Consider the following 57,671-nt stretch of genomic DNA (forward strand, 5'->3'; position numbering starts at 1 on the left):
GCATATTGTCCTTAGGAATAACCAAGTTGTAGAGTTCAAGATATGGACTTACGACCATTGTTTGCTGCATTTGAATCATTAGCTCACCTGCTCCCTTGTAATGCTTTAATTATACAAAAAAAAAGGTACATCCTCCTCATTTTATGAGTGAATGTACCTTTCTTGCCTCAAGGGGACTTTTTCAGTGGCCTCGTAATGGGTGGGGTTTGTGTTGCTGGGGACTATGGGGATTCCATTGTGAGGTGAGGTTAAGGAGATAGGGCTTGACCTCATATCTTTAATGGATGATGTTGTAATTGGTAGATAATTGAATTAAAGAAAGGGATGTATTAAACGGTCATACCTGACCTTTTAATACATCCCCTTTCTCATCCCTATGAAGTTGTTAGTGCTGACAATCCTCGCAGATGCCGTACACCTCGAATCGATGTCCGCCAATCTTGAAGTTGTCTGGCAAATTAATGGACTCCATCGGACAAAAATCAAATGTAGTCGTCTTCTCACAATTCGTGCAAATCATATGGTGATGATGGTGGGTCATACAGCTCGCCTTGAACTTCAACCCGCCGTCCATTAAGTAGAACTGCTCCAAGACACCCATCTCGCTCAACATGCGTAGATTGCGATAGACTGTATCTAGACTAACTCCTGAATACTTGACCTTCATTAGGTCATAGACATCCTTAGGAGAGAGATGCTGATCATTCGTAACGAATATTTCAGCCAGCGTACGTCGCTGATCTGTAATTCTCCAGCCGTTCCTAGCCATTGTATCAACCATTTGTTGAATCGTGCTGCGCTCCGACATGACAATCCCCTTCCATGCGGTTTGCTTATATTGTGAACCAAATGAGCATAGGAAGTCAAGACAATAGGGCAAAGCTGCAGACCTGTAGAGCAGATCAACAGCTTGGTATGGCCTATTCGTTCAACGCTTTAATTAGAGCTTCCAAATTATTGTTCATTACCCCAATGTAGTCGAGGTTGTTAGCTGTCTCTTCTTGCGTAAGCCCCTCTAATGGATTAAGGACAGCTGTCTGCGCACCAATCTCATCAGCGATCGTCTGAGCAATCTTCGGCTCGACAAGCGTCTCGAAGAAAATAGTGCGGATATTATGCTCCTTGGCCAGCTCGACAACGGCTGCCATCTGCTCTGGGGAAGGCTCTTGATCAGGGGATAGCCCCGAGATCGGTACTTGAGTCAGTCCGTATTGCTGTGCCAAATAACCGAACGCAGCATGCTGCGTTACAAATTCTGTTCTTGCCGCACCCTCAAGTCCAGCTTGGAATGCCGTATCCAGCTCTTGAAGCTTCGCTATATAGGCATCTGCATTAGCCTTATATTCCGCTTCATGGGCAGGATCAGCCTTAATCAGCGCTTCCTGAATCGCTGCGACTTCTTGCTGAGCCAAGACAGGACTCAACCAGACATGCGGATCAAGCGTATGCTCATGCTCCTCTTCTGCCTCATGGGAGTGCCCCTCCTCTTCCTCCTCAGCCGCATGCTCAGCTTCAGCATCAGCATCATGGTCATGCTCAGCCTCAGTGGTACCATGGCTATGCTCTTCACCTTCCATAAGCTCGATGCCGTGGCTTGCTTCTACATCGATCCGCTGATCACTCGGAGCACTCGACAGAGCTGAGTCCACCCACTCCTCGACAATACCGTTGTAGACGAACACATCGGCTTCTTGAATTGCAGCCATATCTTTGGCAGATGGCTCCCAATCATGAGGCTCTACGCCTCCTGGCACCAGCATAACGACATCAGCGTGCTCTCCAGCAACCTGCTTAGTGAATTCATACATGGGATAAAATGTCGTCACTACCTGCAGCTTAGCCTCAGCCGTATTCGCTGACTCAGGTGCATTGCTGCTATTCGCAGCCTGATCAACCGCTGCCCCGTTATTATTGCTTCCACAGCCAGCCAATATCAGTGCTGCTGCTGCGAAGACCGCTATCATTTTACTAGACCATACTTTCATTCTCTGTACCTCCTGAATGATGAATAGATGATTGCTCAGACATACGGGGAAATCGTGTATTCCCTTCTCTGCCTGCTGTGCGTGTCTTTCTTCCTGCGAGCTGATTCGCTTTGATCCATAGTTTCTTCACCAGTATTCCCGTCACAAGCATAAGCAGCAGCGTTAACGCTATCGAGCCTCCTGGCGGTGTACTTAGCTCATACGAAGCCGTTAAGCCAGTAAATACGCCCACTAATCCAATTCCCATCGCGATGACCAGAGCTGCCGTGAAGCTTGGCGCTATTCGGATGGCAAGTGCGGCAGGCAGCACAATAAGAGCAGATACAAGCAGTACACCGACAATGGGCATAGCTGCGGCTACGATCATTCCCGTAATTACACTAAAGGCTAGTGATAGCCAGTCTACTGGAATGCCGTTTGTTGCAGCTGTCTCCTCATCGAAGGTCATTTGGTATAGCGGCCTGCGGAACACAATGAAGAATAGAGCGCCCACAATGGCTGTGCCTATCATAAGCAGCAATTCCTCTTGATTAACAGCAACAACAGAGCCGAATAAGTAGGAGGAGAAGCTTTTGCTAATCCCTTGATTCAAGTTCATTAGGACCACTGCACTCGACAAGCCGCCAATCATAATAATGGCAATCGATATCTCACTATAGGTTTTGTATGCTCGTCTAACGTACTCCACAATGACAGCGCCGATAATAGCGACAACAAATCCGGTCATCGTCGGATTCATATGAAGATAAGCTCCAGCAGCTACTCCAGCGAGTGATACATGCGAGAGCATATCGGCCATCAGCGCCTGACGCCGGAGCATCAGATAGACACCGAGGACAGACGCAACCAGAGCGATTATCCCACCGGCGTAAAATGCCCGCTGCATGAAATCGTAGTGCAGCATTTCCATCCTCCTTCCTCCTTCCGCTCCAGCTCAATTATGCGATCTGTATAGGGGCTGACCTCAGGCAGATTATGAGTAACCATAACGATCGTCCGTCCATGCGCCTTCACATGATGATCCATCAGCTCGTGGAATCCGAGTCGGCTTGCTTGATCCATCCCGGTAGTAGGCTCATCCATGATGAGCATATCCGGCCGCTGAGCCAATGCCCGGGCCATACAAATCCGCTGCTTCTGCCCACCAGACAGCTCTCCGATCCGCCTGCCCCGCAGCTCCCACATGCCTACCTGCCTAATCGCTTCTTCTGTGACAGCATGATCCTCAGCCTGAAGACGGCGCAGCCAGGAGCCGCTCGCATATGTACCAGATCGGACGAATTCCATTACCGTGCTGGGGAAGCCACTATTGAACGAAGCAATCTGCTGCGGAACATATCCTATGGCCAGCTTCTTGCCTGCAGCATTGCGCTTAGCCAGCTGTATATCTCCACTCCATGGCTTCAGCAGACCAAGCCCGAGCTTCAACAGTGTTGTTTTGGAAGCACCATTAGGCCCTGTTACCGCTACGAACTCGCCAGATTGAATATCTATACTTGCCCCTTCAAGGCAAGGCACATCGCTATAGCCGAAGGTAACATCCTTCATTGCAAGTAAACGCATAGCTCCTCCCCCTCTCGCTGTATGTATAATCTATATGATTGACTTGCAGATATATTGTAATTATTACGATTAGTAGTTAGAGAAAAAAGGATAATATAGCCATGGCAGCACATTCACATCTGCCAGATCAAGCTTCTCTTTGTATTCCGCAGCACTTTAATAGTAATCATTACGCTTTAGTGAGTATATCAAGATCATTTCCCCACGTCAACCTTACCTAATCAAAAAAGCAGAGGGCATATGCGCCATCTGCTCTCTCTGCTCATTGTCTCTTCAATAAATCCTCACGCACAGGCGAGAACGTATCCAGCAGCGCAGACGGTTCAAGTGCGGTCACTCCATGCTTCGCGTGAGAAGGAATATAAATAGTCTGTCCCGCTCCAATAATAGACTCGGTTCCATTGATCCGGAAGGCAATGCGGCCTGACAAGCAATAGCTCATTTGCTCATGTGGATGACTATGCTCGTACCCCTCGGCACCAGCCTCGAAATGCACCTCCATCATCATAAGTCCCTTACCCGCATTCAGAATACAACGTTTCACACCGGGCTCTGCATTCTCCCAAATTCCCAGATTGCTCATTGTTCGTTCTGCCTCTCATGTATGGAATTGTCTAGGATCGTACAAGCGTGTTTAAGGTAGGCGGTGAAATCTACTATGAACCATAGTTCTATGCCAGGAGAGTGGGAATAGACAGGAGCAACCATCCCGTATTCCCTGGGATGGTTGCTCTGTGTGTCTAATCTACTTGCTGCTCTTCCAAGCTTCAAGTCCAAGCGCAAGTGAACCCGAGAGACCTGCATTATCACCAAGACCTGGCGGTACAATAAATTCATCCAAGTTCTGAAGAAGCATCTCGTGTTGGATATACCCATTCAAGTTCTTGCGCACTTCAGCGCGGATGAGAGGAAATAGTTGCTTTTGGTGCATTACACCGCCACCCAGAATAATCTTCTTAGGGGAAAGCAGCAAAATAGTTCCAGCAAGAGCCTGTCCGATATAGAAGGCTTCCATTTGCCAAGCCGGATGCTCTGGCGAGAGCTCGCTCCCTTTTACACCCCAACGCTTCTCAAGTGCTGGACCCGCAGCCATTCCCTCCAAGCAATCACCATGATAGGGGCAGAACCCCTCATAGGTATCCTCTGGATGACGACGTGTCAATATATGACCACCCTCAGGATGAACAAGTCCATGAATCAGCTTCCCTTCGGAATAGACGCCAACGCCTACCCCTGTACCTATCGTATAATAGACACAGCTATCTAATCCTTGAGCTGCTCCCCAGACCGCTTCGCCAAGAGCTGCTGCATTCACATCGGTATCCCAGCCGTAAGGAACATTGAATTCCTTCCTCAGCGTACCGAGAAAATCATAGCCGCTCCAACCCGGCTTCGGCGTTGTCGTTACATGACCATATTGAGGACTGGAAGGATCGATATTAATCGGGCCGAAGGTACCAACGCCGATTGCATCTACCTCTTTGTCACGAAAATACTCCATTACATTCGCTAGAGTCACTTCAGGCTTTTCTGTAGGAAAGCTCACCCGATCCTCGATGATCCCCTGCTCATTACCGTACCCGCACACGAATTTCGTTCCGCCTGCTTCAATAGCTCCAATGCGCATTTCTTATTTCCTCCGTCCGATTAGGATATGACGCCACTCTCTCTATAGAAGCACCATATCTGCATTCGTATCTCGTTGATAGCTAATTAACCACTTTCCTCATCCAATTCCTATCCTATCCTATCATTTTCTGCTGCTCCATACATAGAACTAATCTTTTTAATTCTGTTAGCTTTCTTGCTCAGAAACAGAAAAGGAACACCAAGATCTATGGCCGGCCTGTGCTTGAGCCTTCTTTTCTGTAACGATCCAGTTGCTCGCGCAGTTCCCGCTTCCCGTCCTCCTCACAGAAAGCAGCATCAATGGCATGTCCTGCAACAGAGATGGCATCCTCTTCTGACCAGCCGCAATGAGCCGTAACCTTAGCCCACTCCTCATTCGGATTAATATTTAGCAGCTCTGGATCATCCGTATTAACCGTAACTCGGACCCCTGCTTCCACAAGCTTCTTTAGAGCATGAGATGCTCGTTATAGAGATCATCACGCTTATCATGACTCCAGTAATACTGTTTTTCAGATGAGTTGACTTGTCCGGTGTTTATTACAATATAAGATAAATCCCCTTTTCCCCATATCGATATCCGTTCATAGCTAACTAGCAGGGGATCATTCGGAATGTCTATCCACTCATCAAGATTCGAGTCATACAGCCTCCATAATGGTTTGTAACTCTCCCCCCTCATAATGGAGAACTATCGCATAACGATGACCTATTCCATAGATCCTCATGAGCTGGGCTGCATGAACAGGAGATGGATAAGGGAATTTCTCTTCGAATTCGTCGAGCGCCATTCTAGCTGCTCAGGTGCTTTCTAATGTTTCACAATTAAGCTTATGGAACCAAACGAAGCTGCAGTCCTCTTCCATATGTTATAAAATAACGTGGCCTTCCCGCCAACACTGCTCAAATTCACCACATTGGATTCTTCAAACATGAATGAGTCTGTACGGTTATCACTTAGGTAATGGCGCATAATGCCTCGAATGGGCATCGGTTCGCCTGAGCCATCCTGGATAACTTCGAGCTTGAATAATTGAGAGTCCTGAAGAATAAGATCAGTCCCACAAATACTGAAATTAGAATAGCTCTGTACGTTATAAATGTTCATACCTAACCTCCCTCGAAGTTAAACTCCATTATAAACGACTAGCTGAGCATATGAAAAACCGTCAGGGATGCATAGTGCGTCCCTGACGGTTTTCTGCTATTCCAGCGTTCTCATCGTACGCAGCACACCATAGATCCCATTCACTACACCCTCCGGCACGAACTTGAATTCGATCTGCTTCTTTCCGCTGACGAACTCACCTGGAATCGGATAGTGCTTCGTAATGAAGCTGCGTTGCCGCTCAAATAGATCCCGTATCTCTCATGATGCTGTTGATAATGTCGGGTAAAAACAAGCCGTTCATCTTCATCCGTATTCCTCAGCTTGAACGCCAGCTCGCCGCCTTCCCTAACCACATGCTGCTCAATACCTGCGAGCCATTCATCCACGCTCATGCCTGACGTGATAATGAAATCCTTAACAAGCATTCGACGTGTCGGCACTTGTACGAGTACCCCCGTCTGAGCCTTAGTCAGATCCTCGGTACCAAGTGCTGCGCTCAGCACAACCGGTCCGTATTGGAATCCAACCGCATGTTGATTGTACGGCAGATGAGTAGAACACCTGCATCGGGAGCGTTACCGCAAGCGTATCACCATGCTGCCATTCCCGATCGATCACGACATAGTGTCCATTAACCTCGTGAGTAAGACGTTCCCCATTCAATCTTACAACGATACAGTCAGTCCTCAAACACAATTAGTCTTGGAGCTTGAGAATTATTCACTTTACAATGAGGGAGAGAACGGCAAAAAAAACGTAAGCAGCAGCCCCCGAGCTTCTCAAGGTATGCGCAGCAAACGGCTCTAAACGCCGGCTGCTGCAATGCTTAACGACACACCATTTTCCCGATAGATTTCAGCTTCGCACTCATCCAGCCGGTAATCGGTAATAATTTCATCGAAATCATCAATGCTCGCAAACACGGCGAGCGACGTATAGCTGAATTTGGTGGAGTCGGCCAGCAAGATGCTTTTTCCAGCCGCATTCATCGCCATCTGCCTCGCGCCGACAAGATTCGGCGACCACGCCATCGCGCCTTTGGCATGCGAGACCGCTTCACAGGTCATAAATGCGGCATCTACCGTAATCGAACTGAGCATTTTCTCCGCGTAAATGCCATCCAGACTGTAAGCCCACTTGCTCAGCCTTCCCCCCGTGCAATACACATCAAAGCTTCCGAAACGCTCCTCATTCGATAGCAGCAGCGCCGTATGCAAATCCCGTGTAATAATCTTCAAGTTTTTGAACTGCTCCAGCTCGTCCACCATCGTCGCAACCGTCGTTCCCGCATCCAGAATAATGCTCATGCCGTCCTGAATATGCTTTGCAGCTTCCTTCGCGATATACAGCTTCTCGGTCTGATTCTCGCTTGCGCGCTGATCGTACTTGGAGCCCATGAACCGTTTAATTTTCACTGCCCCGCCGTGCGACCGCTGTATCTTGCCCTCGGAGTGCAGCAAATCCAAATCACGGCGTATCGTCATTTGCGATACGTTGAATTTATCCGCCAGTTCAATAATAGTAACCTGCCGCTGTGATTCCAGCATCTTCATAATTTCATGCTGCCGTGTGCCTATTAGCATCGGATTCATCCTTCCACCGCGATACGAGCAATCATAACGGTCGTTTTTTCATTAATTATAGCAAAATTAAATAAACAATTGTCATTTTTTATGCGTACCGAACGCAACATACCGCACCGATTCCCATTGTTCGCGCAGCAGCGGAAGCTCCCATTCCGTACGCGGCGCCGCTGCTCTCAGCCAGCCTCCGGCGCGGTATATCCATCGCCTCTCCGGCAGCATGGTGAACAGCTCCTCCGGTGATCTTGCATCGATTACGACGAAGTCGGCCTTATTGCCGGATGTTATTCCGTAACCCTGCAAGCCCATAACGGCCGCTGGCATTTCCGTCACCATACGCAGCAGCTGGCGCAAATCGGCTGGCGCTCCCATATGGGCGGCGTAGCCGGTAATAAGCGCGATTTGCAGCAGATCTCCACGGCCGAACGGATGGAACGGATCATGAATGTTGTCCGAAGCCGCTGCCACCGTAATGCCCGCAGCCGTAAGCTCCTTGACGCGCGTAACGCCCCGGCGGACCGCAACCTCGTCGCCCCGGCCCTGCAAATACAAATTGACGGCGGGCAGCGTAACCGCATGCAGCTTCGCTTCCGCCATGCGGCTGATAACAGCCGCAGCAGCTTCATTCTCCATAGAGGCGAGCGAGCAAATATGATCGACTGTCACCCGGCCCTGAAAGCCGTATTCAATCGTCTTCTCCGCAATATAAGCCGCTGTCTGTTTATCGGGATTGTCCGTCTCATCGGCATGCAGATCGATCGGGCAGCCGAATTGCTCGGCCAGCGCGAAGATTGTGTCGATGCCTGCTTCAGGATGATCGGCTAAATGCGGCGCACCGCCGATGCCGTCCACGCCCATAGCAAGCGCTTCCTTCATCAGCACAAGGTCCGCTGCCGATTCATTCCGGTAGCTGAGCATCGGGAACAGTTGAAGCTGCACGTAAGGAGCTAGCTTCTGCTTCACTTCCAGCGCGGCCTCCACCGTTTGCAGCGCGACGGACGCGCCTGCCTGCGTATTGAAATCCAGATGCGTTCGAATGGCCGATGTACCGAAGGCCGCCGCCTGCAGCCCGGTGCGAAGCATTCGATCCATCAGCTCCTGTTTCGTAAAAGAAGGGGCGAGCTGCGAATAGTTGATAATCGCCTCCATAAGCGTACCTGATTCATTGCCAACCTGAGGCAGCGAAAAAGCTTTGTCCATATGCATATGCACATCGACAAAGCCAGGCAGAACGAGCTTCCCTTCCGCGTCGAGGCAGCGTAGCCCACCGATTGCTCCAGGCTCGTCGAAGGAATGATAGCCTTCCTTGTCGAGCCAGCCTTCCTGCGGCTGCACGTCCTCCCATTTTCCACCTTGAACCGTCAGCGTATACAGCGCATCGCCGTCCGTGAGCGGCAGCCTTGCATTCACAATCGTCAAGCTGTTATCCATTGACCTCACCTGCTTCTGTTCTATCTTGAGTTGCGAACTCTATTCCACCTTGTTGACGAGGGGCGTAAACCCTTCGATTCGGCATTCTACAGTGTCGCCTCCGCGAATGACGACAGCGCCCGGCGTACCAGTCAAGATCACATCGCCCGGAAGCAGTGTCATCACCTGCGAATGGAACGCAACCACGTACCACGGCTGGAACCGCATGTTGCTAATGAGATTGCGATGCTCAAGCTTGCCATTATGATGCGTTTCGACCTGTAGAGCCCGCACATCGTCAACGACATCTGGTGTAATCAGCTCAGAGCCGAAGCCAAAGAACGTATCGAAGCTTTTCGCACGCGTCAGGAAACGCTGATTCTTCCCATGAATGTCGGCCGCCGTCACGTCGAGTGATAACGCAAAACCTGCGACGACGCCCGGCGCTTCCGCTTCGGTAATATTTTTGCATGTTTTGCCGATAACGATCACAAGCTCGGCCTCGGCCGTCACCTGCTCCGATTGCGGCGGAAGCACGATGGCGTCATCTGGCCCGATCAGCGTCGTGTCCGGCTTCATAAAGCTGACTGGCTCGGCATCCGCCGGAATGTCCTTCAGCTCGGCCGGGTCTTTTACATAGTTCATGCCGATGCCCCAAATTTTACGGGGATGACGGTAAAGCGGCGCCGCTTCCGCTTCGCCCGCCGGGATCACTTCGAGCGAAGCCAGCTTAGCTTGCCCACCATCGTTATACCATGCCGTCAGGCTGTCAAGCCCGCCCGACTGAAGCAGCCCAAACACATCCGTGCTCCAGCCTGCCTGCTCCGCTTCGTTGATCGCCGCAATAGAGACCAGTCCCGCTTCCATCGAAATGCAGGCTTGCTCGATCCCTTTATAAGTAACGGTTGCAAGCTTCATCGTTCAGCCACTCCCTATCGTTGAATAAATTGCTCAATTTCGAAACGGCTGATCTCCAGAAATGCCTTCGCCAATATTTCCGCGTTGCGCTCCTGAATAAGGCGGCCTTTCTCGGCTGTCGCAACCGTGGCATCGCCCATAATGCCGCTCGTAGAAATATCGTCCATTTTCCAAGCGAATCGGATTTTGCTTTCCAAGGTCAGAAACTCGAAGCGGCTCATATCCGGCATTTCACGCACTGCATATTGCATCTCCACCCAATCCGGCTTCACCGCCAGCAGAATCGACGTTTCATAGTCGCCTCCATGGATGCCGTATTCGAGCTCATCCGCCGGGATAATATCCGATGCGGTGTCCAGACTGCTCGGTGCTAGCTGGAATACCATCAGTCCGGTAGAAATCCGAATTTCCCGTGCCGCCACATTCAGCAAATCCTTGTTCCCACCATGCGTGTTGAACAGAAGCAATCGGCGGAAGCCGCTCACATGAAGACTGCTTGCAATGTCCTTCACAATGCCCATCAGCGTCTCCGCCGACAGCGAGATCGTTCCCGGAATACCGATATGCTCATTGCTCTTGCCGTACGAAATCGGAGGCAGCATCCAAATATTCGCATTCGGATCGACATGCTCCATGGCCTGCGTCAGTGTCGCTTCACCTATGAGCGCATCCGTCATAATCGGCATATGATCACCATGCTGCTCAATGGCGCCGATGCTCAATATAACAAGCGCATCCTCCTTCCGAAGCTCCTTCACTTGCTTACGGGTCAGACGCGGCAAGAAGCGCTGCTCCCAAGCCTTGCCTTCATATCTAGTAAACATATCACGTATCCCCCTATTATCATGAGCATTGCGCCGCAGACGCTATATCGCGTCTGCCGCCTCTGCTTGCAGCTTCGTAATTTGACCGTCTATCCATTTAAGCAGCTTTAAATCCTGCTTCGCTCCGGCAATGATCGACAAGCCGATCGGTGCGCCGTCTACCGTGCCTGCCGGAATCGTTACCTGCGGCAAGCCGGAGAGGCTCGCGATGCAGCTCAGCTGCATCGTACGAACGCGCCGCAGCTCATTCGCCTCGCCGCTGATGCCGCGCTCCGGCGCCGTGCCCGGAATTGTCGGGATCACGAGCAGGCCGTCTTCGCCAAGCAGCCCGCGCAGCCTTGCGCGCGCCTCTTTCCACAGCTTCAGCAACGGCTCGCTCTCCGCTTCGTTCAGTGTGCTTGCCCATGCAAACCGTTCGCCGATGCTTTCTTCGAACACAGGCTTCTCGCGTTCAATCCATTCCCCGTGCGTCCGCCAAATATCAAGCCCTTGCGCCGTCCGGAACGCTTGAAGCCATTCCTTCAGCCCCTCCGGTGAAACCGTTATTTTGTCCACATGGCCTGCCGCCTGCTCAAGCGGCTTTGCAAACCGCTCCAGCGCTTCCCGGCATGCCGGTTCTGCCATTGCCCAAGCATCCTCCGCGAATAAAATGCGGCTGAATGCCGGGGACTCCTCGTCAAGCTCGTCAAGCTCGCCAAGCAGCGCCTTGCCTACTTCCAATAATGTTGTTGTATTTCTTGCCATCCAGCCGACCGTGTCAAAGCTTGGCGCCAGCGGGATGACGCCGTCTATCGCTACATATTCATGCGTCGGGCGGATGCCGAATAGGCCGCAGTAAGCGGAAGGAACGCGAACCGAGCCTCCTGTATCGGTACCGAGCGCGAAGTCCGATAAGCCAGCTGCTACGGCAACCGCAGAGCCGCTCGACGAACCGCCCGGTATCCGATCCGGCGCGGCCGGGTTAACCGGCGTGCCGAAATGCATATTTTCGCCGTTCAAGCTGTACATCAGCTCGTCCGTATGGGTCGTGCCTGCCATACGTGCGCCGCTGGCAAGCAGCTTGCCGATGGAAGAGGCCGTAACCTCCGAGAGGCCGTGCGTACGACGCCAGTCTGGATTGCCTGCCGTATTGGCGTACCCTTTAATGGCGAATACGTCCTTGACCGAGAACGTCAAACCGCTCAAGTGGCCTTCTCCCATCGGGTTTAATACGATACCTTCCTCAACGAATGCATTCCAAGCGTCTTTCATTGATTACCTCCATCCCGCTCCATAAGGCTTTCCTTGCGATGCCTGCAGCATTTGTATTTACTTGGAAATCCCTCTCAGAATAGCCAAATCCTCTTCATCAAGGCTTGCCGACGGACCGTTTTTGATCAAATCAGAAAATTTCTCGTCTGGAATCATCGTTGTCAGCACATACAGGCGGGCTGTGCCAGTATTTTTAACCTGATGATTGTTGCCAGGAGGTACGACGAAGAAAGAGCCTGTACGAATATCGACCTCCGTTTCGCCTACGAGCGCTTTGCCCTCGCCAGCAAGCACATAAAAATATTCAAACGCTTCGGCATGCTCGTTCGGCGGCGTTTGGCCATCCACATCAAAAATCTCGACAACCGAGACAAACGGAACCTGTTCACGATCACACAGCAGCACGAATTTATTCGAATCTTGCGGGGAAATTTTGTACACCGGGCAATCCTCGAAATGTCCGACAACCGTTTTGTTATATTCTAAGCTCATATTCATCTTCCTCTCAGTGGTTGGTTTTCATGGCTTCTATTAATAAAGAAGATTCGGTTATAAACCCATAGCATTGTTTAATATTGTAGAGAGTCGCTTCCGTGCAAAAAGCGGGAGAGTTCGTCGCGCTGCAATCCTCGAGCAGAATCGCGTCATAGCCCGAATTAACCGCATCCTGCAGCGTCGCCATCACGCATTGATCGAGATTGACGCCCGAGAAAAGCACCGTATGCACGTTCATGTTGCGCAAAATGCTGTCGAGATGCGTATCCCAGAAGCCGCTCATCCGGTATTTGTCAACATGAATGTCCTCCGGCTCAGGCTGCAAAGCATCGATGATCGCAGCACCCCAGCTGCCCTTCTCCAGCACACGGGACTCATTTGCAGGAAGCGGATCGCCGATTCCGCGGCCCGCGCCGTCGCCGTTGTAAACGTGAATAACAGAGGGGCTGATGTTCAGCCGATCCGGCCGGTTGCCCCAACCCAGCCAGATAACCGGAACCTCCGCTTTGCGCAGCTCCGGCAGCAGCCGGTTCAGCGGCTCGGCGGGCTTTTGCAGCACCGCGTAATTGCCCCCGATGTAATCGACCCAGCCGCCTTTGGAGCAAAAATCGTTCTGCATATCGACGACAACAATGGCGGTATGGTTCAGATCGAAGGTCAACCGCTGCGGCTGTGCCGCAACCGTGACCGCGTTCGGCTCCGCCGCCTTTCGCCGCATGTCGACATCGGTACCTGAGACATTCCAATAGCTCCTCGCATTGCCCAGCTGACGCATCTTATTCCCCTCCCTCTATAATCGGAAGCTCCATATAGGATACGGCGCCTTCCGCGCTCTTCACCGCAACGCTTGCAATGAGCAGGCTGTCTTCACCGGCTTTATGCTTATCCACGGCGTTTATGCCGTTTGGATGGCGGGCAATCAGCGGGAACGCGCTGCCCGTCAGCTCCAGCCTAATGGCCGAACCGGCAGGTATTTCGGCGGCAATCGGGCGCAGCACGATGGATACTTCCGTCCAATCATCGTCTCCCTCTCCAGCCTCAGAGCAAATCTCCGTCCGTCCAATGCCTAGAAACCGCGCCTTCCCGTCCGGCGTTACCGCCGACAGCGTGGCGACCAGATCCGTCGGTCCGGCGAGCGTCTGCGTCTGTACGGTTACTTGCGGCGAACCGAAAACGAAGAGGCTGGCGGCAAGATCCCCGCTTGTGTACACCAATATTTCGTAGCGATCCTGAAGCGAGCTCCGCTCGGCTGGCAAGTATCCTTCGCTCTTCATCGGAAGACGCGCGTCGTACACGAATACGTCCGGCCCCGCCGCTGCCATTATTTCCGCCTCTGAGGAGGTCAGCTTGCCGCCGCCAAGCATGCCGTTCGAAGGAATATCCGAACCGGACAGGTAGAATCGCTGAACCTCGGTTGTGCCCGCAGCCGGCAGACGTTCCGCGGTCCGCCACTGCTTGCTTCCCTGCTCGAAGTAGCGCACCGGCGCCTCTTCGAGCAGCGCGTCGTCCTTCGTTCCCTTCAGCCAATAATCGAACCATCTCAGCTGCTCCTTATGGATGCCGCCATCCGCATCAGCGCCGTGATCTACCCCACCCGCCATACGTCCCCAAGGAATATGCGCCCAAGGCCCGATAACGAGCCGCTGGAACGACTCCTTCGTCCGGGGCATGTCCTGAAATGCTTCAAACGACTGCAGCGTTCCCATCAGGTACGTATCGTACCAGCCTCCAATATGCAAAGCAGGAATCGGCTTGTGTGCCGTAAGGCTTGGAAGCCAGTTTCTTTCCTGCCAATATTCGTCGTATTCGGTGTGTCCAACCCAGTCATAATAGGTCGGAAAATATTGATCCAGTATCGGATGCGAATCCGCTACCGGCATATGGTAGAGCAAATCCTCCGGATGTCGCATCACCTGTGAGCAGTATTCCATCGCTTTATTGTCTCCAGCCCGTTTGGCCGTATCCCGCGCCAGTTGGAACGCCCACGGCAGTTTGTCCCCGAGCGCGAAGCTGCCGTGCGGATAAAAGGTGCCGTGATATAAATCGGATGGGCACATGCTTGGCGCAATGGCCTTCAAGGCAGGCGGCTCTTCAGCGGCCGCAGCCCATTGCGCAATACCTTGGTAAGAGAAGCCGTACATACCGACATTGCCGCTGGAGCCCGGCAGCGCAGCCGCCCATTCCACGGTATCATAACCGTCAGTCGTCTCTTGCACAAACGGGGTAAATTCCCCTTCTGAATCTCCTCTGCCCCTTACGTCTTGAATGACGACGATGTAGCCATTCTGCGCATACCAGACAGGATGCGCGTGGCTGACCGTCGAGGCTATCGCCCGTCCGTAAGGCTGCCGCATCAGAAGCACGGGATACGTACCGGTGTTATCCGGCATATAGATATCGGCATACAGCGTAATGCCGTCGCGCATGACGCACGGCACTCCGCGTTTAATCATCACATCTCCAAAACGCATATGGTTTGCCCCTCTAAGTAGGTTGTAGTTGCTGCATCTAAGCTCCGTTCGCTGTTGGAAGCTTGCCCAGCTTTAATTGATTCAAAATATTGACCGGATCATTGCTGCGCTTCATTTCCCACAGCCTCTCGATCGGATAAGATTGGCCGCCGTCCTCCAAATCCCAAGTATGCGGATTGCTGACCGATACGCCGATTTCCTCGTAGCGGGCGATCAGGCTGTTAAGCCGTTCATCCGATTGAAATTCGAGTATCGGGAGTCCTTTAATACAGAGCTTGCCGCCTTGTTTAATAAATTCCAGATGGTTAAATAGTTCAGGGAATTCCTCGCGGATCGTATCCATTTGCTCGAACAGCCGATCCCAATCAAAGGCCGCTTGCAAATAAGTAAGCTCAGTACTGTGCTTCCGCGCCCACAGCGTTGTGTGGTTCCACGTAAAGTCGGATACGCCAAGCCCTTTGCGATATTTCTCGGCCGGCACCAACAGATCGGCTCTTCCGTCATGACGGGCAAGCAGCTCTTTAATGACGCCTTCCGCCTGCTCGTCGATTTCGAGCAGTACCGCCGCGCGGTCCGCAGGCAGCTTCAAAGCGGAGAAGTAGGAAGGAATCGGCCATTCATGAACGGATACAAAACGTTTCGCAATGGATTCGTCAGCCGCAAGCTCCAAGCCGAATTTCACCGCCGATTCCCATTTCTCGAACGTTACCGCCCACTGCATCCACTCTACCCGCGGCGCAAGCTTCACCTGCACCTCGGACAAAATGCCGATTGTCCCGTACGTATGGAGATAAGGCAGCATATCTTCGCCCGTTACTTCAATCGTTGTCGGCGGCGATGCAATCGTCTTAATCTTCATGGACTGAACGAAGCCATCCCAGATTGTGCCCCATGTAATCGAACCGATACCGCCGAAGCCGCCGTTCAAAAATCCGCCGATCGTCGCTTGCTGGAACGTGGACGGCATCATCAGAATTTCCTGGCCATTGCGTCGGGCCGCTTCGTCCATTTTCCCGAGGCGTGCACCGGGCTCGCAAACCATGTAGCCGTCGCCGATCTCCAGCACCTTATTCATATTGGCCAGATTAAGCACAGCCCCCCTAGTAAGTGGAACCGCTTGACCGTAGTTGCCTGTGCCGTTGCCTCTGACCGTAATCGGCACCTGCTCTTCTGCCAGAATTGAGATGGCAAGATCAAGCTCCGCTTCATTGCGCGGGCTGATGATGCACTCCGCGACTTTATCTTTAAGCTCTCTGGACAGCACCGGAGAGAAATGATGATAATCCATTGAAAATTTAACAAGCGATGGATCATCCCACCGTAAGCAATCGGGGTCTACTTCCGCTTTTAATCGAGCCTGCCATTCTATTCCCATCTTCAATCCCTCCACACTTTTACTTCGTTAACTAACCTTCCTGAGAAAAAATCAGTCGAGAAACTGGGTCGTGAACGCCTTACTGACATCCTGCTGCTTGGTCAAAACATGAATGTCCATCATTTGCTCTTGAATCGTTGCCCATCTTTCCTCGGTCATGTAGCCGATGCCGTGCTCTCTCGTTTGATCTGTTAATATAAATTCCTTCTGATGCTCCGCTTCATAATCCATCGCGTCAATCGGCATATCTTTGTTGTAGGTTTGTATGAAAGGATTTACGGTTTTGTAGTTATCCAAATAGTAATTCCAGCCTTGTTGGCTTGCCTTCACCATAGCCTCGACAATATCCGGATGCTTCGCAATGTAATCTTCCGTTGTGAATAAAATATCCGCATAATTGGCATACCCTGAATCTTTCACTTTAAGGTAGGATATGTCCACATTTTGCTGCTGGAGCACATACGGTTCGTTAGTGATGTAGCCTTGATTCAGCGATGTTGCGTCATTGAAAAAATTGTCTTATCCCCGATTCTCAATGCTGCAAAAAGTTCCGTCAGTTTATTTGTAAAAAAGCTGTTGTGAACATTTTACTAACATCCTGTTTTTCCTTTAGCATGCCGAGTTGCATGAGCTGATCCTGCAGAGTGTTCCATCTCTCCGTTGTCATATAGCCCATCCCATGAGTTATTGCGTCCCCAGTAAGAATAAGATCCTTTTGAACGAGGGCTTCATTATCCAGGTTTTCAACGGGTAAATCCGGATTGAACTCGTGAATGAAAGGATTTACCGTCTTATAATTATCATTGTAATAATACCAGCCTTGTTGGGTCGCCTTTACGACCGCATCAACCACATCAGGGTGCTCTTCCAAAAACTTCTCCGTCGTAAACAAAATATTAGCATAATTCGCATAGCCCGAATCAGCGATCTTAAGGAATGAAACGTCTATCCCTTGCTTTTGCAAAACGAACGGCTCATTTGAGATGTAGCCTTGATTAAGAGAATCCTTCTCTGCTATAAAGCTACTAAGCTGTCCTTGATAATTGATTTCCTTCACTTTATCTAACTTATATTTCATTTTCACGTATTCCCAGTACATAACTCCTGAAGTCACAAATAGTTTTTTACCGTTTATATCTTCAAAAGAATCGATGTTGTTGCCCTTGTGGAAAATCAGAACGCGAGGGTCAACTTGGAATGTCGTGTGCAGCGCGACTACTGGGATCCCTTGCTCCCTCGCTTTAAGAATGTCATCTGCATATGATATTCCAAAATCCGCTTTGCCCGACGCAACGATCTGTAATGCCGAAATACCAGGTCCTCCGGGTTCAATGGTCATATCAACCCCGTTATCCTTATAATAGCCCTGCTGAAGCGCCGCAAATAATCCACCGTCATTCCCTTTAGCAAACCAGGCCGTAATGATCTTTGAAGGAACAAGCTCTGTCGCCTTATCGGGTACTGAGTCTTTCTGATTGCTGCCGGAGACTGTATTCTTTGTCTGTTCTGCATCTGAAGAACATCCCGAAACGATAGTCAAGAATACTAATAAACAGCTTAGAACGATATTGCACTTTATCATTTGTCTCCCACCTATAACTCTGTTATTTTGATTAGGACTTAGGCAAAAATTCCGTCGTGAACGCTTTGCTTACATCCGGTTTGGAGGTCAGCATGCCGATCTCTGTCATTTGTTCAGCCAGCTTCTTCCAACGCTCTTGCGTCATGTAGCCGACGCCGTTATCCGCTGCGTCACCACCAAATACGAGAGGAATCATTGCTTCGGAAGCGTATTTCATGCTGCCGAGATTAATATCCGGGTTCTCATTTTGAATGACAACATTGATTTCTTCGTAGTTTTCCTTGTAGTAGTTAAAGCCTTTAGCGGTAGCCTCTACATAAGCTTTGACGATGTCCGGGTGATCCTTCGCGTAGCTCTCCGTTGTGAACAAAACGTTTGCATAAGGGTTATAGCCGGAATCGGCGTTCAACATGAAATCGACATCGACATTTTGCTGCTTCATTTCATACGGCTCGCTCGTTACATAGCCTTGGATAGCGGCTGTGTCGTTGGCCAGGAATGGAGCCAGCGATCCGGTGTAGGCCATCACCTTCGTTCCGTCGAGCTTATAGGTCTTCTTCAAATATTCCCAATAGACGGCACCGCTTTGGACGTAAACCTCACGGTTGTTCAGCCCTTCCGCCGATGTAATATTTTGATTGTGGTGAACCATGATGCCTTGCGGGCTCGTTTGGAACGAAGTGAATACCGTTACGAGCGGAATGCCATTTTGGCGGGCCAGCAAAATCTCATCCGCTTGCGCCATGCCGAATTGCGCCTTGCCCGAAGCGACGATTTGCGTAGCCGACACCTGCGGGCCGCCCGGCTCTATCGTCAAATCCAAGCCTGCTTCTGCGTAGTAGCCCTTCTCCTTGGCAGCATAGAGACCACCGTGCTCCGCTTGCGCAAACCAGTTGCTTACCGACGTTACCTTCGTTAATTCCTTGGAGGACGAGCTGCCGGAAGATGCCGCATTCGCGGCAGCATTGCCGCTGTTTGCGTTGTTTCCGCAAGCGCTGATCAATGTAATAGAAAGCACCAAAGCGACCGAGAACCATTTCGTAAAACGCGTGTTTTGATATTTCATAAGTAATTCCTCCTAAGAATTATGGTTATGGCAAGCAATAAGCGTTAGCTTCAATAATCATTGCGGCTGGCTGGTTAATGCTTCATCTCTGACTCATGCCAAGAACTGAGCAGCCACTTGGACAAGCGGTTCACAAGCAGGAAGAACACGATGCCGAGTACGGATGCGGACAGTCCGCAAGCGAACAGGTACGCGGTTTGGAGTCTCGTCGATGCAACCGTAATCGCGTAGCCGAGTCCGCCGTCGCCGCCGCCGATGCCGGCTATGTATTCGCCGACGATCGCGCCGATAACGGCCATCGAACAGGAAATCTTCAAGCCCGCAACGATGTAAGGCAGCGCTGCCGGGATGCGAAGGCGCAATATCGTTTGCAGCTTCGTTGCATTGTAGAGGTAAAACAGATTTTTCATGTTCTGGTCGGTCGAATTAAGGCCGATCAAGGTATTGGACAAAATCGGGAAGAAGCTGATTAGAAACGCGATAATAATGATGGCGTTCATTCCGGCACCGAACCAGATGACAATGATCGGCGCAATGGCGACAATCGGTATCGTCTGTAGAATAATAGCGTAAGGATAGACACTTTTCTCAACCAGCTTGGACAATGCCAGCAGAATCGCGAAGGCAATGCCGAGAATGGTGCTCACTACAAAGCCGATGAAGGCCTCAACAATCGTCGTCCAGACGGAATGCGTCAGGTTGGTCCAATTCTGCTGAGCCGCTTGAACGATGTCGCTTGGCTTCGGCAGCAGATAAGGTGCGATACCGAGTAGCCTTACAATAATTTCCCAGCCGCCGACGAAAATAATGAATACGGCAAGCGGAGGAAGTGCTTTTTTCAGCACCGCTGTCAAACCGTTTTCTTTGTTCATATTAACCGCCCTCACTGATGTTTTCTGAATATTCAAACAATTACTCGCAGAGGTAGATCCGCTGTTCGCATTGGCTGAGGTAGCTTCCATCCTCAACACCTCTCTTCCTATATTAATGCTTGAGTGCAGCTGAAACGATGCCGATATATTCGCTGAATTCCGGTTTCGTCCGGAAGGCCTCATCTCTTGGGAACGGGAACGGAATATCGATAATTTCAGCTATTTTGCCGGGGCGCGGCGTCATGACGACGACTCTTGTGGAGAGGAACACCGCTTCGAATACATTATGAGTAATGAATAGAACCGTCATTTGCTTTTCCTTGCTCCAAATGTTAAGCAGCTCATCTTGGAGTGTTTGCCGCGTAATTTCATCCAGCGCGCCGAACGGCTCGTCCATCAGCAGCAGCTTCGGTCGTGAGATCAGCGCTCTTGCGATCGAGACCCTCATCTTCATGCCGCCCGACAGCTGACGGGGCAGCCCCTTCATATGCTCCTTCAACCCAACCAGCTCAAGCACCCGCTCGCCTTCTGCATGACGCTCTTTCTTCGGCACGCCGCGCAGCTTGAGCGGCAGCGTCACATTCTCAAGCAGGTTGGACCAAGGCAGCAGCGTATGCTCCTGGAAGACGAAGGCGATCTCGTTATGCTTGCGCGCCTCGCGCGGGTTCGTCTGCAGTACGGACAGCTCACCCTCCGTATGCCCCGTCAAGCCCGTGATCATGTTGAAAATCGTTGATTTGCCGCAGCCCGACGGGCCTACGAATGAGAGAAATTCACCCGGCGAAACATCAAGATTCGCATTCTGAACGGCGATTGTGCCATTCGGATATATTTTGCCGATATTATTGAGCTGTACGAGCAGCTGCTCTGAAGCGGAGCCGCCCAGGGCGTTGAACCCTATCTTGCTGGTTGATGTTGCTGTTTGCATGCTCATTGGGCCACCTCCGATATTTTGTATGTAACTTTATGTTACATTTATAACTATTAGCTGTGATTCTATTACTTTGCGAAAGTATATCGCTGCATTTCGTTCGTTTTGCATTAAATATAGTATTCTCGCTGTCATTACGTTGTTTTCATGTTTTTATTATAGTCCTGAGGGCAAAATTCGTCAACAAGATTTTGTTAGGTTTTGTGACATATATAGTTTTTTTTTGTGAAAATGCTGCTGAATTTCGGTTTTATTGAGTTTAAAGCCTACATCAATGTTAGATTATGTTACTCAACCCCCGAACTAGGGCATGCGCGCACCTGTCGGTTGCAGCCTCATTATAAAGATCAGGCAAATCAAAATTATATGTACAATTGTAAGCTCGCTATGCTGGTGAAAATACGAAAAGACCGGATGCGATTGGTACACTCAATCGCATCCGGTCTTCATGTCGCTAGTCCCCTTCACCAGGGACTCGAAGCTTTATTGGTAGTACCTCAAAAATAAGGGAGGCAAGTATCCGGCATGATCAGCAATCCGATATTAACCGGTGTTAATCCCGATGCTTCATTTCTCCGCATTGGTGACGGTTATTATATTGCGATTTCGACCTTCGAATGGTTCCCGGGCGTACAGTTTTATCATTCCAAGGATTTGCAAAAGCCTCGAAATAATAATAGTCGCCGTACACGAATCGGTGGAGTGGAATCTGTATGGCTAGTTTCCTTAAAGCTCTCTTACGGAGACTACGCTCCAAGGCTCAAGCGTCAGGCTCAGCTTAAGGCTGCCGTTCGCATCTGCGGCAATGACATCGATTTTCGTCGATAATGCCGCTTCCTTCAACGTTTTTGTCTGCTCTCTCGTCGGCGGCTCTGCCTTATCTCTATTCAACAGTCTCCATAGGTTGTCCGTATCCAATCGCAAATCGATCTTCAGCGCTTCTGCATCTCTAATGGAGTCTTCTATTATACTTGCAAACACCTCAAACCATATCGTACCCTGTTTGTCTGGTTGACCATAATAACCGAATCGATCGCCGATTAACGCATTAATCTGAGCGTTGTACTGACCCACTTGATGATCAATACTTGCCTTCGTCTCATCGCTCAGCTCGTTCATTAACGAGTGATAGCTTGCTCCGTTTAATCGCTCCATGAAGAAGTAGTCCACATCGCATAGGTCATGACTGTTATCGTAGAATAGAATGGCTGCTACAGGCACTTGTGTATTCTCTGCAACCATTCGCATGGACTGCACTTCACTATACATCATATTTTTTTCATGATTCATGATAGTAGCATCGCCTGGCGGAGCAATCTTCAGCACGACCTCTTGGCCATTAGATAATTCAATCAGGTATGCGACATTAAAGAAACCTTCTGTCAGCTCCTTCACGCTTGCTGCTGTCCATTCGCCAAAAGCTCTTGCAACCATGCCATGAATCATCTCTTGCGACTGCTTATTCTTGGTTGCTATCCCCATTAATCGCATCATCTCCATTCCTAGCTACTATCAACTATTGGCATGAAGATTTATAGTGTCTCTATTCTACTCAAGTGGCCTCATCGTCCGCAGCACACCATAAATCCCATTCCATACATCTTCCGGTACGAACTTGAATTCAAGCTGCTTATGTCCATTAATTAACGAGGCTGGGATCGGATAGTGCTTCGTAATAAAGCACCGCTGGCGCTCGAAGGTCGACTTCTCGCTTACTAGCAATTGATCATTCGCATAGATGTTCATCACCCGATCCTGATGAATGCCGAAGTAAGTCACTTGAAGCAAGTTCTCGCCCTCTGGAATAACATCAAGCTTATAGCTGAACCAGCCCCCGGCATGAGCTACCCTGCCATTCTGACCATCCCATGCCCCCGCGAACGTCTCCTCGCCCTTAATCTCATGATGCAGCTCATACTGATCATTACCAATCTGGACACTATCAATGGTAGCTTCATTAACGAGAGCTTCCAGACGCACCTTCTCCATATGCTGCTGCAGTTCATCCGAATCTGCTTCTACGATCGTCCAATAGATGCCGTATCGCTCATGATGCTGTTGATAGTGTGGTGTAAAAACAAGCCGTTCGTCTTCATCCGTATTCCGAAGTCTGAACACCAGATCGCCGCCATCCCTCAACAGGTGCTGCTCAATGCCCGCGAGCCATTCCTCAGCGCTCATAGCCGCCGGAATAATAAAATCCTTAACGAGCATTTTACGCGTCGGCACTTGAACCAATATCCCTGTCTGAGCTTGTGTAAGATCTTCTGTACCGAGCGCAGCGCTTAACACAACAGGTCCGTATTGGAACCCTACGGCATGGTTATTGTCTGGCAGACTCGAGTAGAATAACGCCATCGGGAGCGTTACCGTAAGTGTATCACCATGCTGCCATTCCCGATTAATTACAATATATTCGCCTTTCAGCTCATAAGCAAGCTGCTTCTCATTCACATTCACAAGGACTTCGCCTCTTACCCAATGGGGAACTCGCAGATGAAGCTGCAAGGCTCTTCCCTTCTGGTCTTCTGTCTCTATTCGGAACGTGGCCTGATCCTGCTCAGGAATGCTGGAGAGTTGGTGGAGCGTAACTTGCTGCTCTATCCAATTCAGCTTGGAGCTGATGTACTGGTTAATATAGAGCTCATTAGCACGATGGAAATAGATGCTGTCATTGAGCTTCGTGAAGCTTTCCATCCCCGTGCCTGTGCAGCACCAGAAATGCTCGAAGGGCGAGCTGTATATTTTGAAATAGCCTGTAGCCATTGGTTGGAAATACATCGTCATGCCCGTGTCCGGATTCTGCGAGGAAAGAATGGCATTCATATAATTGGTCTCGTAGAAATCCGCATATTTGCGATCCCTCGTCAGCTTGAACAATTCACGAGTCAGCTTGAGCATATTGTAGCTGTTGCAAGTCTCGCATGTAATATCTGTCCGCTTGCTATTGAGGATGTCTGGTTCGCCAAAATGCTCAGATTCACTATTACCGCCCGTCATATAGCTATGATGGTAGACGACCATATCCCAGAAATTCTGAGCTGCTTCCAGATAGAAGCGCTCCTCGTCACCCAATACCAAGTAACGGTTCAATGCCCCAAGAAACTTAGGAATCGTCGTGTTGGCATGCTTCCCTTTCAAGATATCCTTGCCTTGCTGCACCGCCTCGAATAAGGGGAGTTCATCGAATCGATGCGCTGCATCCAGATGCTTCTGATCTCCTGAGATCTTGTACAGCTCATAGAGACAGTCATTCATGCCGCCATACTCGACTGCGAGAACGGTAGCTTGAAGCTCGTCTGACCATGTCGATGTTCGTGATGCCACCCAGTCTCCGAGTCTCACGACTGTATGGCGGGCAAGCTCCGATTGCGTAGCGTTATAGACGGACACCAGCCCCGCAATAATTTTGTGCATCGTATACCATGGAACCCATACCGGCTTCTTCTGCTCCACATAATCAAGGAAGACTTCCGGAAAAGCGGACAAATACCCATTCTCGAACTGACATAACGACAATTCGGAGGTCATATACGAGAGCCTCTCTAGCATCGCAGAGTCCTTTGTAGTCAAGTAAGCTTGCGCGCACGCAGTCAGATAGTGACCAAGCGTATGTCCGCGAATTTCAGTATCCTCCCAGCCTGGATATTTCTCGGCCTTCGGCTCCAAGCCCCGCGTTTCTCTGAATCCCGCTAGCAAGCGGTCTACATTATAGCTGTTCAAATAGTGCAGCTCTTTCGCAAAAGCATTAATGTGGTAATCGCCGGTCAGCACCACTTGCTCCAACTCAAAATCCTGCAGATCCTGTCTCTGTATCGCCGCTTCTGTCATTTTCATTACAATGCCACCCTTCATAGTCGAGTAATCAAATGCTACCTCCAGATTACCTGTAAGTGCATATGAAGATAAGTGGCGAAACGTTCGAATTTGTGTAAAAAAGTCAGTTAATGATCATTGTTATTCCGATATCATCCTGCTATTCTTAGATGACTAAGGGTAGAAAAGGTGGCGATACTCCCGATGCTAGGACATGCCTTTAACGTAGAGAAGCCGCTCACTCTTAAGATGACAGGCAAGTTCGCCTCTCCCTCGCCTGAATGGATGCATATGACAAGAGTGCTGATGGATTATGAATTATTCGTGCAGACGAGAGGACATTTATATATCGCAGATGGCGAGGAAGAGCATGACCTGCAGGAAGGGGATTTCCTGCTTATGAGTCCCCGAACCAGACAATTCGGCTATCGTTCGTCCGATTGCAGCTTTTATTGGCTTCATTTTATGACGGAGGAGAATGGGGCTGGCTCTTGTCCTATTGACTCCTATGAGCCCCATTCTGGAAGCATTCTCATTCCGAGAAAAGGCAGCCTCACCAGTACGGACAAACTCATTGTTATGATGAAGCAGCTGCAAGATTCGGTGAGAAATTATCAGGATGCTACGCTTAATAACTATATGACAACGAGTATTCTATGCGAGCTATATAATCAATCGTATCTGTTCAAGAATGCGCCTAACCGCAAGCTTAAGCAGCTTCAGCTCTATAATGATATTGTCGATTATATTAAGTGGAACCGGTTCGAACAGCTGAAGGTGTATCAGATTGCGGACTATTTTGGCTATAATACCAAATACCTCACCCATCTCTTCTCAACCATTTCCGGAGTGTCAATCAAGCAGTTCATAGTGCAGCAGAAGCTTGAAGCCGCATCCTTCCTGCTAACGGATACGAACCAGACCATCAATGAAATTGCAATGCAGCTCGGCTATCATGACAGCCATCATTTCATGAAGTCCTTCAAGCAAATGACGAATCTTACGCCAACCGAATTCCGTAACGCTTCGGCTAATCGCTTGTTGTTCTACGAGTAACCACAACCACCTTATGATTCCTTTACTCTTCTGAAGAGTTCCAAGCATTCACTAAGGCTTCATATTCGGTTCGAGTAATATTCAAGATGGAACCATGTCTTTTAAGCGTGTTGCCTAGATTATATTCATTCTCACTCAAGCTGTGGAATTGACCGCTGGATAAATCCTCAGTAACCAGTGGCAGATAACCCTTCTTAGCTGCAAATTGATCGACCATCAGACACCACTCGTTCCGATCATTGAATTTGAATACAGCTGGCCCTTCTACCCCGAGAATGCTATCAAGAACAGGTGAATTCAGATCAATGAACGATGAAGGTGACAAGGAGCTGCTTCGTTCAACTGTAATGCACTTCTTGGTTTCATCTTTAGAGAAGCGGTAATACGAGTTCCCATCCTTGATGATGGTTGTATCGATAATATGATGGTCACGTTCAATATAGATTTCAGGCTTGGAGAAGCTCTTAAAATCCTTCGTTCTGAAGCTGTAGATGATTTGTTTGGGCGGATTCTCGTCCCTCTTGATCATGGATGCCCAGAATATCAGATGTTCCTCTGTTTCCTCGTCATAAATGGATTCTGGCGCCCATACACATCCTGCGTCGGGAAGATCTACCTCAACGCTTCTCTCCTGTGACCAATGAACAAGATCCATGGATTCCCAGACAATGATTGATCGGCTTCCGCTGTATTGAGCGACATCCCAGCCTTTTCCGCTAGCAATTCGCAGATCCGTCGCAATGATGTAAAATTTGTGATCCAAAGGAGATCGAATAATGAACGGATCCCGTACTCCACATTCCCCTATGCCGGATTTCAATACGGGTTGTCCATTATTCAAGTCCTTCCAATGCAGGCCGTCTTGGCTTAATGAGAAATAAACCTGCTCTCCACCTTCATCCTCAACCGTAAAGTAAACAAATAGATAAGCTTCATACGGTTGATCTATCAAATGATATAATGACATTTGCTCTCCTCCAAACACCAATGTTTTTGCTTCAGTTGTGTATACATAACTCTAATCCGTTGAATCTTCCTCCATAGAAATGAATAGCCCTTGATTCATTAGCATCTCTGATGAATCAAGGGCTGAATTGCATGCTTTTCTTAAATTTAAACAATCGCAGCGATGATCATTCCTTTTCAATCACTCATGCTGCAGCTTGTACGGGTGACAAGCCTGCTCAATCTAAGGGGCGAATTGTATGGCATCGTATTATGTTACATTGGCTTTGGCTTACCCTTATCCGTCTTCCTTTTCCACGGATTTATCAAAGGAATTCCAGTAGAGCTGGAGGAAGCTGCTACAGTTGATGGTTCTAGTCCCTACGGTGTTTTCTTCAGAATTGTATTCCCCCTTTTAAAACCAATCATTGTAACGGTCATCATATTGAACACACTTTGGATTTGGAATGACTATCTGCTCCCGGTACTTGTGATTGGAGGAAATAAAGAGCTAACAACCTTGCCTCTGGCCGTCACTAAGTTTTTCGGGCAATACACTAGAAAATGGGACTTGGCATTACCTGCACTTACTATGGCCATTAATCCTGTTATCTTATTTTTTCTATTACTTCAGCGCTATGTTGTAGAAGGTGTTACAGCTGGTTCCATTAAAGGCTAGCAATAATGTCCTCTATTTCTAGCAACATAATCCGTGTTCGATTCAACAGAATTTAACTAGAATGGCTGTGTAGGCCAATAACTAAGGAGGACTAAACATGAAGAAGCTGGTAAGTTCAATACTTCTTGTACCTGCTTTAATGCTGACACTCTCAGCATGCAGCAGCACAAACGAACCGAATAACAAAGGGGTGCCTGTCGAGTCTGGAAATCAACAAGAAACACAAAAAAAAGATATCACGATTAGAATGTTTCAGTACAAAGTTGAGATCGCCGATGCCCTTGCAAAGCTAGCAGAAGCCTATAAAGAAGAGAGCGGCGTCACAATTGAAATTGAAACTCATGGCGGGGGAGAAGATTATAACGCGCTTCTAAGAGCCGAACTTGCAGCAGGCTCTGAACCCGAAATATTCAATAATGGAGGCTTCGTTGGTTTAATTCCTTATTTGGACTGTGCCACTGATCTCACCCATGAGACATGGGCGCACGACCTGATTGAAACGTCGATGGTAAATTGTATGGCATGCCGATGAATGTCGAAGTTTACGGTTTGATTTATAACAAGAAACTGTTTGAACAAGCCGGAATTACGGAAGAGCCTAAGACTCTTCCCCAGTTGAAAGACAGCGCAGATAAGCTAAAAGCTGCAGGAATCACACCATTTGAGGCTACCAACGAATGGTGGTCGCTGGGCATGCATCTGGTAAATGTCGGACTTGCTAATCAACCTGACCCTAAAGCCTTTATCAAGGAATTAACAGAAGGTACGACGACAATTAAAGGAAATGCAGTTTTCGAGCAGTGGCTGGATTTAGTTGATCTCATCTTCGCTAATGCTCAAAAAGACAAAATGAATACCGATTACGCTACGCAAGTATCCGATTTCAGTTCTGGCAAAGCAGCCATGATGCTGCAGGGTAACTGGACGCAGTCCGATATCGACGAGATTGATCCGAATCTGGAACTGGGTATTCTGCCTCTTCCGATTAATGAACAAGAAGGAAAAGTCATGATTGGTGTGCCGAGCAACTTCATTGTCAACAGCAAGTCTGAGCATCCAGAGGAAGCAAAAGCCTTTTTGGAATTGGCTCGTTACCTCCGATACTGGAAAAAGCTTTATTACGAAGGAATTTAAATTCATTCCAGCATTGGAAACGATGGAGGCAACGGAAGAGGACATTGGACAGGTTGCCGTTGAACTTCAGAATAAAGCCGCTGATTCGCTCGGCTGGAACTGGGATCTGTTCCCCGATGGCGTGACCCAAGGTTTTGGAGCAGCTATGCAAGAGTACATGGGAGAACGCATCTCCCGAGAACAACTACTGGAGAAGCTTGATCAAGCCATTCAGGAAATTGTGAAAAAGTAAGATACATGGAGGCTGCCGAGACTACTCGGACAGCCTTATCTACACACTATCATATCTCATACGGTGAGCTTTCAACACACTTTTGAAAGCGTTTTATTTTTTTGAAAGGAGGTGATATCTCTTCCTATTCTCTCATTTTCAGTCCCACATTCACCCGACACTCATGTCTTTGCTTTTCAATCCAAAATGTGAGGTGCAATAATGTCAAAGCCGTTTTCCAAACTAATTTTGAAGCCGCTTGTTGTAATTGTGCTCGTTACTACCCTGTTCATCATGCAAGTAACCGGGCTGGCTATGCCTGTGAATGCTGCCAGCACAGGTCAAATGATTTTCGACGTTACCACTGATAAAGCGATGTATAGTCCTGGAAACAGGGTTGAAATTCGCATTGACTTAAAAAACCGTATTGGACGTAATATAACTGGCGGCAGTGTAGATGTAAAAGCCAAGCATCTCGATAAACAAGTAGGCTCAACGATCAGCAGAACCTTTAATCTCAACAATAATGCAGATACAATTCTCGTTGTTGAGTGGACCGCCCCGTCTGTAGATTTCAAAGGATATTTAATTGAGGTCGACGTGAAAGACGCTGCTGGCGCATTGCTGGACTCCGACACGGTAGGCGTGGATATTTCTTCGAATTGGACAAAGTTTCCTCGTTATGGATATGTTTGGGATTTCAGACAAAACACAAATACGGCGCAACGAATTGATAAGCTTAAAAACTATCATATCAATGCCCTTCAATACTACGATTGGAAGTATCGCCATCACAAACCTGTCTCCGATAATCTCAATGTTTGGGACGATTGGAGCGGCAGACAAATTTACGGCGATACGGTACGCGGATATATTTCACAAGCAAAAGCCGTTAATATGGTTAACATGTCATACAACATGATTTATGCCGCTACAAGTAACTACCATTTAGATGGCGTCAAACAAGAATGGGCGCTTTATTATGCGGATGACAATCCGCGAGGAACTGGTCATTTTAGCTTCAAGATGGCAGATTCCACGCCAACTGGCGCAACCCACCTCTACTTCTTCAATCCTCGTAACAAAGAATGGCAAAATTATATTTTTGGTCAGACAAACAAAATATTCCAGAACTTTGAATTTGACGGCTGGCACGGAGACACGGTCGGCGAGTGGGGCAAAATGAAAACGTCAGACAACCAGACCTTATTCGTCAAAGATACGTATACCGAATTTCTTAACGCAGCCAAACAAGCCATTGGCAACAAATATCTCGTGTTTAATCCAGTTGGTGCGCAAGGTATTGAAAACGTAAATAGAAGTAATGTCGACGTGATTTATGCAGAGATATGGCCTTGGGACAGCGACAGTGAAGGCCAGCAATATAACACATATAATTCCCTAAAAAAAGAAATCGAGCAATCCCGACGGGAAAGCGGCGGCAAGTCACTCGTTGTTCCAGCTTATATGAGTTATGACTACGGCGAACAAAACCCAGGCCAACCTTTTAACACATCTGCCGTTCTGCTAACCGATGCAGCCGTCTATGCGGCTGGCGGATCCCGTCTGGAACTCGGCGACAATGGAAACATGCTAAGTAACGAATATTTTTCGGCACAGAATCTGTACATGACAGAAGATCTCAACAAGCGCATATCCAAGTTATATGACTTTATTGTCGCGTATGAAAACCTACTTCGCGATGGACAGACAGAAACGTCCAACCGTATTGAATTTACCAATCATTCGAGTAGTGCAAATGGGGATGCGAACAAAATTTGGGCCTATGGTAAAAAGGACAGTAAGTATGAGATTATCCAAATGATCAATCTGCTTGGCGTAAGTCAAAATGACTGGCGTGCTAATGACGGCAGGAAAGAAAAACCAACCCATATCTCGAACTTCGAAACCAAATATTATTACACAAACGACGTCAATTCGGTCTGGTTAGCTTCACCAGACGCTAACGATGGCCGCTCCCGCTCCCTTCCGTTCACAAAGGGCAGCGATGCAAACGGAAATTTCGTGAAGTTCACCGTACCTTCGCTGGAGTACTGGAACATGATTTATATGAGCGGTGAGTCATCGGGGCAAGAAAATCCAGAGGAACCGACGCCAACTGGCACGCTGATTAACGGCAACTTTGAAAACGGTTCTATCGGTTGGACCTTCACAGGAACAAGCGTGAACGGTGTGGATTCTAACGATGCCTATGCAGGCAGCAAATACTGGATCTGGAGCAATCAAAGTTATACAGGAAAGGTTTCACAGACGATTAACAATCTCAGCAATGGCACCTATACGATTCAAGCGATGGTCAAACAAAATAATGGAACACCAACGAATAGTCGGATGGAACTCACTGGTCATGGAGGTTCGGCCGTATATACCAATATACCTCATGGAAATGAATACGTGAAAGTCAGTGGAACAGTGACTGTCACCAATGGAACTCTAAATGTTGCATTCTACCAGGCTGCTCCTGGGAATACCAATCTACAAATCGATAATATTGAGCTTATACCTGGTCAAGTAACGAATCCCGGAACAGATCCAGAACCAGGACCCGGAACTACACCTACATCCATTCCACTTACCAATGCCGGCTTTGAAAGTGGGAATTTAAACGGTTGGACCGTCACAGGCACAAATGCTGGAGTAGATGGTTCTGACGTCAGCAACGGTCAGTTTAAATGCTACTTCTGGAGTAACAATGGCTATCAGCAAAAGATCGAGCAAACAGTGAACGGGCTTGCGAATGGTTCTTATACTGTGAATGCTATGGTCAAGCAAAGTACTGGAAACCCTACACTAAGTAGAATGGAGTTGTCCGGCTACGGTGGGAATATGTTATATGTCAACACACAGCACGGCAGTAATTATGTAAAATTAAGTAGTATGGTTAACGTAACGGATGGAAAACTTACAATTGCCTTTTATCAAGCAGCAAGCAGCAGTGCAAATCTTCAAATCGACAGCGTTGAATTAATTAAAATTTAATGATTATAAGCACTGAAGTCTTCTTCTAAGACTGAAGTGCCTTTTCTCTTACGATTTCATAGCAATTTGAATAGGTCATGTCTCCATCGCATAAGTGCTGAATGATTCAAATGATTCTATTATTGCCGCTTGAGAGCTACGATCGTTGTAAAAAAAGAGGCTATTCCTGAGTTAATTCTCAGGAATAGCCTCTTATTGACGATTACTTATATTATTTTTCGTTAGCCGCAAGCCATGCGTCAAGCTGCTTTTGCATTTCAGCTTTAACCTTATCTGCCCCTGCCGCCTTCAGCTTTTCCATATATTTCGGCAGTTCTTTTTCTGGATCCAAGAGGCCTGAGTTAATGCCTGGATCGTAAGTTTCACGAACGTTGCCAATCGCAATGATTTCATTTTTGACTGGCTCCGAATCGAAGATGAAACCAAGGATAGGAGATGGATTAGCCGATACTATTTCGTTAAATTCTGCGTAGTTCTTATATTTATCTGGATCTTCTCCAACGCGTGTCAGGTTTAGCATCTGGTTGCCGATTTGCCACATAATATCGTGATAATAACCAACATTATCTGTTGTCTTACCAGCAGGTAAATCCACTTGATTATTATTCAATACATAGTGTGTGCCCTCAATGCCAAAGTTAAACAGGGTCAGCAGCTTTGCATCTTTAAAGAACAAATTAATTAACATCATTGCACGTTCCGGATCTTCTGACGTTTTCGAAATTGCCTGCAAAGTTCCTGCCAGCTTATTCGTACGCAATGGGTCTACGTTCAACGGAATCTGAATTAATTCCATACCTACTTCCTTTGAACGGTTTGGCATTAGTGCCGGAGCTGCATTGTCTGCTACGATTTCCATATCGGCGCCTGCTACAGCAAACCCTGTACCTGCTTTAAGTTTTTGCCATCCGTTAACACCATCTGTATTGGAACCATCTTTGTTGATATAGCCAAGTTTCGCCCATTTGTTCATCAATTTAGCCATTTCAAGATATTCATCAGTTTCGTAATAGTTTACGATATTAAAATCTTTTTTGCTTAGTTGAAGACCAAAAGGCTCTAGTGGCATTTCCATTTTGCCCGAACGGAAGAATGCCTCCAATGGGAATGGTACACCAACCATTGGCGTAATGCCTGGCTCGTTCTCCTTAATCGTTTTAAGCATTGGCTCAAGATCAGCCAGATTTTTTGTTTCTATTAGTTTAGCTAGATCAAAGTTATACTTCTCAGCAAGGTCTTTACGGACGACAATTCCTTGCATACCTCCAAGTTCCTGATGCGTATGGATCCCGTACAACTTACCGCCGCGCATCGCTCCGCTGTGAAAATCTTTTTCCACTTTCTCGATATCCTCACCATACTGTTGCAGCAGATCATCCAAAGGAAGCAATCCACCTTTGTTAACTTGGTTATCAAAGCCAAGCCAAGTGGCCGTGAAAAGCGTATCGAATTTCTCATTAGAGGTTAGCATAAGATTAGTTTTATCACCCCATGCCCCCCAATCGATCGGATTCAGCTTTACGGTCATATTGAGTTCTGGATAAGTCTCTTTCAAGTAATCGTTCATTGCACTCTGGACGAGCCCGATATCTCTTTGTGTCCCGTCCGGATAGACCATGACGACTTCATACGGCTTTAACTCGCCAGCATCTTCGTTTGCTTCATTTGTTACTTCGTTATTTCCTTTGCTGCAGCCTGTGAAAACCAATGTAGCTGCTGTTACCATGGTCAATAATGGCACCCATTTGTTTCTTTTTTTCATACCCCTTGAACCTCCCATGTTTTGTTTACTTTCCTTATACTAAACCGGACAGGCCGGAATTAGCCTTTAACAGAGCCAATCGTCAAGCCTTTGACAAAATATTTCTGCAGGAATGGGAATACTAGCACCATCGGACCAATTGCAACCATCGCCATTGCCATCCTAATTGATTCCAATGGAGGTTGATTAACTTGATCAGTATAAGGATTGCTTGCCACTCTGGATAAAAATTGTATGTTTAATAGTGTTTTGTTCAAGAAATATTGTAAGCTGTATAGATCTGGCTTGTTAATGAAGACCAAACTGGTAAACCAGTCGTTCCAATATGAAATCGTAACTAGAAGACCTATGGTCGCTAGAACTGGAAGAGACAAAGGCAATATCATCTTAAAGTAAATTCGGAATTCACTAGCCCCGTCGATTTGAGCAGCCTCAATAAGTGACGGCGGAATACTATTCACAAAGAAAGTACGCATGACAAGCACATTAAATCCGCTAAGCAATCCAGGAACTATTAAGGCAAGTAAGGTATCTTGGATGCCGAGCATCCGTGTGTAAACCAGATACCAAGGCAGCAGACCGCCACTAAACAACAAGGTTAGGAACACATAAAACATGAAGACCTTCTGATATGGAAAATCAGAACGTGATACCGCATAGGCAAGCATCGAGGTGATCGCCAAGCTTATGAAGACACCAATAATCGTTACAAAAATCGAAACTCCATAGGCTTTAATGATAGGACCCGCTCCATTAAGCAAATAGATGTAAGCGGAGAAATCAAACTTCTCAGGCCAGAAAGAATATCCGTTTTTGATTAATGTTTTTTCTTCTGTTAGAGACACTACAAAGATGAGCCAAAATGGAATTAAACAGGCTAAGCTTGTAAGCAAGAAAAAGAGATTGATAACCGGATTTGTAGATTGTTTCATCGAATCACCCCTTAGAACAATGCATTCTCGTTGCTGAATTTACGCACGACCAGATTGACACTTAGTATTAATACGAACCCGACTACGGATTGAAGTAAACCGGCTGCCGAAGCAAGCCCTGTATCACCTGTAACAAGCAGAGCGTTATAAACATAAGTATCGATGACATCTGTTGTTGGTTTTAAAGCACCAGCAGCGAGTGTAGCTTGGTAGAAAAGACCAAAATCGGCATTGAAAATTCGACCTACAGCGAGTAACGTTAAGATGATAATGACAGGAGAGATTAAAGGAATCGTTATACGTGTCATTTGCTTCCACTTATTTGCGCCGTCAATTTTGGCCGCTTCGTAATACTCGGAGTCGATACCGACGATTGCAGCTAAGAAGAAAACCGTTAGATAACCAATGGATTTCCATGTATTAACCAAGACGAGAATGTAAGGCCAGTATTGTGGGCTGGTATACCACGAGATTCCCATTTTGTCCAAAGGCTCCAGAATGATCTTATTGACAAATCCAAGCTCCGGGTTGAGAAAACCATAAACCACATAACCTACGATAACCATTGATACGTAATAAGGCAGCAGCATCGAACTTTGATAAAATTTGACTAAGTACTTATTTTTAACTTCATTTAGTAACACCGCCATAAATACAGCAATAACTGTGTTGATGAGAATAAAAGCTGCATTGTACAACACAGTATTACGGATGATGACATAGGCATCGTTGCTCATAAATAGGAATTTGAAATTTTCAATTCCAACCCAATCACTGCCCAATATGCCTTTCGAATAATTCAAATCCTTAAAGGCCAAAAATATACCAAACATCGGAATATAGTTGTTAATTAGCAAGAAAAGCAATCCTGGAAGTGCCAAAACCGTCAATGGCCAGTACTTCAAAAAGCGCTGGAGCTTGCTTTTCCGCTTTATATCCAGGTTTCCATTCAATGCAGTAATATCTGCCATAATCCTCGTTACCCCTCTCTAGAACTGTTGCCCTATGAGATAATTTTACGATAAAGGGTCTATGGTCCCCCACCTCTTTTGTGACTTGCAGGTAGTCCATTTATGACTTGTTCTAGTATTAAATACTTAATGCTTAAGAATCACCATACCCATCGTTATAACCAAGCTGTTGCTTACGATAATCTTGCGGATTCATGCCATATAAACGCTTGAATACCTTTGAGAAATAAGAGAAGTTTACATACCCAATCGACTGCGCAACAGCACTAACTGTCATATTTGGTTGCTTCAATAGTTCTTTAGCTCGCTGCATTTTGAATTCGATTATATAATCGATCAAGCTTTTCCCTTTTTCTTTGCGAAACAATCGCGACAAATAAGCCGAATTAAGCCCTACATAAGCCGCTATATCTTCGCGTGATAGATCTTCTTCGACGTGGCTCTGTATATAACGAATGGCTTTATCGATGACATGCAGATCAACCTGCTCGACGAACACCACATTGATTACACCTTCAAATAACTGATTCGCCCAGCTTTGAAGCTGCTTCAAATTTCTAATGCCGGCAGAAGCCCATGCTGTTAATTCTGGAATTTGATGAATCCCGATCCCTTTCACATGAAGGAAGTGATAAACAATTTGTAGAATATCGTGAAAGAGCGACTCGATGACGGCTGCGTCGACCTGAGCTGCTGCAACGAGTCGCTTAATTGTAAAATCAAGTGCTTCTTTTAAATTTTCTTGATCCCCCATAAAGAGATAATGGCTCCACTCCGCTGCAGTTATCGGAATTTGAGATGATAGCGCCAAGTTTAATTTCAATCCAGCAGTCTGTTGATGCCCCCAAATGACGGACTGCCTGTCATTCACATTCATGCGCTCCAACTCCTGCAAATAGTCGCAAGCAGAAAGGATTTCCCCTAGTTCGACGTAATGCCCCATATAACAGGATGCCTGGCAATAGAAATATACTAGAATGACGTGAATATATTGCCGAGCCTTCTCTTCCCATGCCGCATGCTCAAGAATAGGGATACATCCAGCCTCACTTCCATAAACCAAGACAACAATCAAACCGTTCCTTTCCAACAATACATGTCCTGAATCATGATTAAGGAAAATTTCCTCAGCCGCTTTCTTAACTGCATATTCCATAATTTCCTTGTCCCTTTCATTCCAAGTCCGACGCCATTCTTCAATGCTAATGAGAATTGGATAGACGTAATGTTCGGGACTAAGAGGCAGTTGGGCGTCCTCAATAGCTCTAGCCAAAAAGTCGCCAAAGGACAGTACACGGCGAGAAAACAGATCACTCCAAAACTTTGCCGTGAGGATCGGTTGCTGCTTGTCCCAAAGAGTCTTATACTTAGTGAAAATCTCCTCTTGATTACGTTGCTTTCTTTTCTCCTTAATAATTCTTATCATCTCTTGAACCGAACTTAGCAGTTCATCTGTGTCAGCTGGTTTCAGTAAAAAATCAATACTTCCCAGTTGAATCGCTTGTTTCGCGTATGTAAACTCCGAGTGGCAAGTTAAAAAAAGAGCCTCAGTATCGGGATAGTGCGATTTAACCCAACCGAATAACTCCAGACCGGTCTCATCCGGCATTTCAATATCGCAAATCATCATATCAATCTGCTCCATTGCAAATATGTGCCGTGCTTCTTTGGCATGATTAGCAATAAAAATATTCGAAATGCCATATTCCGGCCAATTCAAGCAGTTACGGATCCCTTCAGAGGCGAATCTTTCGTCATCTACGATTAGTAGCGTATACAATGTCGCTCATCCTTTTTAGTTAATTTTGTTGATTGGCAATTTCATTTCGACTTTTGCTCCATGAGGCTTTGTATCGCTGAACTGAACGGAGGCCATCGCTTCACCGTACCGCATACTTAGCCGTTTCTTCACATTCCATATCCCAATATTGCCGTTTTCCATTCTAGGTTCATACATAACTGACTGAAGAGCATACAACTTCTCTTTGCCAAAACCCTTCCCGTTATCTTGCACAGTAATCCTCATCATGCTTTCATTCTGCGCTTCCATCTCTGCTATGATCGATAAAGAAAAGGGTCCATCCGATTGCAGACTGAAGCCATGAATCATCGCATTCTCTACAAAAGGCTGGACTATTAATGAAGGTATACATGTTAATTTAAGTTCTTCCGCAACAGTTACTTGAAATTCAAACGAATCTTGAAATCGCATTTTCTGGATTTCAAGATAATTTTCAATATGTGCCATTTCCTGCTCTAAAAGAATCGTGTCACTGTTGTTATGCATAGTGAATCTAAAGTAGCGGGTTAAATGGCGAACTGTTTTCTTAACCAAATCCACCCGATTTAATTCAGCAAGCTGAAAAACTACATTCATCGTATTCAAAAAAAAGTGCGGATTAATTTGGGACTGCAGTTGATTCAACTCGGCTTTTTGTGCTCGCAATTTCTCTTCATAAACATCTATTTTCAAATGGGTAACTTCCTCAACCATATGATTAAAGCTATGATAAATGATGGAGAAATCATCTGATTTTGACTCCGGTAAACGAGCAGTCATATCGCCTTGCTTAATTTTACGGATAACGGACAGCAACTGAAGAATTGGAACTAAGAGCAGTCTTCTGATCATAAACAGACACAGTAGTAGCAGGAAAAGCACCACGAACGGCATAAACGTCAGTATGATACGAAAATACTGTAAACCTTTAAGTAGTTCATTCTCCGGGATCATTACAACTAAGTTCAAATCCGATTTTTCAGAGCTTTCGCTGACGACCAGTAGTTTTTCTTGATCATTTTGGAACGTGAAAGAATTACTCGAAGTCAGTTTTTCTGCAGGAAGCTGAATCCCAACTCGGTTAGATATATTCGTTAAAATCTCTCCAGCTTTGGAAACAAACATGATTTCGCCACTATCGCCTAAGTCCATATTTTGGAATGGTCCTTTTAAACTATCGATATGAATCAGTGCTCCCATGTACACACCTCTTTCCATTTCATCACCTGATAATCGGAATAGGTATGTTTGTCCATCAATCACTAACGTGCTCCATGTATAGAGGTGCTTTTCCACTCGTTCTATATTCTGCATTAGAGTTGGTAACTGCGAAGTTATACTATTTTTATAAGGGATTGAAGCACCTTGAATTTCCGTCATTAGCAGCACTTTGTTAGGTCCGGAGTAAACAAAAAACAAATCCACGCTGCGAAAATAAGACTGGTAGGCTCGGTTCATATCTCGAACACCGATTTCAGCAAAATAAAGCTCCGTGTCCGATAAATTCGGCTCACCCAGCTTTAAGAAATGCTCATTTCTGTTTGTAATGTAGTACATGTTGGTACCGGCATCTTCCAAGCTTTTGTCCATCATCCGCAGATTGGAACTGATCAGGTTTCGATACCCTGCATCTGCTTGAGATAAAATAATATCCTTTGCATAGTTATTGATATAAATCAAGCCAAAAAGAAGCGGTGCGCTGATTGCGAAGAAAATGATGATGAGGCGAAAGCCTAATGATTGAGCTCTTAGTTGTTTCATTCAAATCCTCCGATGTCAACTTGAAGTATAATTGTTTATCCACAGTTGGAGTTTATCGAGTTTGTAAGTTCTGCGGTATTGGACTGGTGACATACCAACTTCTTTTTTGATTTTGGAAGATAAACTCGATGGTTTTTCAATTCCGGTTTTGATACATATTTGACTGATTGAATCTTCTGAGAAGCGTAAGAGGTCAAGCGCTTTTTCGAGACAAAGTTGCCCTACATACTTCATCGGTGTGATTTGCATGACTCGTTTGAATTCCTGGCAAAAATAATTTGGGTGATAGCCTACAGCGCTTGCGATTGCCTCTAACGATAATTCAGGATTCGAAAGCTCTTTTTCCATAAATTTAGTTGCAATCTGAATGGGCAATGAAGCTAGCTTTAACTTAACTGATTGGTTATAGTTACTCAAGACTAAACCTCCTCTTGCTCACTTTAAATGTGAAGACGAATGCAGCCATTCGCGGTATTGTGAAGGTGTTAGGTTAGTTATTTTCTTAAAAACACGGCTAAAATACTTATGGTCTTTAAAACCGGAATTCTCCGAGACTTCGTAAATTTTAAAATCGGGACAACTTAGTAATCGTTTAGCTTCTCCAATACGTAAATCAATCATGTAATCGATAAACCGTTTACCGGTATTTTTTTTGAACAACATTGAAAAATAACTTCGACTAACGTGAATATAATCCGCTACCTCCTGAAGTGTAATATCTTTTTTATAATGCAATTTTAAATACTCTTTGGATCTCTCAATTAACTGGCTCCCTAAGCTTACCATCTCATTATTATGAGCAGCATACGGACTAAGCAGTAATTTCAGCTCATCTAGTGTTTCTATCGCTCGAATTTTACTGAGCAAATCGGGAAGCATGGAGGATTGTCCAAAATAAAACAATTGATTAGTGATCATTTGGCCAGCTTCGCTTTTAACCTGTGCAGGAGTTCTACTCCCCTCATCCCACTGCTTGAATAAAAATGTAATTAGCGATGTCGAAGAGTGTATTTCCTCCGAGCGACCGGATAGAACCTTACTGCTCTCTCGCTCTGTTTGCTCCCCTTTTCCTCGCTTGTTTCCGATCAGACTGCCATGCCCACAAAAAAATCGATCCTCACTTAATGTTCTGCTTTTCAGGAATCCTTGAATCACTGGTTCATGAGCATCAATCATACAGTATCCAATAGATATACTCGTTTCAAGTTCGCGTCTAACCTGCTTTTGAAAACGTCTCAGCACAGTTTCTCTATCCCATTTAGATGGTATTATGGCAAAAATCGCATCCTCTTTCGCAAGAGTAGCAATTCCTTCCTGAAATTCGGCATAGAAAATGTCTTTTATTTGTTCTATTAAGTAAGCCAGATAAACGCTCCCTCTGCTGCGTTCCCAATCCGCTTTTCGATCAATCATAATGTACATACAATAATATGGCTCCATGAGTATTTTAAGAGAATACGATTGTGAATTCAGGGAACTAGTAAGCATACACCTAAGAGCGTGCTCATACTCTCTTTGCCCAGTTACAGCAGGGATACCCGCAGCGCTATTACTATCTTTATTCTCAAAAAGCCGACTATTCATCTGAAGCGCCTGAAACACCATGTTAACTCTACCTCCACACGTCTAATGTAGAAAAAGAAGCGTGACAGGTGATCTATTATAGATTCCTGTCACGCAAACTCATTACTTATCCGCAGTTTGCAACAGCTTATAGACGACCGTAGCAACTTCTGCCCTTGTTGACTGTCCTTTAGGCACAAAGCTTTGCTTCGTACGGCCTTGCATTAGTCCTTCCTTGGTAACAATCCCAATCGCATTCCTTGCCCATTTCGCAATCGAAGATGAGTCATTGAATTGGGAACTATCCTCAACAGACTCCGTTTCACCTAGACTCCATTGGTAGACACGGGATAAAATGACGGCCATTTCTTCTCTTGTTAACCGGTCATGGGGTGAAAATACTTCTTTGCTTCGACCATTGATCCAGCCTAACTGACTAGCAGTGTTTACCGCATCTTCAAACCAAGCACCTTTTGGTACATCTTTGAATCCTGATGCCACTTTCTCTTCAACGCCAAACGCATTTGTGAACATAACAACGAATTCTGCTCTGGTGGTCGCGTCCGCGGGTGCAAACGTTGTTTTGTTTTTACCCTTCACGATTTGCTTTGCTGCAAGAGCTTCAATGAATTTCCGTGCCCAGTGCGATTCTGCAACATCCTCGAAGCTCTTCTTCCATAACAGCGGGGCGTATTGACTAAAATGCTTTAAATCTGCTGTAAGGGTTGAGGTCGACGAATCATACACTCCCCCAACATACTCCCAAGCAAGCGATTCTTCATTCAAATAATAAATCCCAATCAAATCATTGTTCTCATTAGCTGACTCAATCTCAAATTTGATTTTTGCAGATTCTATAAAATTATCCTTTAACCAAGCAATCTCGGAACCGTTTTTAAAGCCTATCTTAAGATCCAGCACGTTACCTAGTGAGGTAAGTTCTGCTCCTTGCACAGCAACAGCTTGCTTCACCGCTCCCTCATATTGCTCCGAATTTCCTTGACCAATATGAATCACAATTTCGCCGCCCAGTTTGTCTGACTGGTTGCGGACCTGTTTCAGCAATGATGTCGGCAACTTCAATTCAAAACCTGGTTTTACTAATATGAGACCGCCCGCACCTACCAGTTCGTTACTGTTAAAAGGAAGATTTACGGTATGCTGTTTTTCATTTAGTTTTACGACAGTTTCTTTCTCGCCAGTGCTCAAATCCGATGCTTTCAGCGTCACAACTCCGTTATCCACAGGTGGAGTCGAAGGATTAGATGGAGCACCCGGGATACCTGGATTTGATTTCGTACCGCGATCAATAAACACCATATTCCAATATTCAAGCGATGGCATGTTGAATTCGAGGTTATTACCGTTCCACGTATAATTTAGCTCTTCGAACATTCCTCCATCTTTGTCAGGCGACGCAACATAAACCTTCAACTCAGGCCAAATGCTTTGACCAGCACCAACATCAAATTTAACCTTCAAATCGGAAAGTTGTTCCGGCTCGGTTGCTGCATTCCGCCAGTTTGCGTCATTATTTAATAGATTCACAAAATGAAGAACATCATAAGTCCCAAAACCAACCTCACCTGTTGTTTGGCGTGCGATCGCAAGGAGTGAATCCTCTGTGCCGTCCTTGCTTAACGGAATCGTGCTGCCGCTTTTGTCGGTCACGCTGATTGTTGCCTGGCTATTCAAGACGCTGTCGAAGAGTAAATTCTCATAAGCAGCATTGAATTTATAATAGTCTTTGAGCGTTTCCTTTAAAGAGGTTTTCATCTTCTTGCTTCGGTTCGGATAGTACTCATGCGCCAACATATTCGGGCCTTCCTCAATACGTTCTGCCGTCCCCAGTTCGATATGTGTCGCCCCGAAAGCCCCAAGTACAGCGTCCATTAAAAGGACAGACGGATCATTGAAAAAGCCAATAGTAAGTCCGCGTAAATCAATGGATCCCAAGCTATCCGCTTCATGCTTTAATGTGACTGTGTGCTTACCCTTGGAAAGGTATGGCACGATATAATAGATATCTTCGTCAAATGTAGTCGCATTACCCGTTGCTCGGAACCCGATTTCAGCTGTTCTCTTGCCGTCGATATACAACACTTTGCTAGCGGCAGCGCCGCTGTTTGCATATGAGAAAATCAGCGATGTTTCTCCTGCTTGCTCGATGTCGATATCGAAGTTGACTTCATCTCCGACATGCCCAAAGTTAAGTAGTACATCTTTATAAAGAATCATATCCGGTCTGCTGCTTGCCTTTTCTGCTTCCAGCCGAATGGTTCCTACTTTAACATAATCAAGCAGAATACCATCATCGTCATGTCCTTCCAGACGAATAGTAATTGTGTTAACGCCTTTCTGAAGCTGCACAGCAGGTGACTCGAGCGTTGCCCATTCTGCAGCATGATCAAAGCTGATATTCTGTATAAATTGATCATTTACATAAAGCGCACGTTTGGCTGCAAGTTCTGAAACGGCATTATTCTGATATCCCCACGAAAGTGCCGCTTCCTTTGCTTCGCTCATATGAACTTCGAAAGTAAGGAAATCATTTTCATCATCGAAGTCGGAGACAAAGCCTCTAGATATTTGAATAGTAGGAGAGAGCTCGGCTTCTTCCACCTCAAATTCACGTTTACCTACAATAACGCTGTCCAAGTTCAAATATTGTTGATCGGATGCAACAACCAGCTCAATTGTATGCTCACCTGCCGTCAGCTTTGCTGGCACAGTACGAATTGTCATACCGCCGCCCCAACCGCCTGGCGTTGCACCAAACGTTATCGCATCAGCCACTTTAATTCCGTCCACGAGAACATGAAATTTAGGATCATTCCCTGAGCGGTAACGGAATCCAATTTCATCCACCTCTTCGTCGGCATGCACGGTGAATGTTACTTTTTGACCTACAGAGCCATGGTTGTCTGTACGTCCCGGTTCCGCATTTACCGAACCTGTATTGGCAACAACAGGTTCCCATCCCGTTGTTCCGTTTTCGGCTTCGAATGTAATCTCATTGATGATGAATGCATCTACTACGAGTTGAGTTTCAGACTCAAATTGCAGCTCCGATTTCATAATCAACTCATGACTGATTGCATCTGAGACGTACACATTGGGAATAACAAGGGTGGTCCTATCATCAGCAGTTTCGAATTTAAAGCTACCAATCTTCTTACCGTCAAATACTATGCTTTGTTCAAGTGGTTCGCCTGGATTACGATAGCGAACATTTAGATCGTATACGCCTTTATTCCCGATACTGTTTAATTCAAGCTTTAGGAAATCTCCTTTCTGCCCTAGCTTATCCGCGTAGCCGATAACATCGACAATCGATTCTACAACCGCATTTCCGCCTTTCGTGACGCTACCTGCCTCTGCTTCTACAATGTTATTATCTACGGCAAGCTTGTCTAAGAGCAGCGGCGAACTTTGATTTACAGAAGGGATTAGCTTTAACGAATTGCTTCCAGCTTGCATGGAGACATTCACTGAGACTTCATTCCAATCTGCTGCTGGTTCCAATTCCAAAGGATAAATAAAGCCATTAACCAATAAGTTGTAAGCCGCTGCTTCTGCTGATCTATAAGTTAACTGTAATTCGGCTTCACCAGTTGTTTCGCGAGAGGTGGTCCAGGCAACAAAATCACCGCTTTGGCCAAATTCATTCAGCCATCCGATTCCTTTCTCTACGCCATTCACTCGAGTTTGACTTCCTTCGGCTTCCAATTTCTTGCCAATTGATAGAGCATGCACATTCAACCATGTATTTTCATTCTCTGCGGCAATCTCGATCGTATGCTCACCAGGCGCAAGCGTTACCGTATGCTCAATGTTTCCCCACCAGCCGTTATACCAGTCGTTAGCCGGGAGTGGCACAGTAACTGTATCACCGTCAATTGTCCATACGCTCGACTGAGCATTGCCTGTTCTGTACCATAAGCCAATCGTGTAATCAGCCGCTTCTGCTGTCGAGACAGTAAAAGAAACCTTTTTGCCAACTGCTCCGTTGAAATTGTCTGTTCTTACATCTTTATCTGTTGCCGAATTAACTTCTACCCCGCCAGCCAAGCTGACATGTTCGGAGTCATTGACTAATATACGTGATGAGTCTGTTAGAACTCCATCTAGGTTCAAATATTGACCATTCGTAGTTAAACTCAATCTCACAGTATTTGTCCCTGCTTTAACAGGAATCGAAACTGTCTTCCATCCCCATTTAGCCTTACCAGCTGTGTCTCCCCATCCCGCAGTGGATTCGAAAGCTATTGAGTCAGGTTGCAATTGACCATTAACAATCAAATTTGCTTGAGGTGCATTTTCGGTCGCATATTGAAAGGTAACTTCCTGTTCACCAGTTTCGCTAGTGATTAAGTCAAATTCCACGGAATCAGGAGCATGTTGTATATTCTTCACATATGCGGCCGACATGGAACCTGGTTTAAGTTCGATTTGTGCTTGTTTGGTCGCTTTCCAGCCGTTTACTGCTTTCTCAGCTTCATAACGCTGTGTACCGACTTGTAAGTAGTCAACCGTCATGCCGGTATCTGACTGCTGATTCAGCATGACTGTAACTGTATTTTTCCCTGCTCGCAGGGGTAAAGATAACGTTTTACTCTTTTTGAAAGTTTCCCATCCTCCGGTTGGAGGGAAGGCCACGTTCTCACTTATTACTTCTCCATTAACTAGAATATCTCTAGTAACTGCATTGGAGGCGATACCATAATTGAAATAAGTGGAATAGGTACCTTCCGCCTGCACATCCACTTCAAAGGTGACATAGTCCCCTTGTGTTTCAAAGAAAAACACATTTCCGAATCGGTCTACACGACAGCTTACTAGCTCCGCGTATTCAGCTTCATATTCAGTGAGACTATCATTCCCACTTGCGATCAGACTATCGACATTAAGCCATAAACCCGTCGTGTTCAATTGCAGCATAACCTGATTTTCGCCTTTATTGAGACCAACTTGCACCTTCTTCTCCGCAATCGGGTTTCCCCACCCCGTGTTCTCATCAAAGTCGATATCTTCAGCAGCAACCGATCCGTTCACAGACAATTTACCTGATGGATTTCCTACAGCGTTCCCATGCCCATATAGAATGGATAGATCATAAGTTCCAGCTTCATCCGCATTGACAGTCCAGATAATTTTGTCTTCGTTCGCAATGCCAAAATCTCCAATCCAGCCAGCAATGCTGTTAATACGCGATTTGAAATCTACAGTAGCTGGCAGATCCGGAACAGCCGTAACCGGGTATTGGTCTCCTACTGCTTGTCGGTAGTTCATATATCCGGCAATCACTTTCGCTTTATTGCCATTCTTTTGCTTGGTATCTTCAATGATTTTGATAAGATCACGGTAATTATTTCGATTCTCCCATACCTCACTGTAATCAAAATCCGTCTTGGTATTTGGATTCGGCACATCCGCATACTCCTGATTACCGCCGACCATGTTGAATGTGACAAAATCCTTGTCCGTATTGTTTATCGTAAGAGCATCTTTTGTAGCATTAATTAACTTATCATAGTCTTTGGAGTAGTAACGCTTAATCCCATCGTAGCTATATAAAAAGTCGTTATCGTTAGCGCCCCATTGGTCAAGATGAATGCCATCAAAGTTGAAATCATTAATTGAGCGGTTGAATTCTTTGGTAATATAGTCAAGCCACTCCTCATTACCCGGATCCTGCAAGTAGAGACCTGTGTTAACCCAATCAAAGTAAAAGCCGTTCTGGTATTGAATGGGATCAGGATTCGGGAAGACCGCGTTTTTGTTATAAAGCCCCCATTCTGGCTTCACACCATAATCCTCATAGTTTTCACGTGCAGCATAATTCATCTGATAGGCCATTGCTGCAGCTCCATATTTCTGGGCTGCTTCTATTTGTTGCTTAATTGACATCGGTGATACTGACTTTCCAAGCAAATCCGAATACGTTGTATTCTCATCGAATGGAGCAGTTACAAAATTCCCGTTTTCATCCACAACCGGTTTTGTCCGCCCATCCTGTTCATCCACATAGGTTTGGGAAATGACGGAAACATCATGACGCCACATCCAATCGTAAAACTGATAACCGTTGATGAAGTAGTCTTGCGAAAGTTGTTTGAGCTTCTCTTCACTTTCTGCCGAAGTTTCCTTTGGAAATTCTGATGAATACCCGTAACGTGGAAACTGCGTCCAATCGCTAGAAACGTCTAAGGCAGATGTTTTGAATGATTCTGGTTTACCCTCCACATAAGCTTTAACCAAATAGCCTCTAAAATCCGTTGCAGGGGGCTGCCAGGTCATAACCAAGTCCGATTTCGTGTTTTCCAAAACCGATATCGCACGTGATACGGTTCCCATCAACTTTGATGCAGAGTAGAACTCTAGAATCAACTTGCCACTCCAGCTTTGACTTTCATCAATAGAAAATGTGAAGTCCACTTCTTCTCCCGGCTCATAGCGTGCTTTACCGACTGTAATCTTGCTTATCGGCTCGTCAGGAAGTGCTACGGAATTTTGTGAAACTATATCAATTATTTCAGGGGCACTAGTATTCGCATACGAGGGTAAACCAGGGAATGCAATGGACTGCACGAGAATTGCTGCAAGTATCGATTGGCTTAGTTTCTTTCTTATCTTGTCCGACATGTTGACTTTATGACCTCCTTGGATAATAAAAATCAAAATAACCTGAATTTAAGACAAACTCTCCGAAACCGCTTTCAAGATGAAAACACATAAATATCAGAAAACTTTCACATAACACCCGCCTTTCTAATCTGACTATTTATCTATTAGAAATTCGCGTCTTAAGCAAACAAAACTAGACGCTCGTTCTAAACAAAAAAGAGTCACGTAACCGGTTACGTAATGGAATAAAAAAAATCTCAATTGTGAAAAATCAGATGTCACATTGAGAACGTAACCGGTTACTGAATAGAAAAGATAAAAGCAATCACGAATTTCGTGCTTGCTTGTTATTTTCATTTCCATTTACGCACACTTTGTCTTTCCACAACTCCATGTGATATTATGCTGCTCTCGGCAATTTCGCCAGACTCAATACTTGAGATAAGTTTACCGCACGCCAAATTGCCCATCTCAAAGAGTGGTTGGTTAATGGTTGTCAAGGACGGAATCACCATTTCGGATAATCTTAAATTATCATACCCAATGATTGATATGTCATCTGGGATTCGGAACCCTTTATGGATGGCATAATTCATGGCGCCTATCGCCATCTCATCGCCTGCTGCGAATACTGCCGTAATGGAACTTGATGATGCTAGCAAGCTCTCCATGGCGTTAGCTCCGCTTTCATAATGGAAATTTCCGTAAACGATATTACTTTCTATAAACGGAATTCCATAGTGCGAAAGTGCATCCTTATATCCTTCCTGTCTGGGGATGCCCGCAATGATGTCTTCTTTTGTCCCACTGATCATGCCAATATTACGATGTCCTTGCTTAATTAAATATTCTGTGGCATCGTAGGCAGCCTGCTTATCGCATATTTTAACGAAAGGGATACCTGGTCGATTCGTTTCTGAAGCTAGAAGCACGATAGGAATTTTCATCGCTTCGATAACTGAAGCATACTCATCCTTTAATGCTTCGCTAACAAAAATAATACCATCCACCTGTTTTTCACGCAGCACTTGCAAATACTTTAACGTCCGTTTACCATCCGCTGATGTGTTGCAGACCAAGACGCTGTAGTCGCGTGTTTGCGCTAACTCTTCTACACCACGTAAAACAGCAGTTGAAAATTCAGTCGATACATCTGGAAAAAGCACCCCGATCGTTCGCGTACGCTTGTTGGATAAGGAACGCGCGATACCATTAGGCTGATAACCCATTTCATCAATTGTAAGAAGTACCTTTTTCTTTGTCTTCTCTGAATAGCCTTCAAGTCCATTCAGAATTCGCGATACGGTCGCTACAGATACGTTAGCTCTTTTGGCTACATCCCTAATGGTAAACGTCATTGCAGATTCCTTCGTTTCTTCAATACAGTATTATGTAACCGGTTTCGTAAATTATAGCCTTTGTTTGACAAAGTGTCAATACAACACTCCTTTTAACATTTATAGTAAAAATGGCACAACAAGCACTTACGGTCTTAGCAGTGATACCAAAAGTCCAGATCTGTATATAGGCCTGAAAATTCTGCTGCGAAGCGGGAGAGAAGCGACTGTTACCGAAACGCAGCAGAAGATGATCAAAAGAATATTAGAATAAAATCGGACGGACTCCAATTGAAGTACGTGGGAAGATGAAGCATTAGCTTCCAACGGATTCCCGTCTTGTCACCTTTCGGACAGCTCTATTGTCTAGCTCACGTTGTAAGGCATCACGATCTCCCAAGACCGCATCCGGAATGGCATCCTCCAGTTTGTCCTCCATAAGTCGCAGCGGTTTAAATGTAAAGCCAACGGTTGACCAAACCATGACAAGAGCTCCTGCGCAAATAAGCATTAATCCAATTCCTCGCCCTTCGCCTGAGCCAATGTAAGGACCTAGCAGACTGGCAAGCTCACTGCCGTTGGCCATGGCGGGAGCAAACACTGAATCAGCCATTACCCCTGCCAATAAATAACCAAGCGGCATACTGGACATGGCAATCATTTGGTTCGTTGCCAGCACTCTGCCTTGAAGCTCTAGTCCCACTTTGGTTTGAATAAGAGATTGCCAATGAGCGTTGACCAAGGTAACAGAAAACCAGATTCCGATAACCCCTATACCTGTCAACCAAATATTTGGTTTGATACCAGTCAGCAGCATGAAGAAGCCTTCCATAATAACAAACCCAACCATACCGGTGGCCCGCCTCTTTGTCCCCCCCCATAAGCTCATGAGCAGCCCACCAGCCATTGCGCCAATTGCTCCCATCATGGTAATGGTGGCCAATTCACCTGGCGTGCCAAACGAAAGGATTAAAGGCTGAATAAGGACTGTGGCGAAACCGAACAACACGTTGCCTACGAAGAAAAAACCGACCATATATAGCATACTGGATCTCTTCATAATCCGGTCTTGCATCCGATATGGAGGGCAGCGCGCTTCGATCAATCTTACCGCTCATTAACACAGGAAACATGTCTATATACATTACTCTGGAAGGGACCATATAAGAAGGTAGCTTCCGCTCAGTGTAGCTGCGCAGTTCACCGATGAGAGGCTTATTGTTACCTATGGTTTGAATATAAGCCGCAATTTGCCGATTCTCTTGCTCGTCTTCTAGAACTTTGGCTACAACCTCTTTGATATAAGGATGTTCACGCAGTACAGCTTCCAGCTCCCCTAGCTCTATCCGCATGCCTGCCAGTTTAATCTGATTGTCATTTCTACCTCGCCACTCTAATCTCCCCTTCTGATCAACACGCACAAGATCTCCGGTTTTATATAAACGATTACTACATTCATCTGAAAAAGGATTAGTAATAAAGCTCGCTTCCGTTTCTAAAGGAGCATTCAAATATCCCCGTCCTAAACCAACGCTGGAAATATAAAGTTCCCCTGTTTCACCAGCAGAAACTTGCTGCCTCCGCTCGTTAAGAATGTAAATTCGGCAACCAGCCATAGGCTCTCCAATCCATACCGCATCATCTTCCGGTGAGCACTGTCTTAACGTTGCGCAAACCGTGACTTCCGATGGTCCATATGCATTAATGAAATTGGTTCTAAAACTCCAATAATGAATTAGCTTGAGACTGCATGCTTCTCCTGCGGAGATAAGTGTCTTCAGTCCAGGCAGTGGTTTCAATGGCAAAGTATTCAGTACCGAAGGCGTCAACGTGACAACCGTAATGCGATGCTCAACCATCGCTGCGTACAGCTCTTCACCAATAAGCATCTTGTTATGTGGAAGAAGAACTAGCGTTGCACCGACGATTAAGGTCGTTAATATTTCTGATACGGAGGCATCGAACGAAAGCGATGCAAATTGCAGTACACGATCCTCCGGTGTTAAATGGAATGCTTCTATTTGTGCATTGACCAAATTCGGAATCCCGCGATGTTCGATCATAACACCTTTCGGCTTCCCTGTTGAGCCCGATGTATAGATCAGGTACGCTAGATCCGACTCTAGGATTGGTTGTTCATTAATCAGTTTTTCACTTTCCTTAATAGTCAAGCTATCGAGGTACAGTATCTTCTCCGGATTGCTTACTTCTTTAATTCGGAGCCTATACTCTGAAGTGGTTAACACCCATTCCAGGTTCGTATCGTTCAGAACAAAAGATATTCTTTCGTCCGGGTAATTCGTCGAGATGGGTAAATAGGCCGCACCCGTCTTCCATATTGCTAAGATAGCAATGACCGTCTCAGGAGAGCGTTCCATAAAAAGGCCAACAATGGTCTCACGACCAATTCCCCTTATTCTCAGTTGTTTAGCAAGCTGCTCTGCTTCATCATTTACGGCAGCGTATGTGTAATTTCTGGTTGCGCTCTCGAGACAAACTTTTTCTCTGTATCTCTCTACTGTCTCTTCAAATCTGCCGATAATTGATTTAAACCCCCTGTCTTTCGACTCTTTTCCACTAACATTTATCATAACATCACCACCTCAAGAAATAGCCCGGTCGGCTTTCTGTACCGTTGCAAAGTAGAGTATATGCTTCTAAGTCAATCAATTCAACGCCATATTTTACATAAAGTTCTATAAAAATAAGATTCTTCTTATTTATACACAAAAAAAGAGTAGAATCGATGACGACTCTACTCCTGTAATTTTAAGATTATCCGGTATGAATTATCCCTCGTATACTTATATGTTTGCTATGATACACATGTTATTCCTAAAATCGATATACTCTCGCTTCAAACGGTTGAAACGATACGTCTGCGGACAATAACTCCTCAGCTAATGTATAGTTAGAAATCATGAGTACGCCTTTTGCTAAATCTTTATCTCTTAAAGCATCCTGAGGAATTTTAAATTGCACCTTATCATCCGAAAAGTTTAACAGAACGAGCAAGCTTTCCTCACCATACGTTCGCAGATAAGAATAAACCTGCTCATGTTCTTCCGCAATAATCTTATAGTCACCATAAATCATAATTAGATGCTGCTTGCGCAGTTCAATCAATCGTTTGTAATAGTGAAAAATTGAATCTGGATCTTGCAGGGACTCTTCTGCATTGATATATGTGAAATTCGGATTTACACCAATCCATGGCACACCGGTAGTAAACCCGGCTTGTTGGTCAGCGCTCCACTGCATGGGTGTTCGACCGTTGTCTCTCCCTTTGGCATATATCGACTCCATAACCTGCTTTTGCGGTAAGCCATTTTCGATCACTGCCTCACGATAGTAATTATGCAGTTCCACATCCCGGTACTCTTCAATGGTTTCAAATTTAACATTTGTCATGCCTAACTCTTCACCTTGATAAATATACGGTGTCCCTTGCAAAGTATGCAGGAACGTAGCCAGCATCTTTGCCGAAGCCTTGCGATATACGGTATCATCCCCAAACCGAGAAACCATACGCGGCTGATCATGATTATTTAAGTATAAACTGTTCCAGCCTCTATTATTTAGTCCGTATTGCCACTTATTTGTAACTTTCTTTAAATCCTCCAAACGCCATTGCTTTAAATTCCATTTGCCACCTTCTGCCGAATCGATATCCATCGTCTCGAAATGAAACACCATATTCACAGCATGATTTTCCGGATCCGTATAAACTGCTGCAAGGTCTGTCGGCACACCGGGCATTTCACCGACAGACATGGCATCATATCGTGACAGCGTCTGCTCGTTCATTTCCTTCAAATATTCCTCTAAACGCGGACCGCAAAGAAAAAAGTCCCCCCCCCAAGCATAACGATCTCCGCCAGGAGCACTTGGAAGTCCATCCACCTTAGAAATACAGTTAATTACGTCCATCCGGAACCCATCTATTCCTTTTTCCAGCCAAAAATTCATCATATCATAGACTTCGCGACGCAATTTAGGATTTTCCCAGTTTAAATCCGGTTGTTTTTTGGTGAACAGATGAAGGTAGTACTCTTCCGTAGTCTCATCATACTGCCATGCGGAACCACCAAAGAACGACAACCAGTTATTTGGTTCCTCGCCATTCTCACCTGGTGGTCTCCATATATAATAATCACGATAGGGGTTATCCTTAGATTTACGTGACTCTTGAAACCAAGCATGCTCATCCGAAGAGTGGTTAACAACTAGGTCCATAATCAATTTGATGCCGCGATCGTGCAGGCCTTGCAGCAAAGCTTCCCAATCTTCCATACTTCCAAACTCGTCCATAATTGATCGATAGTCACTAATATCATAACCGTTATCGTCATTTGGAGATTTATACACTGGACTCAGCCATACAATTCCAATACCAAGTTCCTTCAAATAGTCCAATTTGCTGATGATTCCTTGAAGATCACCTATCCCATCCCCATTACTATCCATGAAGCTTCGTGGGTAAATTTGATAGACAACATTCTCTTGCCAGAAAGCACCCGTGGCGTTCATTATGTTTCCTCCTCTTTTATTACACCTACATAAGTTTATAGAGGAGATTAAACATTAAACACCTTTATTATTATGAATAACAAATACAAAAATGAGTTGACATTTTTAAAATCACATTATAGATATCATTGAGAGCGTAAACTATCTTGTTTAAATAGATAAATAGTAAAAGGAAGACCTTTTCTTGTAGAATGAAGTCACCACAACACCATTCACAGAAAAGAGGCCTTCCTTATGAATCATTACGTCAGATTTAGTCCAAGCTCTAGTCACAAAGCAGGATGTGATAGAAGTTTTTCGCTCTCACCTGGAAGTGGCCTTGAATCATTTGCTAGAAACAGAATTAACGGCGTTTCTAGACTATGAAAAATACGACCGTTCGGCCGTGTATTCTGGAAATTCACGTAGTGGTAGGTATACTCGTGCACTGCATACCAAATATGGTGACCTGCAAATCAACATCCTACGAAATCGCAATGGTGAGTTTAAGCAGCAGACTGTAGCTCCCTACAAGCATATCCGTTATTACAATGTTTATCGCTACACCGAACAACTAAACGGCTTATCCCCAAACGAATATCGACGATCAGCCTAACAAAGAATAATCCCCCTTCACCAAGGGGGATTATACATACAGATGTTTTTGTTTTTTTTAAAATGTCTACTTGAGGGGGTCACTTCATTGCGTTTTCCCGCCCAACTTTTATACTAGGGTTTTATTGGTCAACCCCATTCGGATCTCTATTTGACTTTGTTCTTTGCAAACTCCAGGATTTCCAACACTGCTTCATTTGGAAGCAATTTAATCAGATTATGCAGATCATGCTTTGATTGATCAAGTACTGATTTGTTTCCAGTAAGATCCTCATCATATCCCTTAAGTAACCAATTGAAACTCACATTAAATCGTTCATGTATTGAAACCAATGTCTCTATAGATGGGTTGCAATTACCTTGTTCAATATCACTCAATGTTCCTTGAGATACTCCGATCAGTTTGGAAAACTCAACTTGAGTTAATTCAATCTGTTTCCTCAACTTCTTTATGTTCTCCCCTACGTTACTCATTGATTCACCCACAATTTGATCGGAAAGTGCTAATTCATATTCAAAGGGAACAAGGCACGTTACCTTGAATTGGCACTTTCCGAAAAAGGAGATTATTAAATCGCAATCTTGGAAGAAGCCTTGATATATAAGGACTTTTTGTATTTTTAGCTCAAAACTCAGTGACAAATCATCTGGTTTCTTGTGACATTAGTACGTATCATGTGTGACAACAGTAAGTGTTACCCACATAAAACTTCGCTAAAGCTATACCTTATAAGCCCGCATAGCCTTGCGAATCTCTTTCCAGCTTGGGCGCTTGCCATACATAAGCACGCCAGTACGGTAGATTTTCGCTGAGATCCAGCCTGCAATGTAGATCGTAACGAGCAGTATGCCGAAGGAGAGCAGCACTTCCCATACTGGAAGGTTCGTCAGACCCACTCTCAGCATCATGACGAATGGCGAGAAGAACGGAATGTATGAAGCGATGGTAACGAGCGTACTGTCCGGGTTGGATATACTGAACGTAGCAATGTAGAAGCCCGCTAGTGACAGAATGGTGATCGGCATTACCGCTTGACCAAGATCCTCTGTCCGGCTCACGATTGAACCGATAGCCGCATAGAGAGTGGAGTACAAGAAATAACCAGCCAAGTAGAACAGTAGAGCATACACGAACAGCATCGGATCGATTTTGGACAGATCAATATTGTAGGAGCTGAATGCTTCTTGGTTATGCGGCAATGAAATATTGATCAGCATGACAATGACATAGAGCAAGATCTGCAATAGGCCTACTAGGAACATACCGAATATTTTACCGAACATCTGCTTGAGCGGTGAGACGCTTGTCACGAGAATTTCCATGACCCGCGAGCTTTTCTCAGCCGTAATCTCAGATGCAATGAGCTGACCTGTAATCATAATGGCCAAGAAGAGCGCGAACACAATAATCGTTACGAACCCAACATCGACGCCCTGCTGCGCTGGAGTCTTGCCATTCCCCGCACTGCCTGTGCCGTCGGCCGCAGCAATCTGTACGGATTCAATCGTTACAGGAGCGAACAACATCGCCTTCTGAACATCCGTCAGGCCTGCATCCTGCAGAACGATCTCGCCTTTAATGCTCTGCAATGCGCCTTCGAGAGACTGCGAAGCCGTACTATCCAGCAGCTTCTCTGACTTGTAGGTTACACTTGGAAGACCATTGTCCGTGAGTTCACCGAAGGTGAGATAACCTTTGATTGCACCATCCGTGATTGCAGCCTTGAGCTCACTTTCATTGCTCTCTGCAGAGCCGGCATCCGGGTATGCCACCATAGTAACGACCGGCTTCTCCTGTGCTTCATAATAGGCTTTCAGCTTCTCTGCAAGCTGAGTCCCTTCATTCGCCTCTGACTGTACCGTATAGCCAATCTCGATTGTCTTACCAGCATCGCCCTTATCGAATAATGAAATAATATAAGGCAAGTTGATACCGATGCTTACGATAAGAAGCAGAATCGCAGTTGTAATGATGAAGGCCTTGCTGCGCAGCTTATTGCGTGCTGTGAATCCGACTACCGTCCAAAAACTATTCATGGCTCTCACCTACCAATTTTATAAATATTTCATTCAAAGTTGGTTCCATTATTTCAAAGCGTTGAATGTCAGTCTGACCGATCGCAAGCCGCAGAATATCTCCCGCAGTCTCTTCACGCGTAATGCCAATCTCGTAGCCATACTCATGTCGTCTTACATCTGTTACACCCGGAATAGCTTCCAATCCCGATACTTCGCCCCCTGTCTTCAGAACGACACGTTCACGCGGGTAGCTCTTCTTGATGTCCTTCAGATTGCCCTGAAGAACGGCATTGGAACGATGCAGAATCGTAATGTTCCGGCACAGCTCCTCGACATGCTCCATACGGTGAGTCGAGAACAGCATCGTCGTTCCCGCATCTCTCAGCTCCTTGACCGTGGACTTCAGCAGCTCCACATTAACCGGGTCCAGCCCGCTGAATGCTTCATCTAGAATAACAATTCGTGGATTATGAATGACTGATGCGATGAACTGAATTTTCTGCTGATTGCCCTTGGACAGCTCTTCAATCTTCTTATTGTAATACTCCGGAACCTCGAACCGATCGAGCCAGCGCTTCAGATTCTGATCGGCATCCTTCTTCGACATTCCCCTCAGCTGAGCCAAATAGATCAATTGGTCGCTTACTCGGATTCTAGGATACAGCCCGCGTTCCTCTGGCAAATAACCAAGCATTCGAAGCTGGTCGTTCGTATAAGGCTTCCCGTTATAGAGAATTCGACCGCCATCCGGATAGATAAGCCCCAGAACCATCCGCATCGTCGTCGTCTTGCCCGCGCCATTGGCACCTAGCAGACCGTATATTTCCCCTTCGCCAACCTCGAAGCTAATGTTGTTTACTGCTGTTTTGTCACCGTAATTCTTATAGACCTGCTCCACCTTCAAAGGATTCATCTCTTATTCCCCTTCCCTTATTTAAGCGCGCATCTTCTGGCGATCCTGATCGATCAGCACTATCAGAATATCTTCTAAATTCAGTGCCTGCCTTCCAACGACAGTTAAGCCTTCCTCCTCGCACCACTTCTCGGCTTCCAGCCCTTGCCTCGTTATGATGCGAATCGTTCCCCCGCCGATTTCTTCAATGCCGCATTGCCCGGGCAATGCTTCGGCCCGCTTGCTTGTGAAGCCGTTACCGTTCACATAGAAAGCATGCCAGCTGCTGAACAATTCGTCTTTCTCGTACACGCCTAATATCCGACCATGAGCCATGAACACGATATAATCCGCGAGCCGCTTAATTTCTTCGACGATATGTGATGCCATCACAATGGTCCGATCGCCATGATCCATGTACTTGTGGAACACATCAATCATCAAGCGCCATGCCAGTGGATCGAGCCCCGATGAGGGTTCATCGAGCAGCAGCAGCTCCGGATGATGAGCCATGACGAGTGCGAGCTCATATTTGCGGCGCATTCCTTTTGACATTTTGCCAAGCTTGATGCTGTCCTCCACCTCGAACAGCCGGAGCAGCTCGCGGTAACGATTCATATCCCATTCGGGATACCAGGCTTTAACGAAATCCGTCTTTGTCGACGCTCTCATATTGTCCTCGATGGTATGGAATTGCTCAGGTAGGAAGCCAATTCTGCGCTTCATGTCAGTGTCATTCTCATGACCAACCCTTGTGCCTAGCAGCGTAATGTCACCTTTATCAGGCTTAGTGATATCCAGCATCATGCGAAAAGTTGTGCTTTTACCCGATCCGTTCGGTCCTACAATTGCTGTTACATAGCCTTTCGGTATTTTCAATTGCAAGGGTCCCAGTTGAAAATGCGGCTGTCGCTTCTCGACTCCATCCAGCCTTATCGCATTGCTGTCATCCGTCATTTGCTCTCAACTCTCTTTCCGTTGCAGGCTTAACTCTCG

At 46.1% G+C, this 57,671-nt stretch carries 49 protein-coding genes and 3 pseudogenes (1 of these 52 running past the window's edge); 8 read left to right on the plus strand and 44 right to left on the minus strand.

What is annotated here, in order from left to right:
- Nucleotides 1-385: 385 nt before the first annotated feature.
- From AC6ESP_RS20375 to AC6ESP_RS20490, 24 genes and pseudogenes are all read right to left on the minus strand, one after another.
- Nucleotides 386-808, minus strand: coding sequence for a Fur family transcriptional regulator (locus AC6ESP_RS20375; protein ID WP_497098579.1), 423 nt, complete (start codon nucleotides 806-808; stop codon nucleotides 386-388).
- Nucleotides 809-920: 112 nt separating this feature from the next.
- On the minus strand, nucleotides 921-1,985 hold the full coding sequence (locus tag AC6ESP_RS20380; RefSeq protein WP_497098580.1) for a metal ABC transporter substrate-binding protein: 1,065 nt from the start codon (nucleotides 1,983-1,985) through the stop codon (nucleotides 921-923).
- Nucleotides 1,969-2,895 (minus strand): metal ABC transporter permease, encoded by a 927-nt coding sequence (locus AC6ESP_RS20385; RefSeq protein ID WP_497098581.1) that lies wholly within the window; start codon nucleotides 2,893-2,895, stop codon nucleotides 1,969-1,971. The genes AC6ESP_RS20380 and AC6ESP_RS20385 overlap by 17 nt, the downstream gene beginning before the upstream one ends.
- Nucleotides 2,841-3,548, minus strand: a complete 708-nt coding sequence (locus AC6ESP_RS20390) for a metal ABC transporter ATP-binding protein (RefSeq protein ID WP_497098582.1) — start codon at nucleotides 3,546-3,548, stop codon at nucleotides 2,841-2,843. The genes AC6ESP_RS20385 and AC6ESP_RS20390 overlap by 55 nt, the downstream gene beginning before the upstream one ends.
- 262 nt (nucleotides 3,549-3,810) lie before the next feature.
- Nucleotides 3,811-4,131 (minus strand): cupin domain-containing protein, encoded by a 321-nt coding sequence (locus AC6ESP_RS20395; protein WP_497098583.1) that lies wholly within the window; start codon nucleotides 4,129-4,131, stop codon nucleotides 3,811-3,813.
- A 162-nt stretch (nucleotides 4,132-4,293) separates the two neighbouring features.
- Nucleotides 4,294-5,175, minus strand: coding sequence for an ROK family protein (locus AC6ESP_RS20400; protein ID WP_497098584.1), 882 nt, complete (start codon nucleotides 5,173-5,175; stop codon nucleotides 4,294-4,296).
- A 208-nt stretch (nucleotides 5,176-5,383) separates the two neighbouring features.
- Nucleotides 5,384-5,626: pseudogene (locus AC6ESP_RS20405) on the minus strand (hypothetical protein); the annotation flags it as partial.
- A gap of 362 nt (nucleotides 5,627-5,988) precedes the next feature.
- Complete coding sequence (locus AC6ESP_RS20410) at nucleotides 5,989-6,285, minus strand: hypothetical protein (protein ID WP_497098585.1); 297 nt, start codon at nucleotides 6,283-6,285, stop codon at nucleotides 5,989-5,991.
- Between the two features lie 143 nt (nucleotides 6,286-6,428).
- Complete coding sequence (locus tag AC6ESP_RS20415) at nucleotides 6,429-6,791, minus strand: hypothetical protein (RefSeq protein WP_497098586.1); 363 nt, start codon at nucleotides 6,789-6,791, stop codon at nucleotides 6,429-6,431.
- On the minus strand, nucleotides 6,754-6,978 hold the full coding sequence (locus AC6ESP_RS20420) for a hypothetical protein (protein ID WP_497098587.1): 225 nt from the start codon (nucleotides 6,976-6,978) through the stop codon (nucleotides 6,754-6,756). Before AC6ESP_RS20420 ends, AC6ESP_RS20415 begins: the two co-directional genes overlap by 38 nt.
- Nucleotides 6,979-7,091: 113 nt before the next feature.
- Nucleotides 7,092-7,880: a DeoR/GlpR family DNA-binding transcription regulator gene (locus AC6ESP_RS20425; RefSeq protein WP_497098588.1), complete on the minus strand. Its 789-nt coding sequence runs from the start codon at nucleotides 7,878-7,880 to the stop codon at nucleotides 7,092-7,094.
- Nucleotides 7,881-7,952: 72 nt separating this feature from the next.
- Nucleotides 7,953-9,302, minus strand: coding sequence for an amidohydrolase family protein (locus AC6ESP_RS20430; protein ID WP_497098589.1), 1,350 nt, complete (start codon nucleotides 9,300-9,302; stop codon nucleotides 7,953-7,955).
- Between the two features lie 39 nt (nucleotides 9,303-9,341).
- Nucleotides 9,342-10,199: a fumarylacetoacetate hydrolase family protein gene (locus tag AC6ESP_RS20435; RefSeq protein ID WP_497098590.1), complete on the minus strand. Its 858-nt coding sequence runs from the start codon at nucleotides 10,197-10,199 to the stop codon at nucleotides 9,342-9,344.
- Nucleotides 10,200-10,213: 14 nt separating this feature from the next.
- Nucleotides 10,214-11,023, minus strand: a complete 810-nt coding sequence (locus tag AC6ESP_RS20440; RefSeq protein ID WP_497098591.1) for a creatininase family protein — start codon at nucleotides 11,021-11,023, stop codon at nucleotides 10,214-10,216.
- A gap of 42 nt (nucleotides 11,024-11,065) precedes the next feature.
- A complete protein-coding gene (locus tag AC6ESP_RS20445; protein WP_497098592.1) occupies nucleotides 11,066-12,274 on the minus strand; it encodes an amidase in 1,209 nt (402 codons plus the stop codon).
- Between the two features lie 57 nt (nucleotides 12,275-12,331).
- The gene (locus tag AC6ESP_RS20450) at nucleotides 12,332-12,766 is read right to left on the minus strand and encodes a cupin domain-containing protein (RefSeq protein WP_497098593.1); all 435 of its coding nucleotides are present in this window, start codon (nucleotides 12,764-12,766) and stop codon (nucleotides 12,332-12,334) included.
- Between the two features lie 13 nt (nucleotides 12,767-12,779).
- Nucleotides 12,780-13,544, minus strand: a complete 765-nt coding sequence (locus AC6ESP_RS20455; RefSeq protein ID WP_497098594.1) for a cysteine hydrolase family protein — start codon at nucleotides 13,542-13,544, stop codon at nucleotides 12,780-12,782.
- 1 nt (nucleotide 13,545) lies between these two features.
- Nucleotides 13,546-15,240: a CocE/NonD family hydrolase gene (locus AC6ESP_RS20460; RefSeq protein ID WP_497098595.1), complete on the minus strand. Its 1,695-nt coding sequence runs from the start codon at nucleotides 15,238-15,240 to the stop codon at nucleotides 13,546-13,548.
- Nucleotides 15,241-15,277: 37 nt separating this feature from the next.
- On the minus strand, nucleotides 15,278-16,615 hold the full coding sequence (locus AC6ESP_RS20465; protein ID WP_497098596.1) for an FAD-binding oxidoreductase: 1,338 nt from the start codon (nucleotides 16,613-16,615) through the stop codon (nucleotides 15,278-15,280).
- A 51-nt stretch (nucleotides 16,616-16,666) separates the two neighbouring features.
- Nucleotides 16,667-17,107 (minus strand): ABC transporter substrate-binding protein, encoded by a 441-nt coding sequence (locus tag AC6ESP_RS20470; protein ID WP_497098671.1) that lies wholly within the window; start codon nucleotides 17,105-17,107, stop codon nucleotides 16,667-16,669.
- Nucleotides 17,108-17,168: 61 nt separating this feature from the next.
- Nucleotides 17,169-18,197 (minus strand): ABC transporter substrate-binding protein, encoded by a 1,029-nt coding sequence (locus AC6ESP_RS20475; RefSeq protein ID WP_497098597.1) that lies wholly within the window; start codon nucleotides 18,195-18,197, stop codon nucleotides 17,169-17,171.
- Between the two features lie 31 nt (nucleotides 18,198-18,228).
- Complete coding sequence (locus AC6ESP_RS20480; protein ID WP_497098598.1) at nucleotides 18,229-19,263, minus strand: ABC transporter substrate-binding protein; 1,035 nt, start codon at nucleotides 19,261-19,263, stop codon at nucleotides 18,229-18,231.
- A 74-nt stretch (nucleotides 19,264-19,337) separates the two neighbouring features.
- On the minus strand, nucleotides 19,338-20,135 hold the full coding sequence (locus tag AC6ESP_RS20485) for an ABC transporter permease (RefSeq protein ID WP_497098599.1): 798 nt from the start codon (nucleotides 20,133-20,135) through the stop codon (nucleotides 19,338-19,340).
- A gap of 112 nt (nucleotides 20,136-20,247) precedes the next feature.
- Nucleotides 20,248-21,063 (minus strand): ABC transporter ATP-binding protein, encoded by an 816-nt coding sequence (locus tag AC6ESP_RS20490; protein WP_497098672.1) that lies wholly within the window; start codon nucleotides 21,061-21,063, stop codon nucleotides 20,248-20,250.
- Between the two features lie 528 nt (nucleotides 21,064-21,591).
- Here AC6ESP_RS20490 and AC6ESP_RS20495 point away from each other — a divergent pair.
- A complete protein-coding gene (locus tag AC6ESP_RS20495; protein ID WP_497098600.1) occupies nucleotides 21,592-21,894 on the plus strand; it encodes a family 43 glycosylhydrolase in 303 nt (100 codons plus the stop codon).
- On the opposite strand, the gene AC6ESP_RS20500 is transcribed toward AC6ESP_RS20495, so the two are convergent.
- On the minus strand, nucleotides 21,793-22,548 hold the full coding sequence (locus tag AC6ESP_RS20500; protein WP_497098601.1) for a phosphotransferase family protein: 756 nt from the start codon (nucleotides 22,546-22,548) through the stop codon (nucleotides 21,793-21,795). The two genes, AC6ESP_RS20495 and AC6ESP_RS20500, sit on opposite strands and share 102 nt — an antisense overlap.
- Nucleotides 22,549-22,614: 66 nt before the next feature.
- Complete coding sequence (locus tag AC6ESP_RS20505; protein ID WP_497098602.1) at nucleotides 22,615-24,903, minus strand: beta-L-arabinofuranosidase domain-containing protein; 2,289 nt, start codon at nucleotides 24,901-24,903, stop codon at nucleotides 22,615-22,617.
- Nucleotides 24,904-25,086: 183 nt separating this feature from the next.
- Here AC6ESP_RS20505 and AC6ESP_RS20510 point away from each other — a divergent pair, with 183 nt between their 5' ends.
- On the plus strand, nucleotides 25,087-25,938 hold the full coding sequence (locus AC6ESP_RS20510) for an AraC family transcriptional regulator (RefSeq protein ID WP_497098603.1): 852 nt from the start codon (nucleotides 25,087-25,089) through the stop codon (nucleotides 25,936-25,938).
- Nucleotides 25,939-25,960: 22 nt separating this feature from the next.
- Here AC6ESP_RS20510 and AC6ESP_RS20515 read toward each other — a convergent pair whose 3' ends face one another.
- Complete coding sequence (locus AC6ESP_RS20515) at nucleotides 25,961-26,905, minus strand: glycoside hydrolase family 43 protein (RefSeq protein ID WP_497098604.1); 945 nt, start codon at nucleotides 26,903-26,905, stop codon at nucleotides 25,961-25,963.
- A 153-nt stretch (nucleotides 26,906-27,058) separates the two neighbouring features.
- Between AC6ESP_RS20515 and AC6ESP_RS20520 the strand changes: the two are divergent.
- The 5 genes and pseudogenes from AC6ESP_RS20520 to AC6ESP_RS20540 form a co-directional block, all read left to right on the plus strand.
- A pseudogene (locus AC6ESP_RS20520) lies at nucleotides 27,059-27,562 on the plus strand (carbohydrate ABC transporter permease); the annotation flags it as partial.
- Between the two features lie 97 nt (nucleotides 27,563-27,659).
- Nucleotides 27,660-28,094 carry a hypothetical protein gene (locus AC6ESP_RS20525; protein WP_497098605.1) on the plus strand — a complete coding sequence of 145 codons (435 nt, stop codon included), beginning with the start codon at nucleotides 27,660-27,662 and terminating at the stop codon, nucleotides 28,092-28,094.
- A complete protein-coding gene (locus AC6ESP_RS20530; protein WP_497098606.1) occupies nucleotides 28,091-28,696 on the plus strand; it encodes an ABC transporter substrate-binding protein in 606 nt (201 codons plus the stop codon). Before AC6ESP_RS20525 ends, AC6ESP_RS20530 begins: the two co-directional genes overlap by 4 nt.
- 22 nt (nucleotides 28,697-28,718) lie before the next feature.
- Entirely contained in the window at nucleotides 28,719-28,928 is a 210-nt protein-coding gene (locus AC6ESP_RS20535; RefSeq protein WP_497098607.1) for a hypothetical protein, read from the plus strand.
- Between the two features lie 201 nt (nucleotides 28,929-29,129).
- On the plus strand, nucleotides 29,130-31,907 hold the full coding sequence (locus AC6ESP_RS20540; protein WP_497098608.1) for a glycoside hydrolase family 66 protein: 2,778 nt from the start codon (nucleotides 29,130-29,132) through the stop codon (nucleotides 31,905-31,907).
- A gap of 211 nt (nucleotides 31,908-32,118) precedes the next feature.
- Here the strand turns inward: AC6ESP_RS20540 and AC6ESP_RS20545 are convergent, their stop codons facing one another.
- From AC6ESP_RS20545 to AC6ESP_RS20600, 12 genes are all read right to left on the minus strand, one after another.
- Nucleotides 32,119-33,669, minus strand: coding sequence for an ABC transporter substrate-binding protein (locus AC6ESP_RS20545; protein ID WP_497098609.1), 1,551 nt, complete (start codon nucleotides 33,667-33,669; stop codon nucleotides 32,119-32,121).
- Nucleotides 33,670-33,728: 59 nt separating this feature from the next.
- Complete coding sequence (locus AC6ESP_RS20550) at nucleotides 33,729-34,601, minus strand: carbohydrate ABC transporter permease (RefSeq protein ID WP_497098610.1); 873 nt, start codon at nucleotides 34,599-34,601, stop codon at nucleotides 33,729-33,731.
- 11 nt (nucleotides 34,602-34,612) lie between these two features.
- Nucleotides 34,613-35,572, minus strand: a complete 960-nt coding sequence (locus tag AC6ESP_RS20555; RefSeq protein WP_497098611.1) for an ABC transporter permease — start codon at nucleotides 35,570-35,572, stop codon at nucleotides 34,613-34,615.
- A 133-nt stretch (nucleotides 35,573-35,705) separates the two neighbouring features.
- Complete coding sequence (locus AC6ESP_RS20560) at nucleotides 35,706-37,352, minus strand: response regulator (protein ID WP_497098612.1); 1,647 nt, start codon at nucleotides 37,350-37,352, stop codon at nucleotides 35,706-35,708.
- Nucleotides 37,353-37,367: 15 nt separating this feature from the next.
- Complete coding sequence (locus AC6ESP_RS20565) at nucleotides 37,368-39,113, minus strand: sensor histidine kinase (RefSeq protein WP_497098613.1); 1,746 nt, start codon at nucleotides 39,111-39,113, stop codon at nucleotides 37,368-37,370.
- Between the two features lie 15 nt (nucleotides 39,114-39,128).
- Nucleotides 39,129-39,530 carry a helix-turn-helix domain-containing protein gene (locus AC6ESP_RS20570; RefSeq protein WP_497098614.1) on the minus strand — a complete coding sequence of 134 codons (402 nt, stop codon included), beginning with the start codon at nucleotides 39,528-39,530 and terminating at the stop codon, nucleotides 39,129-39,131.
- 18 nt (nucleotides 39,531-39,548) lie between these two features.
- Complete coding sequence (locus tag AC6ESP_RS20575; RefSeq protein ID WP_497098615.1) at nucleotides 39,549-40,718, minus strand: helix-turn-helix transcriptional regulator; 1,170 nt, start codon at nucleotides 40,716-40,718, stop codon at nucleotides 39,549-39,551.
- A gap of 81 nt (nucleotides 40,719-40,799) precedes the next feature.
- Nucleotides 40,800-47,321: a glycoside hydrolase family 66 protein gene (locus AC6ESP_RS20580; RefSeq protein WP_497098616.1), complete on the minus strand. Its 6,522-nt coding sequence runs from the start codon at nucleotides 47,319-47,321 to the stop codon at nucleotides 40,800-40,802.
- Nucleotides 47,322-47,656: 335 nt separating this feature from the next.
- On the minus strand, nucleotides 47,657-48,661 hold the full coding sequence (locus AC6ESP_RS20585; RefSeq protein WP_497098617.1) for a LacI family DNA-binding transcriptional regulator: 1,005 nt from the start codon (nucleotides 48,659-48,661) through the stop codon (nucleotides 47,657-47,659).
- Between the two features lie 295 nt (nucleotides 48,662-48,956).
- Entirely contained in the window at nucleotides 48,957-49,700 is a 744-nt protein-coding gene (locus AC6ESP_RS20590; protein ID WP_497098678.1) for an MFS transporter, read from the minus strand.
- The gene (locus AC6ESP_RS20595; protein ID WP_497098618.1) at nucleotides 49,585-51,231 is read right to left on the minus strand and encodes a non-ribosomal peptide synthetase; all 1,647 of its coding nucleotides are present in this window, start codon (nucleotides 51,229-51,231) and stop codon (nucleotides 49,585-49,587) included. The genes AC6ESP_RS20590 and AC6ESP_RS20595 overlap by 116 nt, the downstream gene beginning before the upstream one ends.
- Before the next feature lie 244 nt (nucleotides 51,232-51,475).
- Nucleotides 51,476-53,170, minus strand: coding sequence for a glycoside hydrolase family 13 protein (locus AC6ESP_RS20600; protein WP_497098619.1), 1,695 nt, complete (start codon nucleotides 53,168-53,170; stop codon nucleotides 51,476-51,478).
- A gap of 234 nt (nucleotides 53,171-53,404) precedes the next feature.
- On the opposite strand from AC6ESP_RS20600, the pseudogene AC6ESP_RS20605 reads away from it, so the two are divergent.
- Nucleotides 53,405-53,684: pseudogene (locus tag AC6ESP_RS20605) on the plus strand (transposase); the annotation flags it as partial.
- 227 nt (nucleotides 53,685-53,911) lie between these two features.
- Here the strand turns inward: AC6ESP_RS20605 and AC6ESP_RS20610 are convergent.
- The 5 genes from AC6ESP_RS20610 to AC6ESP_RS20630 form a co-directional block, all read right to left on the minus strand.
- The gene (locus tag AC6ESP_RS20610; protein WP_497098620.1) at nucleotides 53,912-54,238 is read right to left on the minus strand and encodes a helix-turn-helix domain-containing protein; all 327 of its coding nucleotides are present in this window, start codon (nucleotides 54,236-54,238) and stop codon (nucleotides 53,912-53,914) included.
- A gap of 246 nt (nucleotides 54,239-54,484) precedes the next feature.
- Nucleotides 54,485-55,801, minus strand: coding sequence for an ABC transporter permease (locus AC6ESP_RS20615; protein ID WP_497098621.1), 1,317 nt, complete (start codon nucleotides 55,799-55,801; stop codon nucleotides 54,485-54,487).
- On the minus strand, nucleotides 55,794-56,696 hold the full coding sequence (locus AC6ESP_RS20620; protein WP_497098622.1) for an ABC transporter ATP-binding protein: 903 nt from the start codon (nucleotides 56,694-56,696) through the stop codon (nucleotides 55,794-55,796). Before AC6ESP_RS20620 ends, AC6ESP_RS20615 begins: the two co-directional genes overlap by 8 nt.
- Nucleotides 56,697-56,717: 21 nt before the next feature.
- Nucleotides 56,718-57,632 (minus strand): ABC transporter ATP-binding protein, encoded by a 915-nt coding sequence (locus tag AC6ESP_RS20625; protein WP_497098623.1) that lies wholly within the window; start codon nucleotides 57,630-57,632, stop codon nucleotides 56,718-56,720.
- A gap of 29 nt (nucleotides 57,633-57,661) precedes the next feature.
- Nucleotides 57,662-57,671 carry the end of a GntR family transcriptional regulator gene (locus AC6ESP_RS20630; RefSeq protein ID WP_497098624.1) on the minus strand. The gene runs 383 nt beyond the window's last position, so only the last 10 of its 393 coding nucleotides appear in the window; its start codon lies beyond the right edge, outside the window; it ends in the stop codon at nucleotides 57,662-57,664.

It is taken from the genome of Paenibacillus xinjiangensis, assembly GCF_059686975.1.

Excerpts from the sequence above, each read along its gene's own strand:
- AC6ESP_RS20375 (WP_497098579.1), bottom strand. The coding sequence starts at position 808 with ATGTCGGAGCGCAGCACGATTCAACAAATGGTTGATACAATGGCTAGG.
- AC6ESP_RS20380 (WP_497098580.1), bottom strand. The coding sequence starts at position 1,985 with ATGAAAGTATGGTCTAGTAAAATGATAGCGGTCTTCGCAGCAGCAGCA.
- AC6ESP_RS20385 (WP_497098581.1), bottom strand. The coding sequence starts at position 2,895 with ATGGAAATGCTGCACTACGATTTCATGCAGCGGGCATTTTACGCCGGT.
- AC6ESP_RS20390 (WP_497098582.1), bottom strand. The coding sequence starts at position 3,548 with ATGCGTTTACTTGCAATGAAGGATGTTACCTTCGGCTATAGCGATGTG.
- AC6ESP_RS20395 (WP_497098583.1), bottom strand. The coding sequence starts at position 4,131 with ATGAGCAATCTGGGAATTTGGGAGAATGCAGAGCCCGGTGTGAAACGT.
- AC6ESP_RS20400 (WP_497098584.1), bottom strand. The coding sequence starts at position 5,175 with ATGCGCATTGGAGCTATTGAAGCAGGCGGAACGAAATTCGTGTGCGGG.
- AC6ESP_RS20410 (WP_497098585.1), bottom strand. The coding sequence starts at position 6,285 with ATGAACATTTATAACGTACAGAGCTATTCTAATTTCAGTATTTGTGGG.
- AC6ESP_RS20425 (WP_497098588.1), bottom strand. The coding sequence starts at position 7,880 with ATGAATCCGATGCTAATAGGCACACGGCAGCATGAAATTATGAAGATG.
- AC6ESP_RS20430 (WP_497098589.1), bottom strand. The coding sequence starts at position 9,302 with ATGGATAACAGCTTGACGATTGTGAATGCAAGGCTGCCGCTCACGGAC.
- AC6ESP_RS20435 (WP_497098590.1), bottom strand. The coding sequence starts at position 10,199 with ATGAAGCTTGCAACCGTTACTTATAAAGGGATCGAGCAAGCCTGCATT.
- AC6ESP_RS20440 (WP_497098591.1), bottom strand. The coding sequence starts at position 11,023 with ATGTTTACTAGATATGAAGGCAAGGCTTGGGAGCAGCGCTTCTTGCCG.
- AC6ESP_RS20445 (WP_497098592.1), bottom strand. The coding sequence starts at position 12,274 with ATGAAAGACGCTTGGAATGCATTCGTTGAGGAAGGTATCGTATTAAAC.
- AC6ESP_RS20450 (WP_497098593.1), bottom strand. The coding sequence starts at position 12,766 with ATGAGCTTAGAATATAACAAAACGGTTGTCGGACATTTCGAGGATTGC.
- AC6ESP_RS20455 (WP_497098594.1), bottom strand. The coding sequence starts at position 13,544 with ATGCGTCAGCTGGGCAATGCGAGGAGCTATTGGAATGTCTCAGGTACC.
- AC6ESP_RS20460 (WP_497098595.1), bottom strand. The coding sequence starts at position 15,240 with ATGCGTTTTGGAGATGTGATGATTAAACGCGGAGTGCCGTGCGTCATG.
- AC6ESP_RS20465 (WP_497098596.1), bottom strand. The coding sequence starts at position 16,615 with ATGGGAATAGAATGGCAGGCTCGATTAAAAGCGGAAGTAGACCCCGAT.
- AC6ESP_RS20475 (WP_497098597.1), bottom strand. The coding sequence starts at position 18,197 with ATGATAAAGTGCAATATCGTTCTAAGCTGTTTATTAGTATTCTTGACT.
- AC6ESP_RS20480 (WP_497098598.1), bottom strand. The coding sequence starts at position 19,263 with ATGAAATATCAAAACACGCGTTTTACGAAATGGTTCTCGGTCGCTTTG.
- AC6ESP_RS20485 (WP_497098599.1), bottom strand. The coding sequence starts at position 20,135 with ATGAACAAAGAAAACGGTTTGACAGCGGTGCTGAAAAAAGCACTTCCT.
- AC6ESP_RS20490 (WP_497098672.1), bottom strand. The coding sequence starts at position 21,063 with ATGCAAACAGCAACATCAACCAGCAAGATAGGGTTCAACGCCCTGGGC.
- AC6ESP_RS20495 (WP_497098600.1), top strand. The coding sequence starts at position 21,592 with ATGATCAGCAATCCGATATTAACCGGTGTTAATCCCGATGCTTCATTT.
- AC6ESP_RS20500 (WP_497098601.1), bottom strand. The coding sequence starts at position 22,548 with ATGGGGATAGCAACCAAGAATAAGCAGTCGCAAGAGATGATTCATGGC.
- AC6ESP_RS20505 (WP_497098602.1), bottom strand. The coding sequence starts at position 24,903 with ATGAAAATGACAGAAGCGGCGATACAGAGACAGGATCTGCAGGATTTT.
- AC6ESP_RS20510 (WP_497098603.1), top strand. The coding sequence starts at position 25,087 with ATGCTAGGACATGCCTTTAACGTAGAGAAGCCGCTCACTCTTAAGATG.
- AC6ESP_RS20515 (WP_497098604.1), bottom strand. The coding sequence starts at position 26,905 with ATGTCATTATATCATTTGATAGATCAACCGTATGAAGCTTATCTATTT.
- AC6ESP_RS20525 (WP_497098605.1), top strand. The coding sequence starts at position 27,660 with ATGAAGAAGCTGGTAAGTTCAATACTTCTTGTACCTGCTTTAATGCTG.
- AC6ESP_RS20530 (WP_497098606.1), top strand. The coding sequence starts at position 28,091 with ATGAATGTCGAAGTTTACGGTTTGATTTATAACAAGAAACTGTTTGAA.
- AC6ESP_RS20535 (WP_497098607.1), top strand. The coding sequence starts at position 28,719 with ATGGAGGCAACGGAAGAGGACATTGGACAGGTTGCCGTTGAACTTCAG.
- AC6ESP_RS20540 (WP_497098608.1), top strand. The coding sequence starts at position 29,130 with ATGTCAAAGCCGTTTTCCAAACTAATTTTGAAGCCGCTTGTTGTAATT.
- AC6ESP_RS20545 (WP_497098609.1), bottom strand. The coding sequence starts at position 33,669 with ATGAAAAAAAGAAACAAATGGGTGCCATTATTGACCATGGTAACAGCA.
- AC6ESP_RS20550 (WP_497098610.1), bottom strand. The coding sequence starts at position 34,601 with ATGAAACAATCTACAAATCCGGTTATCAATCTCTTTTTCTTGCTTACA.
- AC6ESP_RS20555 (WP_497098611.1), bottom strand. The coding sequence starts at position 35,572 with ATGGCAGATATTACTGCATTGAATGGAAACCTGGATATAAAGCGGAAA.
- AC6ESP_RS20565 (WP_497098613.1), bottom strand. The coding sequence starts at position 39,113 with ATGAAACAACTAAGAGCTCAATCATTAGGCTTTCGCCTCATCATCATT.
- AC6ESP_RS20575 (WP_497098615.1), bottom strand. The coding sequence starts at position 40,718 with ATGGTGTTTCAGGCGCTTCAGATGAATAGTCGGCTTTTTGAGAATAAA.
- AC6ESP_RS20580 (WP_497098616.1), bottom strand. The coding sequence starts at position 47,321 with ATGTCGGACAAGATAAGAAAGAAACTAAGCCAATCGATACTTGCAGCA.
- AC6ESP_RS20585 (WP_497098617.1), bottom strand. The coding sequence starts at position 48,661 with ATGACGTTTACCATTAGGGATGTAGCCAAAAGAGCTAACGTATCTGTA.
- AC6ESP_RS20590 (WP_497098678.1), bottom strand. The coding sequence starts at position 49,700 with ATGAAGAGATCCAGTATGCTATATATGGTCGGTTTTTTCTTCGTAGGC.
- AC6ESP_RS20595 (WP_497098618.1), bottom strand. The coding sequence starts at position 51,231 with ATGATAAATGTTAGTGGAAAAGAGTCGAAAGACAGGGGGTTTAAATCA.
- AC6ESP_RS20600 (WP_497098619.1), bottom strand. The coding sequence starts at position 53,170 with ATGAACGCCACGGGTGCTTTCTGGCAAGAGAATGTTGTCTATCAAATT.
- AC6ESP_RS20610 (WP_497098620.1), bottom strand. The coding sequence starts at position 54,238 with ATGAGTAACGTAGGGGAGAACATAAAGAAGTTGAGGAAACAGATTGAA.
- AC6ESP_RS20615 (WP_497098621.1), bottom strand. The coding sequence starts at position 55,801 with ATGAATAGTTTTTGGACGGTAGTCGGATTCACAGCACGCAATAAGCTG.
- AC6ESP_RS20620 (WP_497098622.1), bottom strand. The coding sequence starts at position 56,696 with ATGAATCCTTTGAAGGTGGAGCAGGTCTATAAGAATTACGGTGACAAA.
- AC6ESP_RS20625 (WP_497098623.1), bottom strand. The coding sequence starts at position 57,632 with ATGACGGATGACAGCAATGCGATAAGGCTGGATGGAGTCGAGAAGCGA.